The sequence below is a fragment of the Cupriavidus sp. UYPR2.512 genome, from assembly GCF_000379565.1.
In the GTDB taxonomy this organism is placed as follows: domain Bacteria; phylum Pseudomonadota; class Gammaproteobacteria; order Burkholderiales; family Burkholderiaceae; genus Cupriavidus.
In genome coordinates this window covers 1-43,206 of the sequence record NZ_KB903159.1, presented here as the reverse complement: position 1 = coordinate 43,206, position 43,206 = coordinate 1, and the positions used below count along the sequence as shown (strand labels likewise).

Here is a 43,206-nt window from a genome sequence, read left to right as displayed (position 1 = left end):
GAGCCTGTGCTGGCGTAGTCTTCAGCAGCGTTAGTCTGGTTCGTGAACTGATCGAAAAAGCCTGCACAAAAACCGGACTGAAAGTTACTGCTGACATTCTTGACGGAGTCTATGAAGCCGGACGGACAGTCACTCGTTGCGTCCGTGCTTCACTGAACATCGAGTACGACTCAACCTTGCCTGCGTGGAACTACAGCATCCGCTCACGGAACGCCGCATAGCGGGAAGTTATTTCGAGCACGTTCCTAAAAGCCCGTCAGTCCCGTGACAGCGGGCAGTGGCCTGAGACCATATGTGCGGCAGGCGGCACTCAACCAGCGCCGCCTGTGACAAGGGAATCACGCGGTGCGGTCGCCCTGGTAGGGATCGGCGTAGCCCAGCGCCTGCAGCGTCTCGGTCTCGATCGCTTCCATTTCCTCGGCCTCGGCGTCTTCGTCGTGCTCGTAGCCTTGCGCGTGCAGCACGCCGTGCACGATCAGGTGGGCATAGTGCGCCTCCAGCGGCTTGCGCTGCTCGCGCGCCTCGGCTTCCACCACCGGGCAGCACAGCACGATGTCGCCCGTGACCGGATCGGCTTCGTTCTCGGCATAGGCAAAGGTCAGCACGTTGGTGGCGTAGTCCTTGCCGCGATAGGTGCGGTTCAGCGTGCGCCCCTCTTCCTCACCGACAAAGCGGATGGTCAGCGCGGCATCGGCATACAGCGCCGACTTGACCCAGGTTTCGATCTTGCGGCGCGCCGGCAGGCCATCGCCCTTGCCGACGCCGTCGCCGTGCTGGACCTCCAGCTCCACTGCCGGCGGCGTGGCCGGCGTGCCGGTGGTGGTGGTCAGCGGCGTGGCGGTCACGGCCACCGACAGTGCGTCATGATTGTCCGGGCGCACCAGCAGGCCGGCCTGCTGGTTGGTGTCGGTGTGCTCGGCCAGCAGCGCGATCACGCCGTCGGCGGCCTGCGACAGGTCCAGCGTCAGGCTGCGGCCGTCGGGCAGTTGCACGCGCAGCGCGTGCGCGGCGCTCTTGCGCGCGCGGCCGTCGCCGTCGAACAGGGTCAGGCTCACGGCGGAAGACTTGGATTTCTGGGATTTCAATTAAGCGTCCTTGTGCTGGGCGTGGTATTCGTCATAGGCATCGACGATGCGGGCCACCAGCGGATGGCGCACCACGTCGATGCTGGTAAAGCGGGTGCAGGCGATGCCGCGCACTTCGCGCAGCACATGCTGCGCTTCCACCAGGCCGCTCTTCTGTCCCTTGGGCAGGTCGATCTGGGTGATGTCGCCGGTGATCACCGCCTTGGAGCCGAAGCCGATCCGCGTGAGGAACATCTTCATCTGCTCGGGCGTGGTGTTCTGCGCTTCGTCCAGGATGATGAAGGCATGGTTCAGCGTGCGCCCGCGCATGTAGGCGAGCGGCGCGATCTCGATCATCTGCCGCTCGAACATCTTCTGCGTGCGGTCGAAGCCGAGCAGGTCATACAGCGCGTCGTACAGCGGGCGCAGGTACGGGTCGACCTTCTGCGCCAGGTCGCCCGGCAGGAAGCCCAGCCGCTCGCCGGCCTCCACCGCCGGGCGTGTCAGCACGATGCGCTTGACCGCGTCGCGCTCCAGCGCATCGACTGCGCACGCCACCGCCAGGTAGGTCTTGCCGGTGCCGGCCGGGCCGATGCCCATGGTCAGGTCGTGCGACAGGATGTTGCGCAGGTAGTCGCGCTGCGCCACGGTGCGGCCCTGCAGGCCGGCGCGGCGGGTGTGCAGCACCGGCGATTCGTCGCCGATCTCGCGCGCTTCGGCATCGTCGCCGTTGCCGGGCAGGTAGCTGCCGTGCGCCGAGATCTGGCGCGTTTCCACCAGGCCCAGCTGCACGTCGTCGATCGACAGCGGCGTGCGCGCCTGGTTGTAGAAGCGCTCCAGCGCCAGCGCGGCGTCCTGCGCATTGCCGCCGCGCACCGTCATGCGGTGGCCGCGGCGCTGGATGTTCACGTCCAGCGCCTGCTCGATCTGGCGCAGGTTCTCGTCGAGCGGGCCGCACAGGTTCTGCAGCCGGGTATTGTCGTCCTTGGGAGCGACGAATTCTGCGGATGGGACTTTCATCAGTTGGCGATGGCCTCGCTGGATGGTGCCTGGTTACTGCCGAACCACGATCTCGCCGCGCAGCGAGTGCGGGAACGCCTGCGTGATGCTGACGTCGACCAGTTGGCCGACCAGCCGGTCGCGGCCGGCCTGGGGCACGCCCGGTAGCGCGAAGTTGACCACGCGGTTGTTCTCGGTGCGCCCGTGCAGCTCGGTCGGGTCCTTGCGCGCCGGGCCTTCCACCAGGATGCGCTGCACCGTGCCGACCATGTTCTGGCTGATGCGCTGCACGTTTTCCTCGATGGTGGCCTGCAGGCGCTGCAGCCGGCGCAGCTTGACCTCGTGCGGGGTGTCGTCGTGCAGATTGGCGGCGGGCGTGCCCGGGCGCGGGCTGAAGATGAACGAGAACGAGGTGTCGTAGCCGATCTCCTCGATCATCGCCATCAGCTTCTCGAAGTCGGCATCGGTCTCGCCGGGGAAGCCGACGATGAAGTCCGACGACATCGACATATCCGGGCGCAGCGCGCGCAGCTTGCGGATGATGCTCTTGTACTCCAGCACGCTGTAGCCGCGCTTCATCGCCATCAGGATGCGGTCGGAGGCATGCTGCACCGGCAGGTGCAGGTGGTTCACCAGCTTGTCGCAGCGGCCGTACAGCTCGACCAGGCGCGAGGTGAATTCCTTCGGGTGGCTGGTGGTGTAGCGGATGCGCTCGATGCCGGGGATCTCGGCGATGTACTCGATCAGCAGCGCAAAGTCGGCGATCTCGGTGGTGTCGCCCATCTTGCCGCGGTAGGCGTTGACGTTCTGGCCCAGCAGCGTGACTTCACGCACGCCCTGTTCGGCCAGGCCGGCAACCTCGGCCAGCACGTCCTCGAACGGGCGCGACACTTCCTCGCCGCGAGTGTAGGGCACCACGCAATAGCTGCAGTATTTGGAGCAGCCTTCCATGATCGACACAAAGGCACTCGGGCCTTCCACGCGCGCCGGCGGCAGGTGGTCGAACTTCTCGATCTCGGGGAAGGAGATGTCCACCTGCGACTGGCCGGTGCGCTGGCGGCGCGCGATCAGGTCGGGCAGGCGGTGCAGTGTCTGCGGGCCGAACACCACGTCGACATACGGCGCGCGCGAGACGATGCTGGCGCCTTCCTGGCTGGCCACGCAGCCGCCCACGCCGATCACCAGGTCGGGTTTGGCGGCCTTGAGCGCCTTCATCCGGCCCAGTTCCGAGAACACCTTCTCCTGCGCCTTCTCGCGCACCGAGCAGGTGTTGAACAGGATCACGTCGGCGTCTTCGACGCGGTCGGTGGGTTCCAGCCCCTGGCTGGCGTTGAGGACGTCGACCATCTTGCCCGAGTCGTACTCGTTCATCTGGCAGCCGTACGTCTTGACGAAAACTTTCTTCATATGCCGATCTCAGTGGTTGACCTGGGGGCATCAGGGTGTTGCAACAACACGGCCGGCGCGTGGGACACGCCGGTCGCACTTCCGGGGACTACGATTTTTTCTTCAGCGCCTTCTGTTCCGGCTCGCTCAGCACCCAGGCGGTCAGCAACTGGCCATACAGGTCCAGCTTGTACCGCACCGGCAGCTTCTGGCCCGCCACCGCGGCACTGGCCAGCAACTGGTTGTCGGTGCCGAACAGGCGCAGGCCTGGCGCCACGCCGACGGTCTTGCCATCGAGCGTGGCCGTCTGCGGCGCACCGGCAGACGGCGTGGCGATAACGAGCCTGGCCGCCTGCGCATCGTCCGGGATCACCCGCGCCGGCTGGGCCATCGCGCTTGCCGCACCGAGCAGCAGGGCGGCGGCGCAGGCCAGCGTTGGCAACAGCTTGCGGGCGCGCCTGGGTTGGACAGACTCCGGCGCCTCGCGGCGCGCATCACGACCTGCTGGCATGGGGGAGAACTCCGACAAATGGGACGACGCGTTGGCGGGAATGGCCCAAAGGCGGTCGCAACCCGCCATTTTACCCCGCCGGCGGCCTTGCCGGGTCGGCGATGCGGCCGGGCTCAGAACAGGCAGGATGCCTCTTGCAGCACACGCTGCTTGGACACCGTGCCCATCAGTTCGCGGCTGGCGCTGTCGCGCACCAGCGGGATGCGGTTGATGCCGTGCCCGGCAAACACCGCCAGGGCGTCGCGCAGGCGCGAATCCGGGGTTAGCGCGGGGAAGTCGCGTTCGGCCAGCGCCAGCACGTCATCCGAGGCCCCCTCGCGCTGGGCGCGCTGCAGCGCGTGGATCGACAGCGCGCCCAGCAGGCGGCCATCCGCTTCGACCAGATAGAGGTAGCGCGTGCCGGTCTCGGCAAACTTGTCGGCTGCGGCTGCCAGGGTAGCGTTCGGGTCGAGCACGGTATCGGTCGGGTCGCACAGGCCCGCCAGCGTCAGCGTGCGGGCATGTTCGGCGGCGGCCGAGGCCTGCGCGCGCTCGGCAATCACGCTGTACAGCGACAGCGTCTGGCAGCGTGACGCGGTGTAGTACGCCGCCACCGCGCCGATCATCGACGGCAGCAGCAGCGCGGGCGCCAGCGTCATCTCGAACACCATCAGCACCGACATCAGCGGCGCCTGGCTGGTGGCCGCCAGGAACGCACTCATGCCCACCAGCGGCAGCAGCGGCGCCGCACCGGTCGCCGTGCCCTGCATGCCGATGGCCAGCAACTGCCCGAGCGCCGCCCCCACGAACAGCGACGGCGTGAACACGCCGCCGACCGCCCCCGAGCCCATGCTGATCACCGTTGCCACCAGCTTGGCCAGCAGCACGCCGGCCACCGGCACGCTCAGCGGCTGCTCCTGCAGGATGGTCTGAATGGTGGAATAGCCGTTGCCAACCACCTCGGGCACAGCCATCGCCAGCACGCCGACCAGCGCGCCGCCCAGCGTCAGCCTTGCCACTGGCCCGCCCGGCACGGCGGCAAAGCGGCCGCGCGCAAAGCCCGCCGCGCGCATGAACAGCGCGCCCGCAATGCCGGCGGCCACGCCCAGCGCCGCCGCGGCCAGCAGGATGTGCGGGCGCAGGTCGGGGGCGATATCCAGGCCCGGGTAGAGCGGCTGCAGGCCGCCGTGCCACTGGCTGACCATGGCGCCGGCCACCGAAGCCAGGAACAGCGGCATCAGGCGCTGTACCGCGAGCGCCCCGAACACCACTTCGGCAACGAAGACGGCGGCGGAGAAGGGGGTGTGATAGACCGTGGCAAGGCCCGCCGCGGCCCCGCAGGCGGTCAGCATGCGGCGCATGTTCGAGCCGCCGCCGCGTTCCAGCCGGGTCGACGGGAACAGCGAGCCGCACAGCGCCGCCAGCTGGATCATCGCGCCTTCCTTGCCGACCGAGCTGCCGCTGACGATCGAGAAAAACGACGAGAGCGCGCGCAGCAAGGTGATCCGCACCGGCAGGCGGCCGCTGCCGTTGGCCACCGCTTCCATGTAGTCGGTAGCGCCGCCATGGCTGCCGGCCAGGCGGTTGGCCAGCACCAGCAGGCCGCCCGCCAGTGCGCCGCCCGCGGCCGGCACCACCACGCGCCACGCCAGCGCCAGCGTGGCGAATACGGCCACCACGTCGGCATGGCTGGAAAACAGGACCACGCCCGCGCCCTCCAGCGCTTCCTTGAACAGGGTGGTGGCAATGGCCGCGACGATCCCGACCGGGATGGCCGCGAACAGGGTAACTTCCTGGTCTTCAAGGAAACGCAAGCGCATGGCGGCTTTCCGGGGCACATGTGGCGCGGGTGCGGAGCCGGAACGGGGGCGGGCAGACGCTCTCATGATAGCGCAGCGCCACCCGCGCAGACCCGATGTGCGCCGGCGCGCATGCGGGGCCGCGTCCGGTGCAGAACCCGCTGGTCCCGGACTGGTACACTACCGCTCTTTCCTTCGCGGGCGGGCCGGTGCCCTGCCAGGCCGGCTTCCCGGCGTTCGCGTTCCGATTCCGATCCGATTACCAGGAGCCATCCGGCGTTTGGCGCACCGCGTGCGCAGCGATGGCCCAAGCAGCAATTCATGTCTTTTTCTGAACTCGGCTTGTCCGACAAGATTGTGCGTGCCGTGGCCGAACAGGGCTACACCACGCCGACCCCCATCCAGGCCCAGGCGATCCCCGCCATCCTCAAGGGCGGTGACCTGCTCGCCGGCGCGCAGACCGGCACCGGCAAGACCGCCGGCTTTACGCTGCCGATGCTGCAGCTGTTGTCCGACTCCGCGGCGCGCGGCGCCAATGGCGCGCAGCGTCCGGCCCGCCTGCCGGTGCGCGCACTGGTGCTGACGCCCACGCGCGAACTGGCCGCCCAGGTCGAAGAGAGCGTGCGCAACTACGGCAAATACCTGCGCCTGCGCTCGATGGTGATGTTCGGCGGCGTCGGCATCAATCCGCAGATCGAGCAGCTCAAGCGCGGCGTCGAGATCGTCGTGGCCACGCCCGGCCGCCTGCTGGACCACGTGTCCCAGCGCACCATCGACCTGTCGCAGGTGGAGCTGCTGGTGCTCGATGAAGCCGACCGCATGCTCGACATGGGCTTCATCCACGACATCCGCAAGATCCTCAACGTGCTGCCGGCCAAGCGCCAGAACCTGCTGTTCTCGGCGACGTTCTCGGACGATATCCGCGCGCTGGCCGACCGCCTGCTGAACAACCCGGCCTCGATCGAGGTGGCGCGGCGCAATACCACGGCTGAGACCGTGGACCAGCGCGTCTACCCGGTGGACCGCGAGCGCAAGCGCGAGCTGCTGGCCCACCTGGTGCGCCAGCATGACTGGCACCAGGTGCTGGTATTTACGCGCACCAAGCACGGCGCCAACCGCCTGGCCGAGCAGCTGACCAAGGACGGCCTGTCGGCACTGGCGATCCATGGCAACAAGAGCCAGTCGGCGCGCACGCGTGCGCTGTCGGAATTCAAGTCCGGCACGCTGCGGCTGCTGGTGGCAACCGATATCGCCGCGCGCGGCATCGACATCGACCAGCTGCCGCACGTGGTCAACTTCGACCTGCCCAACGTGCCCGAGGACTATGTGCACCGCATCGGCCGCACCGGCCGCGCCGGCGCCGAGGGCGAAGCGATCTCGCTGGTCTGCGTGGACGAGATTGCGCTGCTGCGCGATATCGAACGCCTGATCAAGCGCAAGCTCGAGCAGACCGTGCTGGCGGGCTTCGAGGTCGACCCGAGCATCGCGCCCGAGCCGATCCAGAAGGGCCGCCAGCAGCGCGGTGGTGGCCAGGGGCAAGGACAAGGCCAGGGCCGCGGACGCGCCCAGGCACGTCCGGCCGGCAACGAAGGCGAGGGCGCCCAGCGCCAACGCCCGGCGCGCGAAGCGCAGGCTGCGCCGCGGCAAGCCCAGGGCGGCCAGCCGCGCACGCGCGCTGCCGAAGGCGGCCAGCGCGGCAACGGTGCAGCCAACGGCAACCGTGGCGGCCAGCCCGCCGGCGGCGCGCGCAATCCCGCACCGCGCCGCGACGGCCAGGAGCCGGCGCGCCAGCAACGGACCACGGCTCAACCCGCGCGCCAGCCGCACGACGCGGCACCGGCACCGGCGCGCAATCGCCGTCCGGCGCAGGCCGCGCTGCTCGGCGGCAACCGCAAGCCGGCGCGCTGAGCGGATCAGGGCTGACACCATGCACGCGTCCGATGCCCCGGCCGAGCCCGGCGTTCCCTACGCCGGCCTGACGCCGGCGCTGATGCTGGACGCGCTGGAAGGCGCCGGCCTGCGCCCCGACGGGCGCCTGCTGGCGCTCAACAGCTACGAGAACCGCGTCTGGCAGCTGGGCATCGAGGATGCCGCGCCAGTCATCGCCAAGTTCTACCGTCCGGGCCGCTGGACCGACGCGGCCATCCTGGAAGAACACACCTTCGTGCAGCAGCTGGCCGATGCCGAGATCCCGGCCGTGCCGGCCATGGTGCTGGCACCGGGCGAGGCCGGCACGCTGCTGCATCACGCCGGCTTCCGCTTCGCGGTATTCCCCCGCTGCGGCGGCCGCGAGCCCGCGCTGGACCGTTCCGACACGCTGACCTGGCTCGGCCGCTTTATCGGCCGCATCCACGCGCTGGGGGCGACGCAGCCCTACCAGGCGCGCCCGGCGCTGGATCTGGAAACCTTCGGCATTGCCCCGCGCGACTGGCTGCTCGCCAGCGGCTGCATTCCCGCCGACCTGCTGCCCGCGTGGCAATCGGTGACGGACCTGGCGCTGGACGGCGTGCGCCGCTGCTATGAGCGCGCCGGCGAGGTGCGCCTGCTGCGCACCCACGGCGACTGCCATCGCGGCAACGTGCTGTGGATCGACGAGGACGATGCGCGCGGCGGCACCCATGGCGCGCCGGGCCCGCACTTCGTGGACTTCGACGACAGCCGCATGGCGCCGGCGATCCAGGACATCTGGATGCTGCTGGAGGGCGACCGCGCGGCCATGCAGGACCAGCTGGCCGATATTGTTGCCGGCTATGAAGACTTCGCCGATTTCCAGCCGCGCGAACTATGGCTGGTGGAAGCGCTGCGCACGCTGCGGCTGCTGCACTACAGCGCCTGGCTGGCCAGCCGCTGGGCCGACCCGGCCTTTCCGGCCGCGTTCCCGTGGTTCGGCACGGCGCGCTACTGGCAGGACCGCATCCTGGAGCTGCGCGAACAGGTAGCGCTGATGGACGAAGCGCCCCTGTGGGGCGCCTGAGGCCTACCGGGCGGCGCCGCCAGGGCGCCGCTATTTCGCCGCCTTGCTCAACCCTTCTTTTCCGGCGCCTTGACCAGCAGCACCGGGCACTCGGCCTGCGCCAGCACGCGGCCCGCGACTGAACCGATCACCGCATCGAAGAACGAACCCCGGCCATGCGTGCCCATCACGATGGCCGCGGCGTCGACCGAGCGCGCACAGGCGACGATGCGCTCCGGCGCGAAGCCGTGCAGCGGATGCCGCTCAAACGGCACCTTGGCTGCGGACAGGATGTCGCAGACCGCCGCCATGGCCTTGTCGCTGGCCTCCTTGTGCCAGTCGTCGATGGTTTCCTTGCTGACAAAGGCGCGCACCTGGCCGCTCACTTCCGGCGCCACATGCACGACATGCACGGTGAATCCGCTCTGCAGCAGCTTGCCTTCGGCGATAAAACGGGCCGCGGCGTCGCTGAAGGCCGAGCCGTCGGTGGCGAGCACGATATTGGTCATGTCGGGAATCTCCTGGATGGGGGCTGTCGGCAGGCGGTGCGCCATGAGGCGGCACTGCCACTGGAACCATCATGGTGCCTAGTGTCCTGCCAGGACCCGATTTAGATCAAGTCGGATCGGATTTATCAGATCCCGCCGTGCGATAGCCGGCCAGCTGACGGATTCCGTCAATCCGGCTGAAGCATTTGGCCATTGCCCCGTCAACGCGGTGGCGCGTAGCATGCTCCCGAGCTCCGCGGCAGGCATTGGCACGCCCGCGCTGCTGCAGGCACGGCCCATCCCAGACAAATTCAATGCAAGCTGCCCCCGGCGATGGCGCGGGCGGCGATTCCGGAGACGACGATCATGAGTGAGCGTGGCAACCTCCTGCCCCTGCGCGGCATCAAGGTAGTGGAATTCGAAGGCATCGGCCCCGGCCCGTTGTGCGGTGCGATGCTGGCCGGCCTGGGCGCCGAGGTCACGCTGGTGACCCGCCCGGTCGCGCCGGATGCCCGCCGCATCCTGCGCGGCCAGCCCGTGCCGCCTGAGATGGAGCTGGAGCACGGCAAGCGCGTGGTGCAACTGAACTTGAAGTCGCCGCAAGACGTGGCCGCCGCGCTGGACCTGGTGGCCGGCGCCGACGCGCTGATCGAAGGACTGCGCCCGGGCGCGATGGAGCGCCTCGGCCTGGGCCCGAAGGCGTGCCATGCACGCAATCCGCGCCTGGTCTACGGCCGCATGACCGGCTGGGGCCAGTCCGGCCCGCTGTCGCAGAGCGCCGGCCACGACCTCAACTACATCGCGCTGACCGGCCTCTTGTCGATGGCCGCGCGCGAGGGCGAGCTGCCGATGGTGCCGCCGACCGTGGTGGGCGATGCCACCGGCGCGCTTGGCCTGGCATTCGGCATCACCAGCGCCATCCTGAGCGCGCGCGCCAGCGGCGAGGGCTGTGTGGTGGATGCGGCCATCACCGATATCGTCGCCATGCTGGGCTCGCTGGTGCAGGTGTCGCGCGCAGCCGGCACGCTGGGCGGCCCGCAACCCAGCCCCTTCCACGATTCGCCGTTCTATGACGTCTTCCCTTGTGCCGACGGCCGCGCCATCACGCTGGGCGCGCTTGAACCGCAGTTCTACCGCGAGCTGCTCGAGCGGCTCGAACTGACCGGTATCGACCCCGCCGCGCAGTATGACCGCGCCCAGTGGCCCGCGGTGAAGGCGCGCATTGCCGCGTGCATCGCAGGCAAGCCCAGCACCCACTGGGAGGCGGTGCTGGGCGGCACCGACGTGTGCTTTGCGCGCGTGCTGACCCTGGACGAGGCCGCGCGCCATCCGCACAACCAGGCACGCGGCACGTATCGGCTGTACCAGCAGGGCGAGCGCGAGGTGCCGCGTTCGGCGCCGGCACCGCGCTTCCTGCCCGCAGGCACGGAATGACCCGGGGCCGCGGCACTGATGCCGCGGCCTCTCGAATCTGCTTGACCGGTTCGGCTACCATGGGGCATCCACCCAAACCGGAGACCCAAGCCATGGCCGAACCCAGCCAATCTCCCGCCTATACCCCCACGCCGGCCTTCGAGGCCGGTCTTGACGTGCGCACCGAAGTGCTCGGCCCCGAGCACGTCCGGCGCGCGCTGGACGCCGCCGCGCAGCAGGGCGACACCAGCCTGCAGCAACTGGTGACGGAGTTCGCCTGGGGCACGGTCTGGACCCGCGACGGCCTGGACCGCAAGCAGCGCAGCCTGGCCACAGTGTCGATGCTGATTGCGCTGAACCGGCCGCAGGAGCTGGCCGGGCACCTGCGTGGCGCGCTCGCCAACGGCGTTACGCCGCAGGAACTGCGCGAGCTGATGGTGCACAGCGCGGTCTACTGCGGGTTCCCCGCGGCGCTGGATGCGAGCCGCAAGCTGACTGAAGTCCTTGACGCTGCCAACGGGTAACGCCTACCGCGGCATCGATACGAAAACAGCGCGACGCAGAAAAGTCTGACTCTGATGCAGATTTTGCCGCATCTGCGCGGCGAGGATTCGGCGCGTCAGGATCTCTCCGGCCCCTTAACCTTGGCACCAGGCCAAGCCATGCCAGTCGTTAAGGAGCCTCAAATTGCATCTCGCGCTGATCGTCGACGAACCTTCCCAGTTCCGCGCCACGCTGTCCGCTGAACTATGCGCTGAGCTGGACGCCGGCGAAGTACTGGAAACGGACGGCATGCCGGAAGCGTTCCGGCTGGTGCGCGAGCACCGGCCGGGGCTGGTGCTGGTTGATGTCGACCGCTTCGGCAATCCGGGCATCGACTTTGTCCGGCGCGTCGCGGCGACGCTGCCCAGCGTGCCCTTGCTGGTACTGTCCGACAGCGACGGCACGCTGGCGGCGGTGCGGGCGCTGCGCGCAGGCGCCCATGGCTTTGTGGCCAAGCAGCGTGGACTGGCCGAGGTGATGCAGGCCGTGCGCGGCGTGCTGAGCGGCTACCTGGTATTTCCCATGGATACACTGGAGACCGTGCGCCATATCGGCGAGCAGCGGGAATCCGGCTATGCGAGGCTGAGCAACCGCGAAATCACCATCCTGCAGTACCTGGCGCGCGGCCATTCCAACAAGTCGATCGCCGCGCAACTGCTGATCAGCAGCAAGACGGTCAGTACCCACAAGGCTAACATCATGGCCAAGCTCAATGTCGGCTCCCTGGTTGAAATGGTGGACTACGCGCGTCGGCATCAGCTGGTGTGGTGACGCGCACCCCGAGTGTCTTGCCGCACCGTGCCGCCATCGCGGGTAGACTGTGGGCGTGTGTGACGAATCCGAACTTTTCGCCCGATGCCACCGTACCTGAATGCCGCCGCACGCCGCCTGGGCGCTGTCGTGCTTGCCTGCGCCGCCGCATGCCTGGCCACGCCTGCCTTCGCCAACGATCCGATGTGGTTTGCGCAGGGCCGTCCGGTGCCGGCGGCCCGCCAGGCCGTCGATGCGCTGGCCGCGGCCGCGGCCGACGGCCTCGATCCGCGCGACTACGATGCCGACGCCTTGCGCCAGGCCGTGATTCAGGCCGGCAGCGGGCCAGCATTGCCGCCGGACGCCGCTGCACGCGTGGATGCGGCACTGAGCGCCGCGATGGAGCGCATGCTGGCAGACCTGCACGGCGGACGCGTCAACCCGCGCGCGGTCCATGCCAACTTTGCCCCGCAGGCGGAACGGCCCTTCGATGCCGCCATCTGGCTGCGCGATGCCGTCGCGCAGCAGCGGCTGCCCGACGCCATCCGCCGGGCAGCGCCCACCTTCCCGCTCTATGGCACGCTGCGAGAGGCCCTGGCGCGGTACCGCGAGATCGCAAAGCAGCCGGCCTGGGGGCAGCCGCTGCCACCCTTGCCGGCAAGCAAGCTGACGCCGGGCCAGCCCTGGGCCGGTGCCGCGGCGTTGGCTGCACGCCTGGTTGGGCTGGGCGACCTGCCCGCCGGCACCCAGGCGCCGGCCCGCTACGAAGGCGCCCTGGTCGACGGCGTCAAGGCGTTCCAGTCGCGCCACGGCCTGGAGGCCGACGGCGTGATCGGCGCGGGCACGTTGGCACAACTCAACCTGCCCATCGCCAGCCGTGTGCGGCAAATCGAACTGACCATGGAGCGGCTGCGCTGGACGCCGTTGGACGGTCCGCGCATGATCGTGGTGAACGTGCCTGAGTTCATGCTGCGCGCCTATGAGATCCGCGACGGCAAGCTCGACATCAAGCTCGAAATGAAGGTGATCGTCGGCAAGGCACTGGATACGCGCACGCCGCTGTTCGAGGAGGATATGCGCTACATCGAGTTCAGCCCGTACTGGAACATCCCGCCCTCGATCGCGCGCCGAGAGACCGTGCCGCAGCTGCGCCGCGATCCGGCCTATTTCAACCGGCAGGGCCTGGAGTTCGTCAATGGCGAAGGCAAGGCCGTGACCACGCTGTCCGACGAGAATCTCGAAGCAGTGCTGAACGGCCGCATGCGCATCCGCCAGCGGCCGGGGCCGCTGAACGCACTGGGCGATATCAAGTTCATGTTTCCCAACAACGAGAACATCTACCTGCACCACACGCCCTCGCCGCAGCTGTTCAAGCGCGACCGGCGCGACTTCAGCCACGGCTGCATCCGCGTGGAAGCCCCAGTAGCATTGGCGCAGTTCGTGATGCAGGATATGCCGGACTGGAACGAGACCCGGATCCGCGAAGCGATGACGCGTGGCAAGTCCAATACGGTGCGCCTGCAGCAGCCCTTGCCGGTGGTGCTGGCCTACGGCACGGTCATTGCGCGCGCCGATGGTCGTGTATCCTTCTTGCCTGACATTTACGGTCACGACAAATTGCTGGACAAGGCGCTGCGGCAACGCAACGGACGACCCCAGCAACCAGCTATTGCAAGCGCCTCCGGCACCACCCACTGAGGCGCCACTGGCACATTCAGAGGAAGTACCATGACTGATGCGACGCGCAAGGCACGCCGCCGCTTTCTTCATACCACCGGAGGCCTGGCCCTTGCCGCCGGCCTGATGCCGCTGGCGCCGCGCCAGGCGCTGGCCAGCCTGTCTGCAAGCCAGGCCCTGGCAGGCCTGCCGGACGCCCGCACGCTGGCTTTCGACCACACCCACACCGGCGAACGCGTGTCCTTGGTCTATGCCGTTGGCGACCGCTTCGTGCCCGACGCGCTGACTACGCTCAACGGCTTCCTGCGCGATCACTACTCCGGCAAGGTCGGCATGATCGACCCGCAGCTGTTCGACCTGCTGTTCCAGGTCCGCCGCGAGCTTGGCACCGACCAGCCGTTCCAGGTCATTTCCGGCTACCGCAGCCCGGCCACCAACTCGCGCCTGCGCAACACGCGCGGCGGCGGCGTGGCCAGGCACAGCCTGCACATGGACGGCAAGGCCATCGACATCCGCCTGGCCGGCGTGCCGCTGGCGGACGTGCGCGACGCGGCCAAGTCATTGCAGGGCGGGGGCGTCGGCTTCTACGAGTCTGACCAGTTCGTGCACATCGATACCGGGCGCGTGCGTTACTGGTAAGCGCTGTCGGTGGCCGCTCCTCCATGGTGGGCGGCCCGCTTTTCCAGCCTGGCAAAACCAAAGCAAAAAGCCGCGATCTCTTGCGAGAACGCGGCTTTTCAAATAGATGGTGGCGAATCAGGGACTCGAACCCCGGACCTGCGGATTATGATTCCGTCGCTCTAACCGACTGAGCTAATTCGCCAACGAAGACTGAGATTATACCTACGCTTTCGCGACTGTCAACACCTTCCCCTGAAGATTTTGCAGGAAGGTTCCTCCCATGAAAAAACGGCAGGCCGGATGGCCTGCCGTTTTCGTTAGTGCCGCATGACCGCTCAGTCGTTGGCGTAGATGTTCACGTCCTTGGTCTCGCGCACGAACAGCCCGCCGATCACGAAGGTGATGGCGGCGATGATGATCGGGTACCAGAGGCCGTAGTAGATGTTGCCGTTCTGTGCCACCAGCGCGAACGAGATGGTGGGCAGCAGGCCCCCGAACCAGCCGTTGCCGATATGGTAGGGCAGCGACATCGAGGTGTAGCGGATGCGGGTCGGGAACAGTTCCACCAGCATGGCGGCGATCGGGCCGTAGACCATGGTGACGTAGATCACCAGGATGGTCAGCAGCACCAGCACCATGATGGTGTTCAGTTGCGCAGGGTCGGCCTTGGTCGGGTAGCCGGCGGCGGCCATGGAGTCCGCCACTTGCTTTTTGAAGCTGGCAATCTGCTTCTTGCTGGCGTCGTCGAAGCTGTGGCCGGCGGGGACCAGGCTGGCGTTGAAGGCGGGGATCTCCTTGTCGCCGATCTTCACCGTGGCGGTGGTGCCGGCGGGCGCGTCGACCACCTCATAGCTGGCCGATGCCTGCGCCAGGGTGCGCTTGACGATGTCGCACGAGCTGCGGAAGTCGATCTCGCGGGCGATCGGGCTGCCCTGGAAGGAGCATTGCTTCGGATCGGCGGTGACGACGATCTGGGCCGTCTTCTGGGCGCGCTCGAGCGCGGGGTTGGCGTAGTGGGTGATGCCCTTGAAGATCGGGAAGTAGGTCAGCACCGCCAGCGCGCAGCCGGCCATGATGATCCACTTGCGGCCGATCTTGTCGGACAGCGAGCCAAAGAAGATGAAGAACGGCGTGCCGATGACGAGCGCGCCGGCGATCAGCAGGTTGGCCGTGGTGGCGTCGACCTTGACCACCTGGGTCAGGAAGAACAGCGAGTAAAACTGGCCGGTGTACCACACCACTGCCTGGCCGGCGGTCAGGCCCACCAGCGCGAGGATCACGATCTTCAGGTTGCGCCACTGGGCGAAGCTTTCCGTCAGCGGAGCCTTCGAAGTCTTGCCTTCAGCCTTCATGCGCTGGAAGGCCGGCGATTCGCTCATCGACAGCCGGATGTAGACCGACATGCCGAGCAGCAGGATCGAGACCAGGAACGGAATGCGCCAGCCCCAGACCTCAAAGTCTGGCCCGATCAGGTTGCGGCACAGCAGAATCACGATCAGCGACAGGAACAGGCCCAGCGTCGCCGTGGTCTGGATCCACGCGGTGTAGGCGCCGCGCTTGCCGTGCGGGGCGTGCTCGGCCACATAGGTGGCGGCGCCGCCGTACTCGCCGCCGAGCGCCAGGCCCTGCAGCATGCGCAGCGCGATCAGGATCACCGGGGCGGCCCAGCCGATGGTGTTGTAGCCGGGCAGCAGGCCGACGATGAAGGTCGACATGCCCATGATCAGGATCGTCACCAGGAAGGTGTACTTGCGCCCGATCATGTCGCCCAGGCGGCCGAACACCAGCGCGCCGAATGGCCGCACGATAAAGCCGGCAGCGAAGGCGAGCAGCGCGAAGATGAAGGCCGAGGTGGGGTCCAGGCCGGCAAAGAACTGCTTGGCGATGATCGCCGCCAGCGAGCCGTACAGGTAGAAGTCATACCACTCGAACACCGTGCCCAGCGATGAGGCAAGGATCACCTTGCGCTCTTCATGGGTCATCGGTGCGTTTTGCGCGCCCCCTCCGGGCACTGCAACGTTTTGCACATTTGCCATTTGTCTCCTCCGTCTGGAATGGATCTCGGGCGGGGCGGGGCGGGGCGCGCGGGAAGGCCCGCGCGGCTGGCCGCTGTGCCAGAGTTGCAAAGGATTGTGGGTGGCGAAACTTACTGCGTTCTGACAGATTCCGGCGCGACAACGCCAAAACCGTCGGGGTATACGCTAGCCGCCGGCGGAGCTCCGGATGCTGCGCTGCGGGGAATCGGGGCAGTGGCTTGGCGTCGCGATGCGCTTTGCAGGTGTGCCGCTATGCAGCATCGGCGCCTGGTCCACGCGAGGCACCCTGTGACGGCACGGCAGCGGGGGCGGCGGCCGGGCTGTCGGCTTCGGCGTCGATCCGGTTCATGCGCCACGCGTAGAGCGCGGCCATCAGCACGTAGACTACCAGCGCGCCTTGCGCGCCGACCCAGAACGAGAACGGCCAGCCAAAGAAGCTGAAGCGCAGTTCGCGGGCAAACCACGCCACCACGAAGGTGACCGTGAACCAGATCGCGAGCAAGCCGCAGATCCAGCGCAGGTTGCGTCGCCAGGCCAGGCGCTGGCGGGCTTCGGCAAGGTCGGGGGCGGGCGTCTCGTTCATGCGGGCGGGGATTCGGTGGGCTGGCGCAGCGTCACACGGAAATGCGCGCCGGCCAGCCGTGGCGATTGCTGGTAGACGTGATCGGAAATCTGGACGTCGCCGCCGTGCTGCTGCACGATCTCGCGCACGATGGCCAGGCCCAGGCCGCTGCCTTCGGTATTGGTGCCGAGCACGCGGTAGAAGCGCTCCATCACGCGCTCGCGCTCGGCCGGCGCAATGCCCGGGCCGGTGTCTTCCACATCCAGGTAGGCGAACGGCTCGAAGGCATCGGCGCTGACGCGCACCGTGGCGTGACCGCCGCGCGGGGTGTAGCGGATGGCGTTGTCGAGCAGGTTGTTCAGCATCTCGGTCAGCATCAGGCGGTTGCCCTGCACCATCACCGGATGGTCGCCGGCATCCAGGCCCAGGTCGATGTCGCGCGCCCAGGCCTGCGGCAGCCAGTCCTTGACCACCTCGCGCGCGAGTGCCGCCAGGTCCAGCGCCGCCATGCCGCCGGTGCCCGCCAGGTTTTCCATGCGCGCCAGCGACAGCAGCTGCGTGACCAGGTGCGCGGTGCGCTCAGAGCTGCCGGCGATCTGCGCCAGCGAGCGCCGCAGCTCTTCCGGCGACTGCTCGCGCTGCGCCAGCTCGGCCTGCATGCGCAGGCCCGCCAGCGGTGTCTTCATCTGGTGCGCGGCATCGGCGATAAAGCGCTTCTGAGTCTGCACTGACTGGTCCAGGCGCGCCAGCAGGTCGTTGAACGAACCCACCAGCGGCGTGATTTCCTGCGGCGCGGCGCGTTCGTCGATCGGGCTGGTATCGCCGGGGTTGCGCGCGCGGATGCGCTGCTGGATCGCGGTCAGCGGCGCCAGCCCGCGCGACAGCCCGAACCACACCAGCACCACCGCTAGCGGCAGGATCACGAACTGCGGCAGGATCACCCCCTTGATGATCTCGTTGGCCAGGCGCGCGCGCTTGTCCAGGGTCTCGGCCACCTGCACCAGCACCGGCTGGGTGCCGCTGACCTGCTTCAGGTCGACATAGGTGTAGGCCACGCGCACGTCGTTGCCGGCCACGCGGTCATCGCGCAGGGACACCAGGCCCGCATGGCCCTGGTCCTCCTCGGACGGCAGCGGCAGGTCGTGGTCGCCGGCGATGTACTCGCCGCGCTTGCCGACCACCTGGTAATAGATGTTGTCGGTCTCGTCGGCGCGCAGGATCTCGCGCGCCGACAGCGGCAGCTGCAGCGTGATGCGCCCGTTGACCTCGCGCACCTGCTGCGACAGCACGATGGCGCTGGCTTCCAGCGCGCGGTCGAAGGGCCCGTTGGCAATCGACTTGGCCACCAGGTAGGTCACCGCGATGCTCATCGGCCAGAGCAGCAGCAGCGGCGCCAGCATCCAGTCGAGGATCTCGCCGAACAATGAGCGCGGCGACGGATGCGCGGTGCTTTCCTCCAGGTGCGGCAGTGCGTCGGCCAGGTCCTGGTCGGCGGCGTCCGGCGCCGGGGCGGCGGAAGGAGGAGGTGGCGCGGCGCGGGGCACGCGCCGCCAGGGCAGTCGCAGCAGGCTCATCTTGGCGGTTTGCGCTCAGGTCGCTCCTTGGCCTGCGGTGGCGTCGGGCGGGGATCAGTGGTGCGTGGCCACCGCCGGCTGGAATTTCTCCAGGCAGTAGCCAAGCCCGCGCACGGTGGCGATGCGGATGCCGCCGACTTCAATCTTCTTGCGCAGCCGGTGCACGTAGACCTCGATGGCGTTGTTGCTGACTTCCTCGCCCCACTCGCACAGGTGGTCCACCAGCTGCTCTTTCGATACCAGGCGGCCGCAGCGTGTCAGCAGGATCTCCAGCAGCCCGATCTCGCGCGCGGACAGCTCCAGCATCTGCTCGTTGAGATAGGCGATGCGCCCGACCTGGTCGTAGGCCAGCGGCCCGTGCCGCATCAGCGTAGCGCCGCCGCCGGCGCCGCGCCGCACCAGCGCGCGCACGCGTGCTTCCAGCTCGGACAGGGCAAAGGGCTTGGCCATATAGTCGTCGGCCCCCAGGTCCAGGCCCTTGACGCGCTCGTCGACGCTGTCGGCGGCGGTCAGGATCAGCACCGGCAGCATGGCGCCGCGCGCGCGCAGGCGCTTGAGCACTTCCAGCCCGGACATGCGCGGCAGGCCCAGGTCCAGGATCAGCAGGTCGAAGGTCTGGGTCGACAGCGCGGAATCGGCTTCCAGGCCGTTGGTGACGTGGTCGACGGCATAGCCAGAGTGGCGTAGCGAGCGCGTCAGGCCGTCGGCCAGCACGTCGTCATCTTCGGCAATCAGAATGCGCATGGTTGTCTCCACCCGTGGCCGGCATAGCCGGCGCCGGCGCGCAATCAGCGCAAGCGGCGTGATGGGGCTTGCCAAGCATACTGTTTTTTTATACAGTACCCGCACGTTCCGCTGAGGCCGTCCGGGGAGACCCCCTGGAGAGCGGCCGCGCAGACAGCCGGGCCGGCGCTGGAGCCGGAAAATGCCGGTGCCGCGCCACATGCGGCCTATTTATACACCATTGATTCAAGGACGACCATGGACGACAAGAAGGCAGGTGCCGGCGTGAGCGCCGAGAAGCAGAAGGCGCTTGCCGCCGCGCTCTCCCAGATCGAGAAGCAGTTCGGCAAGGGCTCGATCATGCGCCTGGGCGACGGCGAGGTCGAAAAGGACATCCAGGTGGTATCCACCGGTTCGCTCGGCCTGGACATCGCGCTTGGCGTCGGCGGCCTGCCGCGCGGCCGCGTGGTCGAGATCTATGGTCCGGAATCGTCGGGCAAGACCACGCTGACGCTGCAAGTCGTGGCCGAGATGCAGAAGCTGGGCGGCACCTGCGCCTTTATCGACGCCGAGCACGCGCTGGACGTCAGCTACGCCAACAAGGTGGGCGTCAATGTCGGCGACCTGCTGATCTCGCAGCCGGACACCGGCGAGCAGGCGCTGGAAATCACCGACGCGCTGGTGCGCTCGGGCTCGATCGACCTGATCGTGATCGACTCGGTGGCGGCGCTGGTGCCCAAGGCCGAAATCGAAGGCGAAATGGGCGACTCGCTGCCGGGCCTGCAGGCCCGCCTGATGAGCCAGGCGCTGCGCAAGCTGACCGGCACCATCAAGCGCACCAACTGCCTGGTGATCTTCATCAACCAGATCCGCATGAAGATCGGCGTGATGTTCGGCTCGCCGGAAACCACCACCGGTGGCAACGCGCTGAAGTTCTACGCCTCGGTGCGCCTGGATATCCGCCGCATCGGCTCGATCAAGAAGGGCGACGACGTGATCGGCAACGAGACCAAGGTCAAGGTGGTCAAGAACAAGGTGTCGCCGCCGTTCCGCGAAGCCTTCTTCGACATCCTGTACGGCCAGGGCATCTCGCGCCAGGGCGAGATCATCGACCTGGGCGTGGACGCCAAGATCGTTGAGAAGTCCGGCGCCTGGTACAGCTACAACGGCGACAAGATCGGCCAGGGCAAGGACAACGCGCGCGAATACCTGCGCGAGAACCCGGATATTGCCGACGAGATCGAAAACAAGGTGCGCGCGGCGCTGGGCGTGGTGGCCATGAACCCCACGACGGCTGCCACCGCGGTAGCGGTCGAAGACTGACCGCGCCAGCGGCCATTGCGCCATCCCGAAGGCCGGGGCATCGCCGATGCCCCGGCCTTTTTGCTTGGCGCGGCCCCCACCATCCACAGATTCCCGGCAACCCATGGCAACCCGTCCCCCGCTTTCGCTGAAGGCCCGCGCCGTCGGCTACCTGTCGCGCCGCGAGCACAGCCGCGCCGAACTGGCACGCAAGCTGGCGCCGCATGCCGAGTCGGCCGAGCAGCTGGAGCAGTTGCTGGACGCACTGGAGCGCGAGAACTGGCTGTCGAACCAGCGCTTTGCCGACAGCCTGGTGCACCGCCGCGGCGCCCGCTATGGCACCGCGCGCGTGATGCAGGAAGCCAAGACCCACAAGCTCGGCAGCGAGCAGCTGGGTGATCTGCAGGAGCGGCTGCGCGCCACGGAAGTGGCGCGCGCCCGGGAGGTCTGGCGCAAGCGCTTCGGCACCCCGCCGGACACGCCCGAGGCGCGGGCAAAGCAGATCCGCTTCATGGTGGCGCGCGGGTTTTCGCGTGCGGTCGTCAGCAAGATCATCCAGGGCGCGGACGAAGACTACGGCGACGAGGGTTAAGTGCCGGCGTATGGCGCATACGACATTTTTAGCTCGGATTACCTGCACTGCCATCAGGGTGTATTCGCTGCATTGCGTTATCTCCGGGCTGGACTGGCGACGATTTTGTTGCCATCGCTGAGTCCGTGTTCCGCTGGTGCATTGCGGCAAGGCGCCGCGCCATGCCGGGTGTCATGGTCGGCCAACAATCCCGCGGCGACAGTTGCTGCGCAAGGATGTTCCCGGCCAACGCGGCGCGGCATGTTAAACTCCCCCGGTTATTCGGTGCTCCGGCACCGCCGTTCCCCAGCCCCCGTATTTCCAGCCTGGCCATGCCTCTGTCCCAGCCCGTCAACCGCTCCCAGCGTCACCGTCGCGCCATTACGGCCGAGGCGTACCAGAGAGAGGACGGCTTGTGGGATATCGAGGTGCGCCTGACCGACACCAAACCTCGCGACATCGAACTGGCCGGCGACCGCGTCCGGCCGGTGGGCCAGCCCCTGCACGACCTGTGGCTGCGCGTCACGATCAATGAGGCAATGACGGTGCTGGATGCCGAGGCCTGCTCGGACTGGGTGCCGTATCCGTCCCATTGCGACACGATCGGCCCGGCTTACCGCAAGCTGATCGGCCTGAACCTGCGCCAGGGCTTTCGCAAGGCCGTGCGCGAGCGCCTGGGCGCCATGCACGGATGCTCGCACCTGACCGAGGCCGCCGGCGTGCTGCCCAGCACGGCGATCCAGGCCTTTGCCGGTGAAGTCATCAATATCCGCGACAACGGCGAGGACGACCCGAATCCGGAGCCGCCCTATCAGTTGAACGGCTGCCACGCCCTGCGTTTCGATGGCGAGGTGGTTCGTCAGTTTTACCCGCGCTGGTATGGTCACCAGCCGACGCCCAAGGTACGGGCCGAGGCAGCGACTGCCGTCGCAACGGTGCCTCAGGCGCCGGCCGCGGCCAATGGCGACCGCGGTGGTGACGCAACCGACGGCAACGACGCTGTCCCGGCCGAGCGGCCGACCGGCACCTCCGGCTGATTCTCAGGATTGGCCAGCCTGACGAGAGAGTTCGTCTTCTTTCAGATTCTTCCCTTCTACCTTTTACGCCTACCCGAAAGGAAACACGCATGAATATCCATGAGTATCAAGGCAAGGAAATCCTGCGCAAATACAATGTGCCGGTTCCGCGCGGCATCCCCGCGTTCTCGGTTGACGAGGCCCTGAAGGCCGCAGAAACGCTCGGCGGCCCGGTGTGGGTCGTCAAGGCTCAGATTCATGCGGGTGGCCGCGGCAAGGGCGGCGGCGTGAAGGTTGCCAAGAGCATCGACGACGTCAAGACCTACGCCTCGAACATCCTGGGCATGCAACTGGTCACGCACCAGACTGGCCCGGAAGGCAAGAAGGTCAACCGCCTGCTGATCGAAGAAGGCGCCGACATCAAGAAGGAACTGTACGTTTCGCTGGTGGTGGACCGTGTTTCGCAGAAGGTCGCGCTGATGGCCTCGAGCGAAGGCGGCATGGACATCGAAGAGGTCGCTGCCCACAGCCCGGAAAAGATCCACACCCTGATCATTGAGCCGTCGGTCGGCCTGACCGACGCTGAAGCCGACGACATCGCCCGCAAGATCGGCGTGCCCGACGCGAGCGTGGCGCAAGCCCGCCAGGCCCTGCAAGGCCTGTACAAGGCGTTCTATGAAACCGACGCTTCGCTGGCTGAAATCAACCCGCTGATCCTGACCGGCGACGGCAAGGTCATCGCGCTGGACGCCAAGTTCAACTTCGACTCGAACGCGCTGTTCCGTCACCCGGAAATCGTTGCCTACCGCGACCTGGATGAGGAAGACGCCAACGAAATCGAAGCCTCGAAGTTCGACCTGGCCTACATCTCGCTGGACGGCAACATCGGCTGCCTGGTGAACGGCGCCGGCCTGGCCATGGCCACCATGGACACCATCAAGCTGTTCGGCGGCGAGCCGGCCAACTTCCTCGACGTGGGCGGCGGTGCCACCACCGAGAAGGTGACCGAAGCCTTCAAGCTGATGCTGAGCAACCCGAACGTGGAGGCCATCCTGGTCAACATCTTCGGCGGCATCATGCGTTGCGACGTGATCGCCGAAGGCGTGATCTCCGCTTCCAAGGCCGTGCACCTGACGGTGCCGCTGGTCGTGCGCATGAAGGGCACCAACGAAGACCTCGGCAAGAAGATGCTGGCCGACTCGGGCCTGCCCATCATCTCGGCCGACACGATGGAAGAAGCCGCCCAGAAGGTGGTGGCCGCTGCCGCTGGCAAGTAAGCCGTCGCACGAACGCAACCATACGCGAACGCGGGCGGCGCAGGCGCTTTGATGCGCCCTTGCGCGCGCCGCTCGTCGCCAAGCAAAGGATTACAGCATGTCGATTCTGATCAACAAAGACACCAAGGTCATCACCCAGGGCATCACCGGCAAGACCGGCCAGTTCCACACCCGTGGCTGCCGCGACTACGCCAACGGCAAGAACTGCTTCGTCGCGGGCGTGAACCCGAAGAAGGCCGGTGAAGACTTCGAAGGCATTCCCATCTACGCCAGCGTCAAGGACGCCAAGGCCCAGACCGGCGCCACCGTGTCGGTCATCTACGTGCCGCCGGCAGGCGCCGCTGCCGCGATCTGGGAAGCGGTTGACGCCGACCTGGACCTGGTGGTCTGCATCACCGAAGGCATCCCCGTGCGCGACATGATGGAAGTGAAGGACCGCATGCGCCGCGAGAAGAAGAAGACCCTGCTGCTGGGACCGAACTGCCCGGGCCTGATCACGCCGGACGAAATCAAGATCGGCATCATGCCGGGCCACATCCACAAGAAGGGCCGCATCGGCGTGGTGTCGCGCTCGGGCACGCTGACGTACGAAGCCGTGGGCCAGCTGACCGCGCTGGGCCTGGGCCAGTCGTCGGCTGTCGGCATTGGTGGCGACCCCATCAACGGCCTGAAGCACATCGACGTGATGAAGATGTTCAACGACGATCCGGAAACGGACGCCGTGGTCATGATCGGTGAGATCGGCGGTCCGGACGAAGCCAACGCGGCTTACTGGATCAAGGAAAACATGAAGAAGCCGGTGGTTGGCTTCATCGCTGGCGTGACCGCGCCTCCGGGCAAGCGCATGGGCCACGCCGGCGCGCTGATCTCGGGCGGTGCCGATACCGCCCAGGCCAAGCTGGAAATCATGGAAGCCTGCGGCATCAAGGTGACCAAGAATCCGTCGGAAATGGGCCGCCTGCTGAAGGCAATGCTGTAAGTTTTACCTTGTCATTGCCGCGTGCGAGCGCGGAGTGACGAGTCAGGCAAATGCCCCCGCCAGCGCGGGGGCATTGTCTTTCTGTTGGGCCACTTTTGGGGTAGCTCACACGTAACATTACTGAATTGAAATCTAATCGTAAGGTTCGTGCGGTAAACAGTCATGTTCGTGTTTTGAGACATCCGAAATCCCGTTAGATGACGGGGTGTACCATCTAAAAAAATCAAGGAGCCCTGCCGTGGAACTGCTGTCTTCCACCACATTCTGGATTGCGTTGGGATCGATCATCCTGACCAATATCGTCCTGTCCGGCGACAACGCGGTAGTGATCGCGCTCGCCTCGCGCAACCTGCCGCCCGCCCAGCAGAAGAAGGCCATCTTCTGGGGCAGCGCCGCCGCCATCATCATGCGCGTGGTGCTGACCGTGGCTGCGGTCAAGCTGCTGAGCCTGCCGTACCTGAAGATCATCGGCGCCGTGCTGCTGGTCTACATCGGCGTGCAACTGCTGACCGGCGAAGACGACGAGGACGGCCACGACGCCAAGGACAATATCTGGGCCGCCATCCGCACTATCCTGATTGCCGACCTGGTGATGTCGCTCGACAACGTGGTGGCCGTGGCCGCCGCCGCCCAGAAGGGCCCCGAAGGCAGCCAGCTGATGCTGCTGATCCTGGGCCTGGGCCTGTCGATCCCGCTGATCGTGTTCGGCAGCACCATCCTGCTCAAGGTGATGGAACGCTTCCCAGTCATCATCGTGCTGGGCGCCGCGCTGCTGGGCTACCTGGCCGGCGAAATGCTGGTCAGCGATCCGATCGACGCCGCCTGGTTCGAAGTCCACGTGCCGCACGCCCACCTGGTATTCGGCGCCGTGGGCGCGATCCTGGTGGTGCTCATGGGCAAGCTGCTGAGCCGCCGGTCGGCGCAGACGGCCTGACAAGACTGCGCACAGGCGAGAAGGGCGGCCAAGCGGCCGCCCTTCTTTCATTGGTGGCCCGGCAATGCGATTGTCGGTGCCTTAGCCAACTAACTCATGTGAGTGATCGCACATTTTGTCGGTTTACGCCGTGCTAGCGGGCGCAGATGACAAATTTTGGCGCATCCGGCAAGCATCCCCCTGATGGGTGACGAAATTTGTCGCTTTTCACCCCCTACGGACGGGGATGCCGCTGGCACGCTTACTGCTCAATCGTCCCCGCGTCACGAAAAACGAAGACGTGCAACGCTTAACCAAAATCTCTTCGAGGGGTCAAATCATGCAACGGGTACAACAACTGAAGAAGCTGGGCCGTCGAGTCCAGAAGGGCTTTACGCTGATCGAACTGATGATCGTGGTGGCGATCATTGGTATTTTGGCGGCTATTGCTATTCCGCAGTATCAGGATTATGTGACGCGTAGCCGGTGGTCGGATAACTTCTCTCAAGTTGCCCCGCTGAAGCTGGCCGTCGCAGAGTGTACTCAATTGAGCAATGGGGTTATTGCTGCGAAGTGCGATACTGACGTTTTGCTCAAGGCAGCCACCGGCTACCCATCGCTTCCCACGCCTGTTAATGGCACTGTTACGCTGACGGCCGCCACTGGCGCCATCGTAATTACGGGCAAGGCGGCCCTGCTGGGATGCGAAGTAACGCTGACCCCGGATATTACTGATCCGAACGCGATGAAATGGGTTGCCTCGAATTCGGGGGCCGCGCCCTGCACGAGGGCCAAGACTGGAATCTGAGTTTCGCTTGCTCAGCCTCAAAGCGCCTTCGGGCGCTTTTTCTTTCCCCATTCACCAAGCTATCATGCGCCTTTTCCCCACCAAGGCACCGCATGCCGCAGCCCAGGACCGCCATCCCGGCGATCTACCTAGCCTTCACGATTACCGTCCCGCTGCTGGTATCCCGACATACCCTGCCGCTCGCGACCTTCTACGGTGAATGGGCCTGCGCACTTCTGTTCTCTCTTGCCGCCCTGAGCCTCATCGCCGGCGCAAGGCAGGCGGGCGCTGCCAATGGCAAGGCAGTCCCTTGGGTAGTCTTGGTTCCGCTGTGGCTCATCCTCACCAGCCTGGTCCAGGCGGCCTCTGGCGCCATTGACTACACCGGAAGCCGCCTCGCCTCCCAACTGACGTTGGCGCTCGGCGCGGTGGTCATGTGTGCCGCCTTGCGCCAGGCCCGCAGCGCCGACAATGAAGCGAGGCAAAGCCTCACCACAGCCATCGCCGTCGCCTTCTTCATCGCCGGCCTTTTCGGCACCTTGGCGCAGTGGGCGCAGCTGTTCCATCTCGAGTCCAAGTCCTTCGGCTTCGTCTCCACCTATTTCTACGACGACAACCGCCGCCTCTGGGGCAACCTCAACCAGCCCAATCATCAAGCCACCGTTGAAGGACTAGCACTGGTGGCATCCGTATGGCTTGCCTCGCGCGGATCGCTGCGCTTCCCGATGTGGCTGGTCGCCGTGGCATTGCTGGAAAGCGGCATCGTATTGTCCGGCTCGCGCACCGGCGTGCTTCACGTCGGGCTAGCGGCCACATATGCGCTGGTCGCGGCATGGCTTGCGCGAGACGTGAGCCGCGATGCCGACCCGATCCGCCGCCCGCCTGGCCTGATCGTCGCGGCGGTTGCGTTGGTCGTGATGCTGCTTGTCTTGCAGCCGGCGATCAAGGCAGCAGGACAGACATTCGACTGGCACCTGTTCGATACGATTGCACAACTGAAGGCCGAGGACCAGGTTTCCGCACGCAGCGCGCTGTGGGCGCATGCGCTGGCAATGTTCCGCTCCCACCCCTGGTTCGGCGTAGGCTGGGGCGAGTTCGGCTGGGCCCAGTTCCAACAGTTGCAGCAAGTCGGCGTAAAGGTGGAAATGTCCCTGCACGCCCACAACGCCATTCTCGACCTGCTGGCGAAGACGGGCATCGTCGGCACCGCCGGCGTGGGCCTGATCCTGCTGGCGTGGCTATGGCGCGTGGTTCGCGTTCGCTTGTGGCATGGCGATAGCGCGGAGCGCAAGCAGACTGTGCTGGTGCTCACCTGGCTGGCGATGCTGTGCGGGCATTCGATGCTCGAATACCCGCTGCACTACCTGTATTTCTTCCTGCCGTTCTGCTTCATGCTCGGTTGGCTGGAGCCGTCGGGCTTCGGGCGCTGGCGCGTGCCGATACCAGTGGCACGGGGGCTGGCGATCGCGTTTGTCGTGGTGGCTGCGGCGGTGCTGGCCACCATGTGGCAAGACTACCGCCGCGCCGAAGCCCGCGAATATGCCAGCAGTGAAGGCCGCAACGCCTTGCCGATGCCGCGCTTCTGGTTCCGCCAGCATGCACAGGCCGATGCTGCCGGCCTGGCCACCATTACGCCGGCCAATGCGGCAGAGTTGTTGCCCGCCCACATCGCCGCCGTCCACCTGCTGCCTACACCGACCATGATCGCACGCACCGCATGGCTGCTGGCGCTGACCGGCGATCCCGCGCAAGGCCGGCAGTGGATGGAACGGCTGCGCTGGTACTACCTTGGCGATGAAGTCGCGCAATACGCTGAGATTGCGAAAGCTTGCCGCAGTCTGGCACCAGACGAACGCCCGCAGGCATTCTGCGCATGGGTTGGCGACCGTTCGCGCCGGTATTCCGAATGGCCTCGGGACTGACTTAATAGTACGGATACGGGCTGTAGTAGACCGGCGGCGGGGGCGGCGGATAGTAATAGCGCGGCGCCGGCGGCGGTGCGGCGGCGACGCGTCCAGGGACTGGCACGCGGTTTCCGCTGGCGTACATGCACTGTACGTAGGCGGCATCGTATTGCTGCTGCGTGCCGTAACCCGCGTACTGCGCATTGCCCGCGCCCACTGCCGCGCCGGTCAGCAGGCCGACGCCGGCGCCCACGGCCGCACCCGACCCGCCATTGAAGGCAGCACCGGCCGCGGCGCCCAGCGCGGTGCCGACCACCGCGCTGCCGACGGCGGCAGTGTTGGCGGCCTGCGATGATGAGACACCGCCCACTCGCCCCAAGGCGAACTGCCGGCAGTTGTAGTCGTCGGCGCGGAACTGGTCGAAGCTTTTGCCGGTACCGGGCATCGCCATCACGCTGGGGCCAGCGGGCATCACGGCGCAGGCGCCGAGGATGGTGGTAAGGGCGAGGGTGGCCACGGCCAGCGTGGCCCGGGTCAGGGTATGCATGGTGTCACCCCGCATCAGGAGTTGGCCGGAGGTTGCGCCGGTACGCGTTGCCAGCCGCCGGGGCAGGAAGGCACATAGGGGTAGTAGCCTTCTGGCTGGTTGCAGTGGTACCACCAGCCCGGTTCCGGTGCTACTCCGTCCGGGCCGGGGACCGGCACGGGGCCGTTCGGTCCCTGTTCGATGTACTGCGGCGGCGCCGCGGGCGGGTAGTAGTACGGGGCGGGGTAGCCATACGGGTAGCCGCCGTAGAACATGCCGGGCCCGAAATAGAGACCCACGCCGACGCTGGTACGCGTCTTGATAAAGCCGCCGCGTGCGTCGCTATCGTGTAAAGCGGCATCGTGGAGATCGGCCCGCCCGGCGAGGGCGGCGCCGCTTGCGGCCGTGGCCGCCAGTGCCAGGGCGATCTGGCAGAGCATGCGCCCGTTCATGGTATCCACCTCATCCCCGCGCGCACCGCATGGCACGCCACGGACAGGGTCAGCAGGCCGCAATCATTGCCGGCCTGCATTCATATTGAATACCAAATTGTCCCGCGCTGGCACCACGGCGGCGCGGCTGGAAATGCGGCGTTACCTTTATTACCGGGGAACGACGCTGGCATAAGACGTCATGACACAGCCCATCGCGGCGCGTGTTGCAGGCGTCACGTAAGAAGGTCAGCCGGCCGCCACCCAATCCCCCGACTTGCCCCCATGCTTTTCCAGCAGCTTCACATTGCCGATCACCATGCCGCGGTCCACTGCCTTGCACATGTCGTAGATCGTCAGCAGCGCCACCTGCACGCCGGTCAGCGCTTCCATCTCCACGCCGGTCTGGCCACGGGTCTCGGTGCGCACGGTGCATGCGACGGTGGCGGTGGCCTCGTCCAGCGCGAACTCGACCGCCACCTTGGTCAGGCCGATCGGGTGGCATAGCGGGATCAGGTCGGCGGTGCGCTTGGTGGCCATGATCGCCGCCACGCGGGCGATGCCGATCACGTCGCCTTTCCTGGCGCTGCCGTCGCGCACCAGCGCGAAGGTGGCGGGCTGCATGGTGATGGTGCCAGTGGCCACGGCGACGCGGTGGGTGCTGGCCTTGTCGCCGACGTCGACCATGTGGGCTTGTCCGGCGGTATCGAAATGGGTGAGCTGGGTCATGATCGAGCGCTTCAGTGCGAACTGTGTGCAGGTGGCCGCCAGCGTCCTTGGGAAGCATCCGATGGGAACGGCCACGGGAGGCCGCTATCATAGCAACATGCCAAAACACCCATCGCTTCGCAGGTCTGCCGCACGCGGCCCTGGCGCCGTGGCGGACGCTGTTCCTGCCGGTTCTGCGTCACATCGGGCCGGCGCCGGCCATTGCCGCGCTGGCGGCGCATGGACGCCATGGCGGCGGCCGCTGGCGGCGCTGCTGGCGCTGACGTTCGCGGCGCCGGCCTGGCCCCAGGGTACGCCGCGCACGACCACGGCGCCAGCCACGCCAGTGGCGTCTGCGCCCGTGGCCAGGCCGGCGCAGCCGGTGCCGGCCATCTCGGGCGAGGCCAGCGACCAGGTCTATGACAACCTGAACCGCAGCGTGAAGGCGGGCCAGAAGTCTGAGTTCGGCCTGCGCACCAACAACGCGGTGGTGGAGGCCGGCGGCGTGCAGCTGCCGGACCTGGGCGACCCGTCCACCGCGTCGCTGTCGCCCGACATGGAAAAGCGCCTGGGCGACCGCATCATGCGCGATATCCGCCGCGACCCGCAGTACGTGCCGGATCCGCTGCTGTCCGATTACCTGAACGCACTGGGCTACCGGCTGGTGCAGGCGGCGCGGCGCCAGAATATCTCCGGTTCGACCGGTGCCGGCACCTTTGCCACCGGCTTTGACCTGTTCGCGGTGCGTGACCGCAGCATCAACGCGTTTGCGCTGCCGGGCGGCTATATCGGCGTGCATACCGGGCTGCTGGTGCAGTCCGATACGGAATCGGAACTGGCTTCGGTGCTGGGCCATGAAATCGGCCACGTGATGCAGCGGCATATCGCGCGCGGCATCACCTCGCAGGACCAGTCGATGTGGATCGCGCTGGCCTCGATGGTGCTGGCGGGCCTGGCCGCCACGCGCAGCCCGGACGCCGCGGCGGCGCTGGCCATGGGCGGGCAGGGCGCGGCCATCGCCAACCAGCTGTCGTTCTCGCGCGGGGCCGAGCGCGAGGCGGACCGGGTCGGCTTCCAGATCCTGACCGCGGCGGGGTTCGACCCGCAGGGCATGCCGGACTTCTTCATGCGGCTGCAGCGCGCATCGGGGACTGCGGAAAACTCGGTGCCGTCCTATGTGCGGACCCACCCGCTGACCTCCGAGCGGATTGCCGACATGCAGGATCGCGTCAGGCATGTCGCGGCGCGCAAGGTGTCCAACACGCCGGAGTATGAATTCGCCCGCATGCGGGCCCGCGCGATCCAGGAGAGCTCGCCCAGCGACTTGCAGACTCTGCGCACCGCTTTGCAGGCGCAGATGTCCGGGGCCTCGACGTTGCGCCTGCCGGCGGTCTATTACGGGATCGCGTTCACGGAGCAGCGCCTGGGCCGCTACGCCGCCGCAGAGCAGGCGCTGGCCGAGGCGCGCCGGCTCTACGGCAATATCCCCGGCGCCACCTCGGGCAGCCCCATGCTGGATGTGATGGCGGTGGAGCTGGCGCGCGCTCAGGGCCGCGTGCCCGAGGCGCTCTCCCAGGCCACCGCCTCGATGAAGGCGTTCCCGCTGTCGCATGCGGTGGCGACTGCCTATGCCGATACCCTGGTCGGCTCAGGCCGCTATGAAGAGGCCGTGCGCTTCCTGCGCGAACGCACGCGCCAGGAGACCAGCCGCAGCGATTGGTGGGAGCTGCTGGCGCGCGCCTACGCGGGCCAGGGCAAGCGCTTGCAGCAGCACCAGGCGCTGGCCGAGAAGTATGCGATGGACGGCGCCTACCAGGCCGCGATCGAGCAGCTGCAGATCGCGCGCAAGGCTGGCGACGGCGACTTCTACACGCTGTCCGAGGTCGATGCGCGCCTGCACCAGCTAGAGCGCCAGTACCGCGAGGACAAGCAGGACAACAAGGGCATGCCGAACTGAGGCAGGCCGTCAGCCAGCCGGCGGCGCCGGCTGGCGCACGAAGCCAAAGTGCTTCGGCACTTCGCTCTCGGCGATCGGGGCGATCGGGAAGTCATGGCCGGCGTGGTGGAACACGCCCAAGTCCGCGCCGCAGGCTTCGCCATGCCAGGTGCTGGCGCCGCTGAACAGTTCCAGGTCGTGGTCGTGCAGCAGGGCGGCCTGCTGTGCCGGCGGGCTGCCTTGCGCCATGCCCTCGACTGCGCCGGCCAGCACCACGTTGCCGTGTTCGTCGGCGTAGCAGGCTTGCAGCGTGAAGGCCTGCTGCGTGGTCGTGCGCAACGCGCCCTCATGCAGCCGCACGACCCACGGCGCATAGCCCAGCGATACGAACACCCGCTGCGGACCGTTCTGGAAGTACCAGGCGCCGCGCTCGTCGCACAGGTAGTTGCGTTCGATAAAGCCGATCAGCGCTTCATGGCGGATCGGGTCGCCAGACAGCCCGTGCTGCTGGGCGTATTCATTGCGCAGGCGCCACTGGCCGCGACGGTCCAGTGCCAGCCAGCCGTAGGCATTGGGCACGTTGGGCCAGCGTGCCATGGCTTGCCTGACGATCTCGTCCATGTCTGTCTCCTCGGCGGACCGTTGGGGGGACTGCGCCCGCCTTACATCATGCTGTCAAAAAATCTCAGGATCCGTGCCGGCAGCCATTCAATATCGCCGCTGAAGCGCCCGTCGGGCAGCAGCGGCAGGTGCCGGCGCCAGCCCTCGGGCGGGGTCATGAAGCCGACATGGCCGCCGTGCTCGGGCTGTTCCAGCCATACCTGGGGGCTGGCTTCGGCCGGGCCGGGCAGGTGCCGGGCCGGCAGGAACGGATCGTTGCGCGCATTGAGCACCAGCGTGGGCACGGCGATGTCGCGCAGCACGGGTTTGCTGGAGGCGCGGCGCCAGTAGTCGTCGGTATCGATAAAGCCGTGCAGCGGCGCGGTGACGACGTTGTCGAAGGCGTACAGGTCGCGGCTGGCAAGCATCGTGTCGCGGTCGAACAGGCCCGGGAACTGCCCCAGCTTGGCCAGCGACTTGCGCTTGAGCGTCTGCAGGAACATGCGCGTGTAGACCAGGTTGAAGCCGGCCGACAGCGCCGCGCCACCGGCAGCCAGGTCCAGCGGCGCAGAGATCGCCGCGGCCGCATGCACGTGGCCGGCGCTGGTGCCGTCTTCGCCCAGGAAGCGCAGCAGCGCGTTACCGCCCAGCGAGATCCCCACCACCAGCAGCTTGCGCCCGTTGGCGCAGTGGCGCTGGCGCATGCGTTCCAGCACCCAACGGATCTCGGCCGAATCGCCCGAGTGGTAGAAGCGCGGCGCCAGGTTGAGCTCGCCCGAGCAGCCGCGGAAATGCGGGATCACGCCCTGCCAGCCGCGCAGGGACAGCGCCTGCATCAGCGCCTGCGCGTAATGGCTGCCGGAATCGCCCTCCAGTCCGTGGAACATCACCACCAGCGGCGTGTCCGGGCGCACCGGGTGAGTGGTCCAGTCGAGGTCGATGAAGTCCTGGTCGGGGGTGTCCCAGCGCTCGCGGCGCAAGCTCACGCGCGGCGGGCGGCGCGTGAAGCGCGCGGGGATGATGGTCTGGGCATGGCCGCCGCGCAGCCACCATGGCATCGGCACGCCTTCGCCGTAGCCATGGCCGGGTGCCGTGGCGGGATCAGCCTGGGCGCCGTGGACGGCCTGGGGAAGGCGGTGGTGCGGAAGCTGCGTCATGCCGGCGTGGTGTTGCAGCAGGCCGCGGCGCGGCCGTGCGGGTTTAGAACCAGACGGGTTCTTAATGCAGCGCCTGCCCCGGCGCGGCGGCCACGGCGGCAACCTGCACCGCGTTGGCCGGGCTGCAGTGGATATGCGCCAGGCGCCAGCCTTCGTGGTTCTGCATCAGCACATAGGTGGTGTGCACGTACAGGTCGGCCTCGACGCGGTCGCCGCCGAAGCGCAGCGCCTCGGTCACGTCGAAGATCGACACGGCCATCGACGCATGGCTGCTGGTCTCGATCGCATCGACCAGCACCGGCTGTTCTTCCAGCAGCTGCAGGAAGGCCTGGCGCAGCTGTTCGTGGCCGATCAGGCGCTGGCCGTCGGGCAGCACGCAGGTGATCGAGTCTTCGTCCAGCCACAGGCGCAGCGCGCCGTCGGCGTCGCGCAGCTTCAGTGCTTCGCGAAAGGCTTCGACGATGTCTTCGGCGGAATCGAACAGGCGGGCAAAGCGAGGCATGGTGGCAGTAGAAGTGGCGAGGGCAGTGAAGTCAGGGCCGGTGCAGCAGCTTGCGCAGCTCGACGAACACCATTTCAGGTTCGATCTCTTTCAGGCAGCGCAGGTGGCCCAGCGGGCACTCGCGCTTGAAGCAGGGACTGCACTCCAGCTGCAGCCACATGATACTCGCTGCCTGTGACAACGGCGGCGTGTGGCGCGGGTCGCTCGAGCCGAACACCGCCACCTGGGGCCGGTTCAGCGCCGCAGTGACGTGCATCAGGCCGGAGTCGTTGCAGACCGCGGCTTCGGACAGCGCCAGCAGGTCCACGGCGTCATCCAGCGAGGTCTGGCCGCACAGATTGCGCACGAACGGGGCCTCGCTGACGATCTCGGCGGCGATCTCGGCGTCCTTGGCCGAGCCCAGCGTGATCATCTGCGCGTACGGGTAGGAACGCCGCAGCATCTGCGCGAGCCTGGCGAAATGCCCGGCCGGCCAGCGCTTGGCCGGGCCGAACTCGGCACCCGGGCAGAACGCGATCACGCGCGTGTGCGGGGCGATGCCAAAGCGCTCGGCGGTGGCCGCCATGCGCGTCGGGTCGACGCGCAGGCGCGGCTCGGTCAGGTCTTGGGGCAGGCGCGCGCCGGGCTTGAGCGCCAGGCGGGCGTAGTGCTCCACCATCGGCGGGCGCTTGTCGCGCGGCGGGTTGGCGTGGCGCACGTTGAGCAGGCCGAAGCGGGCTTCGCCGCGGTAGCCGATGCGCAGCGGAATGCCGGCCAGCCAGGGGACCAGTGCCGACTTGAGCGAGTTCGGCAGCACGTAGGCAAGATCGTAGCCTTCGTTCTTGAGCTGTTGCGCGAACATCAGCCGTGCCGACAGCTGCAGCTTGCCGTGCGCGAGGTCGGACGGGAACACGCGGCTGATTTCCGGCATGCGCGCGAGCACGGGCGCGACCCACTTGGGCGCGAGTGCGTCGATGACCAGGCGCGGATGGCGCGCCTTGAGCAGCGCAAAGAGCGGCTGCGCCATCAGGGCGTCGCCGATCCAGTTGGGGGCGATGACGAGGGCTTTCTTCATGGGCGGGGCGCTTGGAGCCGGCACGCCGGCGCGGACGCCGGGAACGCCGACGCTCCGGGGCGCCTGCAAGCGGCCCGGAGCGTCAGGATCGTGCGAATGCGGGCGGCTCGGGTCAGTGGTGGCCCTTCAGCACGGTGCCCGGCTTGAGCTTGTAGACGGTGCCGCAGTAGGGGCACTTGGCTTCGCCGGTGTCTGCCACGTCGAGGAACACGCGCGGATGGTAGTTCCATGCCGGGGTGTTGGCGGTCGGGCAGTGCAGCGGAATGTCTTCAGCGCCGATTTCGATGATGGTGGCCGTTTGGGTCATGGTGTTGCAGGGAATGATGCTTGTTGCAGGGAATGATGCTTATTGTTCGATGAAAACAGCGGGTGTGCCGCGCCCGGCAGTACCGGGCGCACGCAAAAGGGGCTGGCAGCCGGTGCTCAGACCAGCGTCAGCCACTTCTTGTACTTTTCGTTGATGCCGCCCACGGCGGCAAAGAACGTGTCCTGGATCTGCCTGGTCACCGGGCCGCGGCGGCCTTCGCCGATGACGCGGTCGTCCAGTTCGCGGATCGGTTCCCCCAGCGCTAGCAAAGTAGCAAAAACAACATTGTAAGCCGCGGGGGCATGGGTCACAACGCGATGACGGCGCCGCGGCGGTCTAGAATCCCATTTTCCGGGCGTTTGCCGCATGGTGGACGTCATTTTTTGCTGTTCCCGCCATTGCCGCCGGCTTTCCTGCTCTCGACTTGTCGTGCCTTTGACTCCACATCCCGGCCCTGAATCCCTGCCCGAGCCGGTCCCCGGCCACGATGGCGCCGCGGCCGGTCCCGGCTGGCAGCAGGCACTGGACGCACTGCGTGCGCTCGCCGGCACCGAGCCTGCCGCCGGGGCAGCTGGCGGCAGGCGCCTGCTGTGGGCGCTGACGCTGGATGCCGACGGCGCGCCCGGCATGATCGAGCCGCTCGAGCAGGCGCGTGGCGCACGCGGCTGGGGCAAGCCCAGGCCGGTGCCGCTGGCGCGCGTGGCCGAGGACGACCGGCTGGAGCCCTGGGACGCCCGCGTGGCCCGGGCCATCCGCCGCGACCAGTCGCACAACCGGCGCTACGTGCTCGACCGCGCCGCCGCGGCGATGGCGCTGGTGGGGCATCCGGGCGTGGTGCTGGCGCACGCGCCGTCGCAGACGCTGGAGGTGGTGGAGGACGCGCCTGCGCTGGAAGCGGTGCACAGCGCCGGCCGCTACGTGCTACGCATGTTCCCGCCGGTGCGCGAGGCGCCGGCGATGGAAGCCTTGCTGCCCGCCGCCGCGCGCCAGGAGGCCGAGGCGCTGCGCCAGCTCACGGTGGTGCGCGACGGCCCGCACCGGCTGCGGCTGATCCGCTTTACGCCGGCGCAGTTCGAGGCCGCCCGGCTGATCGGCGATGGCCTGGCAATCCCGGAGGACGGCCACGCCCAGCTCGACCAGACCTTGCGCGCGCTGGCCGGCCAGTTCCAGGTCCAGGCCGACCAGGCGGGCGGATCGCGTGCGGTAGAGGCTGAAGCGCGCCTGCGCGCCGAGGTGGCCCCGTTGGGCGGGCTGGCGGTGCGCGGTATTTCGCTGCGGCTGGTGGTGACGCCGCTGGGACCACTCGGGCCGCGCCTGGCGCCCGGCGCCGGGCGCGAGCGCCTGATGGCCGCGGTGCGCGGCGAGACGCTGGCCACGCAACGCGACCTGGATGCCGAGCTGGCCAGCGTGGCCGAGGTCTTCGCGGCATTGCCGCAGCTGGTGGCGCTGTCGCCGCCGGGCGGCGAATACACCTGGACGCTGGACGATACGGAGGACGCGCTCGCCGTGGTCGAGGCGCTGCCCGGCCTGCCCGCGGTGCAGGCCGTGGAATGGCCGCGCGGCAAGGAACTGCGGGTGCTGCCGGCCGACCTGCCGCAGCTGGGCGTGCAGATCGAGAGCCGCGGCGCGTGGTACCGGCTGGCCGGCGAGCTGCGCGTGGCCGAGGGGCTGGTGCTGGAACTGGGCAAGCTGATGGACTGGACCGGCAGCCACGCCGGGCGCTTCGTGCCGATGGGGCAGGGCGTCTACGTGGCGCTGACGCGCACGCTGCGCGGCCGGCTGCGCGACCTGGCCGGCGTCGGTGAGCATGTGCCCGGCGGCATTCGCGTACCGCAGATGGCCACGCCGTGGCTGGACGACGTGCTGGCCGGCGCGGGTGTCGATCCTGACGCGCATTTCCGCCAGCGCATCGCCCGGCTGCGCGCCGCGCGCGAGGCGGACATCGCGCTGCCTGCCACGCTGGCGGCTGAGCTGCGGCCCTACCAGGAGGCCGGCTACCGCTGGGCCATGACGCTGGCAGCCTCGGATCTGGGCGCCTGCCTGGCCGACGACATGGGCCTGGGCAAGACCCTGCAGGCGCTGGCGGTGCTGGTGGCGCGCGCCGGTGGCGGCGCCGCGCTGGTGATCGCGCCGACCTCGGTCTGCGGCAACTGGGCGGCCGAGGCGCGGCGCTTTGCGCCCACGCTCAACGTCCATGTCTATGCCGAGGGCGATCGCGAGACGCTGCTCGCGCAGGCCGGACCGCATGACCTGGTGATCGTCTCCTACACGCTGCTGCAGCAGGCCAGCAAGGCGTTCTGCGCGCGCGAATGGCATACCGTGGTCGCGGACGAGGCGCAGGCCTTCAAGAACGCGGTCACGCGGCGGGCGCAGGCGATGTTCGCGCTGCCGTCGGGTTTCCGCTTGGCGCTGACCGGCACGCCGGTGGAGAACCGGCTGGCCGAGCTGTGGTCGGTGATGCGGTTCTGCAATCCGGGCTTGCTGGGCTCGCTGGCCCGCTTCAACGAACACTTTGCCAACCCGATCGAGCGTGGCGGCGTGCGCGAGGCGCGCCAGCGGCTGCGCCGCATGATCGCGCCGTTCGTGCTGCGCCGGACCAAGGCGCAGGTACTGGACGAACTGCCGCCGCGCACAGAGCTGGTGATCCGCGTCGAGCCCGAGCCGGTAGAAGCCGCACACTACGAGGCCCTGCGCCGCCAGGCCCAGACCGAGGCCGAGGCCGCGCTGGCGCGCGTGGAAGCGGCACGCAAGGCCACCAAAGGCGCGCCTGCCGGGGCCCGTGCGCGCGCCCTGGCGCAGGCCCAGCACCAGGCGCAGGCGCGCATCCACGTGCTGGCGCAGCTGATGCGACTGCGGCGCGCCGCGTGCGATCCGCGCCTGGTCACGCCGGAACTCAGCGGCCAGCTGTCCGAAGGCGCCAAGGTGCGCGCCTTTGTCGAACTGGCCAGCGAGCTTGCCGCGAGCGGCCACAAGACCCTGGTGTTCAGCCAGTTTGTCGATTTCCTGCAGCTGCTGCGCCAGGGGCTGGAGCGCGCCGGGCTGGCGCTGCAGTACCTGGACGGCGCCACCCCCGCGGCCGAGCGCACCCGCCGCGTGGCCGCCTTCCAGGCCGGCGAGGGCGATGTCTTCCTGATCAGCCTGAAGGCCGGCGGCTTCGGCCTGAACCTGACCGCGGCCGACTACGTGATCATTGCCGATCCCTGGTGGAACCCCGCCGCCGAAGACCAGGCCATGGGCCGCGCGCACCGCATCGGCCAGCAGCGCCCCGTGACGGTGTACCGGCTGATCAATGCGGGCACCATCGAGGAGCGCATCGTCGACCTGCACCGCGACAAGCGCGCGCTGGCCGACGGGCTGCTGGAGGCCGACGACGACAGTACCGCGGGAACCGGCGCGCCGCTGCCGGACGTGGACGAGCTGGTGGGGTTGCTGCGGCGCTGAGGCGATGCCGGGGAGGCATAGTTATGCCCCGATGGAATACCTTCAGGCGAACACGGTCGTTTGGTTTTGGCAGGAACCTTGTTATCTTGTTGCGCTGGCCCGGGGCTCAGACCCCGGCCACCATACCGACCCGCCCCCGCGCCGGGCCTTCCCTTGCTGAATTTTACCGACGGTGCCCCCATGCCTGACTCGTCCCGCCTGCTTCCGCGCTTGTCCTTCCGTTGCGCCGCCCGCCTGGCCGCGCTGTGCGCCGCCGCTGCCGTCAGCACGGTCGGCATGCCTGCCCATGCGCAAGGTGACTGGCCGGCGCAGCCGGTGACCATCCTGATGGGCTTCACCGCGGGCTCCGGCGTCGACATCGTCGGCCGCACGCTGCAGGAATCGCTGCAGAAGTCGCTGAAGACCACCATCATCTACGACTACCGGCCGGGCGCCGGCGGCAACGTCGCCTCCGAAGTGGTGGCGCATGCCAGGCCGGATGGCTACACGCTGCTGCTGGGAACCGCCGCCACGCACGGCATCAACCCGGCGCTGTACAAGAACCTGCCGTTCGACGCCGAGGCTGATTTCACCCCGATAGCGCCGCTGGTCGAGGTCTCCAACGTGCTGACCGTCAACCCGGCTGTGCTGGATGTGAAGTCGGTCAGGGAATTCATCGAGAAGGTCAAGGCCAACCCGGGCAAGTACAACTTCGCGTCCACCGGCAACGGCACCGGCACGCACCTGGCCTTTGCCGAGTTCAACGCGCGCGCCGGCCTGGACATGGTCCACGTGCCCTACAAGGGCGGCCCCGACGCGCTGCAGGCGGTGGTGAAGGGCGAGGTCTGCTGCATCTTCAACCAGGTGCAGAGCGTGCTGCCGCAGTACCGCGCCGGCAAGGTACGCCTGCTGGGCGTGACCACCAGGCAGCGCGTGCAAGTGATTCCCGACGTGCCGACCATTGCCGAGAGCGGCTTGCCCGGCTTCAACAGCACTATCTGGTTCGGCTTCTTCGGGCCGAAGGGGCTGGATCCGAAGATCGCGCACAAGATCAATGACGCGGTGAAGGTGGCGCTGGAAACGCCGGCGATCCGGCAGAAGCTGGTCGATGCCGGCAACACGCCGCGGGTTGAGACTGTGGATCAGTTCAGGGCTACGGTGAAGGGGGATCGTCAGAAGTGGGCGGGGGTGGTTAGGACTGTGGGGGCTTCGGTGGATTGAGGTTCATTGAAGGTGGTTGGGGGATGGTTCGCTATGCGGTCCACGAGCAATCGCATATCGCAGAGCAGAGGCGGCCTGCAACCAGCAGGAGCGGCAAGCGCCCCAAGCCCCCGCCCCTAAGCTCTCACCCCCAACCTAGTCAACAAATGCGCCAACTGCGCCTGCGTCCCCGTAGCCGTCTTGGTAAAAATAGCCTTCAACTGCGTGCGCCCGGTCTCGCGCCGGATGCCGATCAGCTCGCACGCCTCGGGCAGGCCGATGCCCGATGACAGCTGCAATGCCAGCCGGGTCTCGGCCGGCGTGAGGCCGTAGAGATCGCGCAGAACGGCCGGCAGCGTCATCGGCGCGGTGCCGGGCTCGTGAATTGCCACCAGCACGCTAGGGCGCTGCCAGTCCATCGCCAGATGGTGCGCGGGCGGCAGCGGCAGCAGGACGACCTGGGCCTGGCGGCCGGCGCTGTCGGCCGCGCGCAGCGCCTGCGCCGGCTGCGGGTTGGCGGGGTTGCATGCCGCCCGCAGCGCTTCGGCAAACGGGCGCGACAGCTGCCAGTCGGCTTCGTCGCGCACGGCTGCGGCAGGCGGCGCCACGGCGCTGGATTCGATCGACACCGCCGGCAGCAGCCGGCGCACCCAGGCCTCGCCGATGCTGTTGGCCAGCAGCGGCTTGCCATCATCGCGGAACACGATCACGCCGAACGGCAGCCGCTCCATCAGCTGCGCCGACGCATGCGCCAGTGCCGACACCTGGTGGGTGCGGTCGCGCAGCGCCATCGCATGGCGCACGTGCGGGATGGCCCAGTCGAGCGCGCGCGCGTCTTCGGGCGAATAGTGGTCGTGGCCCTGCGGGCGCTGCAGCGACAGGAACACGTCGTAGTGCGGCTGGCGCTCGATCAGGCAGGCCATTACCGACGACTGCTCGAATTGCCGCAGGAACTCGCCGTAGAAGGGCGACTTGCGCATCGCCGGTACGCCCAGCTCGCGTGAATCGATATACCAGTTGCCCACCGACATGCGCCTGGCGAACGGCAGGGCCGGGTCGATGGCTACGTACTGCTCGCTGTAGGCGGCCACCGCCTCCGGCATGGGGTTGACCTCCTGGTTCACCAGCACGCGCTCGTGGACCGTGTCGAGCACCAGCAGATGGGCATGCGTGCTGCCGCTGGCCTGGCACAGCGCGCCCAGGCTGCGCTGCCAGGCGTCGGCATCGAAGATCCCCTCGTATAGCGCGCGAATGGTCTCGTGCATCTGTGTGTCGCTCATGGCTTCCCTTCTTTTTGTTTCTTGTACTTTTAGCACTTTCTTCGCGGGGCAAAAGGGCGGGCCGCAGGCGCGGCGCCGGCCCGATGCCGGGCGCGGTGATGTTCAGGCTCCGTCCAGCGCCGCGCCGAGGCGCGAGAGCAGATGCGTCAGCTGGGCCTGGCTGTTGCAGCCGGTCTTGTGGAACACGGCCTTGAGCTGCGTGCGCGCGGTTTCGTGGCGGATGTTCAGCTGCTGGCTGGCTTCGGGCAGGCCCTGGCCGGTGGCCAGCTGGGTGGTCAGCCGGGTCTCCGCCGGGGTCAGTCCGTACAGGTCGCGCAGCACCGGCGCCAGCAACAGCGGCGCGCTGTCCTGCTCATGCACGATTACCAGCGCCGCCGGTTCCTGCCATTGCGCGGCAAAGGCGTGCGAGGGCGGCAGCGGCAGCACGATCACCTGCGCACCGGCGCCGCTGCCGTCGGTGGCACGGGCGGCCTGCGCGCCGACCGCGCGCCGCGGGTCGCAGGCGGCCTGCACCATGTCGGCGAACGGGCGCGACAGGGTCCAGTCCGACACCTTGCCGGCCGGGTCCAGGCGCCGCGCCCAGCGCTCGCCGGCGCGGTTGCTCAGCAGCACCTGGCGCTGCGGCGAAAATACCAGCAGCGCAAAGTTGAGCCGCTCCACCAGCTGCGTCGACAGCCGCGCCAGCACCGTCAGCCCCAGCGTGCGGTCGCGCATGGCCATGGCGCTGCGCATATGCGGGATGATCCAGTCCATGCCGCGGGCATCGTCGGGCGAGAACAGCGGCTGCGTGCGCGCGCGCTGCATCGAGAAATAGACTTCGTAGTGGGGCTGGCGCGCCACCAGGCAGGCCACGTAGGAGCGCAGGTCGTAGCGGTGGAAAAAGTCGCGGTAGAACGGATGGCGGGCCATGGTGCCTTCGCCCAGTTCGCGCGCGTCGATATACCAGTCGCCCGGCCGCAGGCGTGGCGCGAACTGCTTGGCCGGATCGATGGCCTGGAAGTCCGATTCGTACTCGGAAAACAGTTCCACCACCGGATTGACGATCTCATTGACGGTGACCTGGTCGCGGACGGTGTCCCAGACCATCATCGAGGCGTGTGCCGTGCCCGCCAGTTCCGTCAGGGTGCGCAGGCTCTGCTGCCAGGCACCGGGATCGAGAATGCCCTCGTACAAGCCACGGATCGCTCCGTGCATGTCGGCTTCTTTCATCTGACTCACCCCTGCATTCGCGACAAGGAAATGCGCGGCGCCGGCGGTGCGTCTGATCGCACATCGGCTGCATTCTTTTTGGCTGCTTGTTATTTTGGCCGCCTGTTGTCATGGCCGTTTCAAGATCGGCTCTGGCGCTTTTTGCGTGTCTGTTGTAGCAGACGTTGCATACATTACCGCACTCGGGGGTCAAGAGGGGCGTGAAGCTGACCCTTCTTTCGTGGGGAGATATGTCACCAGCACCCTGTGAGCTTGCCCTGAATGTGCTGCAAGGGACATATTCAAGGTTGGTAACGGTCCGGAATCGGCAAAGCGTTGACCACGATCAGGTAAAATGCCCGTTTCCCCGAATTTCAGCGAAATCTCGCGCTATCCATCGCCATGACCTCTGTCCTGCGTCTTTCCGACCTGATTTCCCAAGGCAAAATCTCCGGCAAGCGGGTGTTTATCCGCGCCGACCTGAACGTGCCGCAGGACGACGCCGGCAATATCACCGAGGACACCCGCATCCGTGCCTCGGTGCCGGCCATCGAGGCCTGCCTGGCTGGCGGCGCCGCGGTGATGGTCACCTCCCACCTGGGCCGCCCGACCGAGGGCGAGTTCAAGCCAGAGGACTCGCTGGCGCCGATCGCCACGCGCCTGTCCGAGCTGCTGGGCAAGCCGGTCAAGCTGGTGCAGAACTGGGTCGACGGCGTCGAGGTGGCGCCGGGCCAGGTGGTGCTGCTGGAAAACTGCCGCGTGAACAAGGGTGAAAAGAAGAACAGCGACGAACTGGCCCAGAAGATGGCCAAGCTGTGCGATGTCTACGTCAACGATGCCTTCGGCACCGCCCACCGTGCCGAAGCCACCACGCATGGCATCGCGAAGTACGCCCCGATCGCCTGCGCCGGCCCGCTGCTGGCCGCCGAGATCGACGCGCTGGGCAAGGCGCTGGGCCAGCCGGCGCGCCCGCTGGTGGCCATCGTGGCCGGCTCCAAGGTCTCGACCAAGCTGACCATCCTGAAGTCGCTGGCCGACAAGGTCGACAACCTGGTGGTCGGCGGCGGCAT

Annotated in this window: 40 protein-coding genes, 1 tRNA gene and 1 pseudogene; 20 read left to right on the top strand and 22 right to left on the bottom strand. The window is 67.6% G+C overall.

The features are described from left to right. The coding region (locus tag A3A5_RS42255; RefSeq protein WP_369797783.1) for a hypothetical protein at positions 1-221 on the top strand (221 nt) is incomplete at its 5' end. 117 nt (positions 222-338) lie between these two features. On the opposite strand, the gene ybeY is transcribed toward A3A5_RS42255, so the two are convergent. The 5 genes from ybeY to A3A5_RS0127535 all read right to left on the bottom strand — a co-directional run bounded on the left by ybeY (position 339) and on the right by A3A5_RS0127535 (position 5,759). After that, on the bottom strand, positions 339-1,085 hold the full coding sequence (ybeY, locus tag A3A5_RS0127555) for an rRNA maturation RNase YbeY (RefSeq protein WP_026201195.1): 747 nt from the start codon (positions 1,083-1,085) through the stop codon (positions 339-341). Next, positions 1,086-2,084: a PhoH family protein gene (locus A3A5_RS0127550; protein ID WP_018313691.1), complete on the bottom strand. Its 999-nt coding sequence runs from the start codon at positions 2,082-2,084 to the stop codon at positions 1,086-1,088. 33 nt (positions 2,085-2,117) lie between these two features. Next, entirely contained in the window at positions 2,118-3,470 is a 1,353-nt protein-coding gene (gene miaB, locus A3A5_RS0127545; RefSeq protein ID WP_018313690.1) for a tRNA (N6-isopentenyl adenosine(37)-C2)-methylthiotransferase MiaB, read from the bottom strand. Positions 3,471-3,558: 88 nt separating this feature from the next. Beyond that, positions 3,559-3,960: a hypothetical protein gene (locus A3A5_RS0127540; RefSeq protein ID WP_018313689.1), complete on the bottom strand. Its 402-nt coding sequence runs from the start codon at positions 3,958-3,960 to the stop codon at positions 3,559-3,561. Positions 3,961-4,073: 113 nt separating this feature from the next. Further along, positions 4,074-5,759 carry a ClcB-like voltage-gated chloride channel protein gene (locus A3A5_RS0127535; RefSeq protein WP_018313688.1) on the bottom strand — a complete coding sequence of 562 codons (1,686 nt, stop codon included), beginning with the start codon at positions 5,757-5,759 and terminating at the stop codon, positions 4,074-4,076. Between the two features lie 300 nt (positions 5,760-6,059). Between A3A5_RS0127535 and A3A5_RS0127530 the strand changes: the two genes are divergently transcribed. Beyond that, complete coding sequence (locus tag A3A5_RS0127530) at positions 6,060-7,646, top strand: DEAD/DEAH box helicase (RefSeq protein ID WP_018313687.1); 1,587 nt, start codon at positions 6,060-6,062, stop codon at positions 7,644-7,646. 19 nt (positions 7,647-7,665) lie between these two features. Further along, entirely contained in the window at positions 7,666-8,712 is a 1,047-nt protein-coding gene (locus tag A3A5_RS0127525; RefSeq protein ID WP_018313686.1) for a serine/threonine protein kinase, read from the top strand. A 47-nt stretch (positions 8,713-8,759) separates the two neighbouring features. Here the strand turns inward: A3A5_RS0127525 and A3A5_RS0127520 are convergent, their stop codons facing one another. Continuing rightward, positions 8,760-9,200, bottom strand: a complete 441-nt coding sequence (locus A3A5_RS0127520; protein ID WP_018313685.1) for a universal stress protein — start codon at positions 9,198-9,200, stop codon at positions 8,760-8,762. Positions 9,201-9,545: 345 nt separating this feature from the next. Here A3A5_RS0127520 and A3A5_RS0127515 point away from each other — a divergent pair, with 345 nt between their 5' ends. The 5 genes from A3A5_RS0127515 (at position 9,546) to A3A5_RS0127495 (ending at position 14,201) form a co-directional block, all read left to right on the top strand. After that, on the top strand, positions 9,546-10,613 hold the full coding sequence (locus A3A5_RS0127515) for a CaiB/BaiF CoA-transferase family protein (RefSeq protein WP_018313684.1): 1,068 nt from the start codon (positions 9,546-9,548) through the stop codon (positions 10,611-10,613). A gap of 92 nt (positions 10,614-10,705) precedes the next feature. Continuing rightward, entirely contained in the window at positions 10,706-11,116 is a 411-nt protein-coding gene (locus A3A5_RS0127510; protein ID WP_018313683.1) for a carboxymuconolactone decarboxylase family protein, read from the top strand. A gap of 163 nt (positions 11,117-11,279) precedes the next feature. Further along, positions 11,280-11,906 (top strand): LuxR C-terminal-related transcriptional regulator, encoded by a 627-nt coding sequence (locus A3A5_RS0127505; protein WP_018313682.1) that lies wholly within the window; start codon positions 11,280-11,282, stop codon positions 11,904-11,906. Between the two features lie 84 nt (positions 11,907-11,990). After that, a complete protein-coding gene (locus A3A5_RS0127500) occupies positions 11,991-13,583 on the top strand; it encodes a murein L,D-transpeptidase (RefSeq protein ID WP_018313681.1) in 1,593 nt (530 codons plus the stop codon). A 30-nt stretch (positions 13,584-13,613) separates the two neighbouring features. Continuing rightward, positions 13,614-14,201 carry a DUF882 domain-containing protein gene (locus tag A3A5_RS0127495; RefSeq protein ID WP_018313680.1) on the top strand — a complete coding sequence of 196 codons (588 nt, stop codon included), beginning with the start codon at positions 13,614-13,616 and terminating at the stop codon, positions 14,199-14,201. Between the two features lie 107 nt (positions 14,202-14,308). On the opposite strand, the gene A3A5_RS0127490 is transcribed toward A3A5_RS0127495, so the two are convergent. The 5 genes from A3A5_RS0127490 to A3A5_RS0127470 form a co-directional block, all read right to left on the bottom strand. Further along, positions 14,309-14,385, bottom strand: a tRNA-Met gene (locus A3A5_RS0127490). A 133-nt stretch (positions 14,386-14,518) separates the two neighbouring features. After that, positions 14,519-16,219, bottom strand: a complete 1,701-nt coding sequence (locus tag A3A5_RS0127485) for an MFS transporter (RefSeq protein WP_026201193.1) — start codon at positions 16,217-16,219, stop codon at positions 14,519-14,521. Positions 16,220-16,469: 250 nt separating this feature from the next. Next, positions 16,470-16,802 (bottom strand): DUF4212 domain-containing protein, encoded by a 333-nt coding sequence (locus A3A5_RS0127480; protein WP_018313678.1) that lies wholly within the window; start codon positions 16,800-16,802, stop codon positions 16,470-16,472. After that, the gene (locus A3A5_RS0127475) at positions 16,799-18,355 is read right to left on the bottom strand and encodes a sensor histidine kinase (RefSeq protein WP_018313677.1); all 1,557 of its coding nucleotides are present in this window, start codon (positions 18,353-18,355) and stop codon (positions 16,799-16,801) included. Before A3A5_RS0127475 ends, A3A5_RS0127480 begins: the two co-directional genes overlap by 4 nt. A gap of 54 nt (positions 18,356-18,409) precedes the next feature. Next, positions 18,410-19,099: a response regulator transcription factor gene (locus A3A5_RS0127470; RefSeq protein ID WP_018313676.1), complete on the bottom strand. Its 690-nt coding sequence runs from the start codon at positions 19,097-19,099 to the stop codon at positions 18,410-18,412. 237 nt (positions 19,100-19,336) lie between these two features. Between A3A5_RS0127470 and recA the strand changes: the two genes are divergently transcribed. The 8 genes from recA (at position 19,337) to A3A5_RS0127430 (ending at position 27,845) form a co-directional block, all read left to right on the top strand. Then, positions 19,337-20,401 carry a recombinase RecA gene (gene recA / locus A3A5_RS0127465; protein ID WP_018313675.1) on the top strand — a complete coding sequence of 355 codons (1,065 nt, stop codon included), beginning with the start codon at positions 19,337-19,339 and terminating at the stop codon, positions 20,399-20,401. 103 nt (positions 20,402-20,504) lie between these two features. Continuing rightward, entirely contained in the window at positions 20,505-20,972 is a 468-nt protein-coding gene (gene recX, locus A3A5_RS0127460; RefSeq protein ID WP_018313674.1) for a recombination regulator RecX, read from the top strand. A 311-nt stretch (positions 20,973-21,283) separates the two neighbouring features. Continuing rightward, the gene (locus A3A5_RS0127455) at positions 21,284-21,988 is read left to right on the top strand and encodes a DUF2889 domain-containing protein (RefSeq protein ID WP_026201192.1); all 705 of its coding nucleotides are present in this window, start codon (positions 21,284-21,286) and stop codon (positions 21,986-21,988) included. Between the two features lie 89 nt (positions 21,989-22,077). Then, the gene (gene sucC, locus A3A5_RS0127450) at positions 22,078-23,244 is read left to right on the top strand and encodes an ADP-forming succinate--CoA ligase subunit beta (RefSeq protein ID WP_013955623.1); all 1,167 of its coding nucleotides are present in this window, start codon (positions 22,078-22,080) and stop codon (positions 23,242-23,244) included. A 97-nt stretch (positions 23,245-23,341) separates the two neighbouring features. Then, positions 23,342-24,223 carry a succinate--CoA ligase subunit alpha gene (gene sucD, locus A3A5_RS0127445; protein ID WP_011614568.1) on the top strand — a complete coding sequence of 294 codons (882 nt, stop codon included), beginning with the start codon at positions 23,342-23,344 and terminating at the stop codon, positions 24,221-24,223. Between the two features lie 238 nt (positions 24,224-24,461). Next, a complete protein-coding gene (locus tag A3A5_RS0127440; RefSeq protein ID WP_018313672.1) occupies positions 24,462-25,157 on the top strand; it encodes a TerC family protein in 696 nt (231 codons plus the stop codon). 319 nt (positions 25,158-25,476) lie between these two features. Continuing rightward, positions 25,477-25,944 carry a prepilin-type N-terminal cleavage/methylation domain-containing protein gene (locus A3A5_RS0127435; RefSeq protein WP_018313671.1) on the top strand — a complete coding sequence of 156 codons (468 nt, stop codon included), beginning with the start codon at positions 25,477-25,479 and terminating at the stop codon, positions 25,942-25,944. A gap of 92 nt (positions 25,945-26,036) precedes the next feature. After that, positions 26,037-27,845, top strand: coding sequence for a Wzy polymerase domain-containing protein (locus A3A5_RS0127430; RefSeq protein ID WP_018313670.1), 1,809 nt, complete (start codon positions 26,037-26,039; stop codon positions 27,843-27,845). 1 nt (position 27,846) lies between these two features. Here the strand turns inward: A3A5_RS0127430 and A3A5_RS0127425 are convergent, their stop codons facing one another. From A3A5_RS0127425 to moaC, 3 genes are all read right to left on the bottom strand, one after another. Then, complete coding sequence (locus A3A5_RS0127425; protein ID WP_026201191.1) at positions 27,847-28,374, bottom strand: glycine zipper family protein; 528 nt, start codon at positions 28,372-28,374, stop codon at positions 27,847-27,849. A gap of 14 nt (positions 28,375-28,388) precedes the next feature. Continuing rightward, positions 28,389-28,805, bottom strand: coding sequence for a hypothetical protein (locus A3A5_RS0127420; protein WP_018313668.1), 417 nt, complete (start codon positions 28,803-28,805; stop codon positions 28,389-28,391). Between the two features lie 228 nt (positions 28,806-29,033). After that, on the bottom strand, positions 29,034-29,513 hold the full coding sequence (gene moaC, locus A3A5_RS0127415; protein ID WP_026201190.1) for a cyclic pyranopterin monophosphate synthase MoaC: 480 nt from the start codon (positions 29,511-29,513) through the stop codon (positions 29,034-29,036). Positions 29,514-29,610: 97 nt separating this feature from the next. Between moaC and A3A5_RS0127410 the strand changes: the two genes are divergently transcribed. Beyond that, the gene (locus A3A5_RS0127410) at positions 29,611-31,449 is read left to right on the top strand and encodes a M48 family metalloprotease (RefSeq protein WP_026201189.1); all 1,839 of its coding nucleotides are present in this window, start codon (positions 29,611-29,613) and stop codon (positions 31,447-31,449) included. A 9-nt stretch (positions 31,450-31,458) separates the two neighbouring features. Here A3A5_RS0127410 and A3A5_RS0127405 read toward each other — a convergent pair whose 3' ends face one another. From A3A5_RS0127405 to A3A5_RS43640, 6 genes and pseudogenes are all read right to left on the bottom strand, one after another. Continuing rightward, positions 31,459-32,049, bottom strand: a complete 591-nt coding sequence (locus tag A3A5_RS0127405; protein WP_018313665.1) for a DUF2946 family protein — start codon at positions 32,047-32,049, stop codon at positions 31,459-31,461. Positions 32,050-32,090: 41 nt separating this feature from the next. Continuing rightward, positions 32,091-33,185: a YheT family hydrolase gene (locus A3A5_RS0127400; RefSeq protein WP_018313664.1), complete on the bottom strand. Its 1,095-nt coding sequence runs from the start codon at positions 33,183-33,185 to the stop codon at positions 32,091-32,093. A 61-nt stretch (positions 33,186-33,246) separates the two neighbouring features. Further along, positions 33,247-33,687 carry a nuclear transport factor 2 family protein gene (locus A3A5_RS0127395; protein ID WP_010812207.1) on the bottom strand — a complete coding sequence of 147 codons (441 nt, stop codon included), beginning with the start codon at positions 33,685-33,687 and terminating at the stop codon, positions 33,247-33,249. Positions 33,688-33,718: 31 nt separating this feature from the next. Next, positions 33,719-34,741 (bottom strand): lipopolysaccharide heptosyltransferase II, encoded by a 1,023-nt coding sequence (gene waaF / locus A3A5_RS0127390; protein ID WP_018313663.1) that lies wholly within the window; start codon positions 34,739-34,741, stop codon positions 33,719-33,721. 112 nt (positions 34,742-34,853) lie between these two features. Next, positions 34,854-35,048 (bottom strand): zinc-finger domain-containing protein, encoded by a 195-nt coding sequence (locus A3A5_RS0127385; protein ID WP_010812205.1) that lies wholly within the window; start codon positions 35,046-35,048, stop codon positions 34,854-34,856. Between the two features lie 116 nt (positions 35,049-35,164). Beyond that, positions 35,165-35,299, bottom strand: a pseudogene (locus tag A3A5_RS43640) (branched chain amino acid aminotransferase); the annotation flags it as partial. A 178-nt stretch (positions 35,300-35,477) separates the two neighbouring features. Between A3A5_RS43640 and A3A5_RS0127375 the strand changes: the two are divergent. Together A3A5_RS0127375 and A3A5_RS0127370 are read left to right on the top strand one after the other, a co-directional pair. Then, on the top strand, positions 35,478-38,489 hold the full coding sequence (locus tag A3A5_RS0127375; RefSeq protein ID WP_081624005.1) for a DEAD/DEAH box helicase: 3,012 nt from the start codon (positions 35,478-35,480) through the stop codon (positions 38,487-38,489). A 180-nt stretch (positions 38,490-38,669) separates the two neighbouring features. Beyond that, positions 38,670-39,689, top strand: coding sequence for a tripartite tricarboxylate transporter substrate binding protein (locus tag A3A5_RS0127370; protein ID WP_018313660.1), 1,020 nt, complete (start codon positions 38,670-38,672; stop codon positions 39,687-39,689). Positions 39,690-39,805: 116 nt separating this feature from the next. Here A3A5_RS0127370 and A3A5_RS0127365 read toward each other — a convergent pair whose 3' ends face one another. Next, positions 39,806-40,948: a helix-turn-helix transcriptional regulator gene (locus A3A5_RS0127365; protein ID WP_026201188.1), complete on the bottom strand. Its 1,143-nt coding sequence runs from the start codon at positions 40,946-40,948 to the stop codon at positions 39,806-39,808. 102 nt (positions 40,949-41,050) lie between these two features. Then, positions 41,051-42,157, bottom strand: a complete 1,107-nt coding sequence (locus A3A5_RS0127360; RefSeq protein ID WP_018313658.1) for a helix-turn-helix transcriptional regulator — start codon at positions 42,155-42,157, stop codon at positions 41,051-41,053. A gap of 381 nt (positions 42,158-42,538) precedes the next feature. On the opposite strand from A3A5_RS0127360, the gene pgk reads away from it, so the two are divergent. After that, positions 42,539-43,206: phosphoglycerate kinase (pgk, locus tag A3A5_RS39435; RefSeq protein WP_018313657.1), on the top strand; the 668-nt coding region annotated here is incomplete at its 3' end.

Bases quoted from the DNA above. Each gene is read 5' to 3' on its own strand.
- A3A5_RS0127550 (WP_018313691.1), bottom strand. From the start codon at position 2,084: ATGAAAGTCCCATCCGCAGAATTCGTCGCTCCCAAGGACGACAATACC.
- miaB (WP_018313690.1), bottom strand. From the start codon at position 3,470: ATGAAGAAAGTTTTCGTCAAGACGTACGGCTGCCAGATGAACGAGTAC.
- A3A5_RS0127540 (WP_018313689.1), bottom strand. From the start codon at position 3,960: ATGCCAGCAGGTCGTGATGCGCGCCGCGAGGCGCCGGAGTCTGTCCAA.
- A3A5_RS0127535 (WP_018313688.1), bottom strand. From the start codon at position 5,759: ATGCGCTTGCGTTTCCTTGAAGACCAGGAAGTTACCCTGTTCGCGGCC.
- A3A5_RS0127530 (WP_018313687.1), top strand. From the start codon at position 6,060: ATGTCTTTTTCTGAACTCGGCTTGTCCGACAAGATTGTGCGTGCCGTG.
- A3A5_RS0127525 (WP_018313686.1), top strand. From the start codon at position 7,666: ATGCACGCGTCCGATGCCCCGGCCGAGCCCGGCGTTCCCTACGCCGGC.
- A3A5_RS0127520 (WP_018313685.1), bottom strand. From the start codon at position 9,200: ATGACCAATATCGTGCTCGCCACCGACGGCTCGGCCTTCAGCGACGCC.
- A3A5_RS0127515 (WP_018313684.1), top strand. From the start codon at position 9,546: ATGAGTGAGCGTGGCAACCTCCTGCCCCTGCGCGGCATCAAGGTAGTG.
- A3A5_RS0127510 (WP_018313683.1), top strand. From the start codon at position 10,706: ATGGCCGAACCCAGCCAATCTCCCGCCTATACCCCCACGCCGGCCTTC.
- A3A5_RS0127500 (WP_018313681.1), top strand. From the start codon at position 11,991: ATGCCACCGTACCTGAATGCCGCCGCACGCCGCCTGGGCGCTGTCGTG.
- A3A5_RS0127495 (WP_018313680.1), top strand. From the start codon at position 13,614: ATGACTGATGCGACGCGCAAGGCACGCCGCCGCTTTCTTCATACCACC.
- A3A5_RS0127485 (WP_026201193.1), bottom strand. From the start codon at position 16,219: ATGGCAAATGTGCAAAACGTTGCAGTGCCCGGAGGGGGCGCGCAAAAC.
- A3A5_RS0127480 (WP_018313678.1), bottom strand. From the start codon at position 16,802: ATGAACGAGACGCCCGCCCCCGACCTTGCCGAAGCCCGCCAGCGCCTG.
- A3A5_RS0127475 (WP_018313677.1), bottom strand. From the start codon at position 18,355: ATGAGCCTGCTGCGACTGCCCTGGCGGCGCGTGCCCCGCGCCGCGCCA.
- A3A5_RS0127470 (WP_018313676.1), bottom strand. From the start codon at position 19,099: ATGCGCATTCTGATTGCCGAAGATGACGACGTGCTGGCCGACGGCCTG.
- recA (WP_018313675.1), top strand. From the start codon at position 19,337: ATGGACGACAAGAAGGCAGGTGCCGGCGTGAGCGCCGAGAAGCAGAAG.
- recX (WP_018313674.1), top strand. From the start codon at position 20,505: ATGGCAACCCGTCCCCCGCTTTCGCTGAAGGCCCGCGCCGTCGGCTAC.
- A3A5_RS0127455 (WP_026201192.1), top strand. From the start codon at position 21,284: ATGCCTCTGTCCCAGCCCGTCAACCGCTCCCAGCGTCACCGTCGCGCC.
- sucC (WP_013955623.1), top strand. From the start codon at position 22,078: ATGAATATCCATGAGTATCAAGGCAAGGAAATCCTGCGCAAATACAAT.
- sucD (WP_011614568.1), top strand. From the start codon at position 23,342: ATGTCGATTCTGATCAACAAAGACACCAAGGTCATCACCCAGGGCATC.
- A3A5_RS0127435 (WP_018313671.1), top strand. From the start codon at position 25,477: ATGCAACGGGTACAACAACTGAAGAAGCTGGGCCGTCGAGTCCAGAAG.
- A3A5_RS0127430 (WP_018313670.1), top strand. From the start codon at position 26,037: ATGCCGCAGCCCAGGACCGCCATCCCGGCGATCTACCTAGCCTTCACG.
- A3A5_RS0127425 (WP_026201191.1), bottom strand. From the start codon at position 28,374: ATGCATACCCTGACCCGGGCCACGCTGGCCGTGGCCACCCTCGCCCTT.
- A3A5_RS0127420 (WP_018313668.1), bottom strand. From the start codon at position 28,805: ATGAACGGGCGCATGCTCTGCCAGATCGCCCTGGCACTGGCGGCCACG.
- moaC (WP_026201190.1), bottom strand. From the start codon at position 29,513: ATGACCCAGCTCACCCATTTCGATACCGCCGGACAAGCCCACATGGTC.
- A3A5_RS0127410 (WP_026201189.1), top strand. From the start codon at position 29,611: ATGCCAAAACACCCATCGCTTCGCAGGTCTGCCGCACGCGGCCCTGGC.
- A3A5_RS0127405 (WP_018313665.1), bottom strand. From the start codon at position 32,049: ATGGACGAGATCGTCAGGCAAGCCATGGCACGCTGGCCCAACGTGCCC.
- A3A5_RS0127400 (WP_018313664.1), bottom strand. From the start codon at position 33,185: ATGACGCAGCTTCCGCACCACCGCCTTCCCCAGGCCGTCCACGGCGCC.
- A3A5_RS0127395 (WP_010812207.1), bottom strand. From the start codon at position 33,687: ATGCCTCGCTTTGCCCGCCTGTTCGATTCCGCCGAAGACATCGTCGAA.
- waaF (WP_018313663.1), bottom strand. From the start codon at position 34,741: ATGAAGAAAGCCCTCGTCATCGCCCCCAACTGGATCGGCGACGCCCTG.
- A3A5_RS0127385 (WP_010812205.1), bottom strand. From the start codon at position 35,048: ATGACCCAAACGGCCACCATCATCGAAATCGGCGCTGAAGACATTCCG.
- A3A5_RS0127370 (WP_018313660.1), top strand. From the start codon at position 38,670: ATGCCTGACTCGTCCCGCCTGCTTCCGCGCTTGTCCTTCCGTTGCGCC.
- A3A5_RS0127365 (WP_026201188.1), bottom strand. From the start codon at position 40,948: ATGAGCGACACACAGATGCACGAGACCATTCGCGCGCTATACGAGGGG.
- A3A5_RS0127360 (WP_018313658.1), bottom strand. From the start codon at position 42,157: ATGAAAGAAGCCGACATGCACGGAGCGATCCGTGGCTTGTACGAGGGC.